The sequence below is a fragment of the Blautia parvula genome (assembly GCF_020215665.1).
GTDB classification, from domain to species: domain Bacteria; phylum Bacillota; class Clostridia; order Lachnospirales; family Lachnospiraceae; genus Blautia; species Blautia celeris.
On record NZ_CP084061.1, the window covers coordinates 2,808,679 to 2,866,349 of the forward strand.

At 48.3% G+C, this 57,671-nt stretch carries 51 protein-coding genes (1 of these 51 running past the window's edge); 8 read left to right on the top strand and 43 right to left on the bottom strand.

Features of this window, described 5'->3' with window-relative positions; genetic code table 11:
• From LC508_RS13120 to LC508_RS13155, 8 genes are all read right to left on the bottom strand, one after another.
• A protein-coding gene (locus tag LC508_RS13120; protein ID WP_033141096.1) for a Gfo/Idh/MocA family protein crosses the window boundary here: on the bottom strand, nucleotides 1-86 show its 5' end (the start). 931 nt of this gene lie to the left of the window's left edge; 86 of the gene's 1,017 nt are visible here — the first part of the coding sequence; its start codon is at nucleotides 84-86; its stop codon lies off the left edge, out of view.
• A 372-nt stretch (nucleotides 87-458) separates the two neighbouring features.
• A complete protein-coding gene (locus LC508_RS13125) occupies nucleotides 459-884 on the bottom strand; it encodes an EamA family transporter (protein ID WP_033141095.1) in 426 nt (141 codons plus the stop codon).
• Nucleotides 885-1,167: 283 nt separating this feature from the next.
• On the bottom strand, nucleotides 1,168-2,106 hold the full coding sequence (locus LC508_RS13130; RefSeq protein WP_033141094.1) for a sugar phosphate isomerase/epimerase family protein: 939 nt from the start codon (nucleotides 2,104-2,106) through the stop codon (nucleotides 1,168-1,170).
• 21 nt (nucleotides 2,107-2,127) lie between these two features.
• Complete coding sequence (locus LC508_RS13135) at nucleotides 2,128-3,135, bottom strand: Gfo/Idh/MocA family protein (protein WP_103731441.1); 1,008 nt, start codon at nucleotides 3,133-3,135, stop codon at nucleotides 2,128-2,130.
• A gap of 37 nt (nucleotides 3,136-3,172) precedes the next feature.
• A complete protein-coding gene (locus LC508_RS13140) occupies nucleotides 3,173-4,582 on the bottom strand; it encodes an MFS transporter (protein ID WP_103731440.1) in 1,410 nt (469 codons plus the stop codon).
• A 417-nt stretch (nucleotides 4,583-4,999) separates the two neighbouring features.
• Nucleotides 5,000-5,806 carry an AraC family transcriptional regulator gene (locus LC508_RS13145; RefSeq protein WP_033141091.1) on the bottom strand — a complete coding sequence of 269 codons (807 nt, stop codon included), beginning with the start codon at nucleotides 5,804-5,806 and terminating at the stop codon, nucleotides 5,000-5,002.
• Nucleotides 5,807-5,879: 73 nt separating this feature from the next.
• On the bottom strand, nucleotides 5,880-6,740 hold the full coding sequence (locus LC508_RS13150) for a class II fructose-bisphosphate aldolase (RefSeq protein ID WP_103731439.1): 861 nt from the start codon (nucleotides 6,738-6,740) through the stop codon (nucleotides 5,880-5,882).
• A gap of 12 nt (nucleotides 6,741-6,752) precedes the next feature.
• On the bottom strand, nucleotides 6,753-7,886 hold the full coding sequence (locus LC508_RS13155) for a carbohydrate kinase family protein (RefSeq protein ID WP_103731438.1): 1,134 nt from the start codon (nucleotides 7,884-7,886) through the stop codon (nucleotides 6,753-6,755).
• 358 nt (nucleotides 7,887-8,244) lie between these two features.
• Here LC508_RS13155 and LC508_RS13160 point away from each other — a divergent pair, with 358 nt between their 5' ends.
• A complete protein-coding gene (locus tag LC508_RS13160; protein WP_103731437.1) occupies nucleotides 8,245-9,225 on the top strand; it encodes an AraC family transcriptional regulator in 981 nt (326 codons plus the stop codon).
• 29 nt (nucleotides 9,226-9,254) lie between these two features.
• Here LC508_RS13160 and LC508_RS13165 read toward each other — a convergent pair whose 3' ends face one another.
• Nucleotides 9,255-9,839 carry a flavodoxin family protein gene (locus LC508_RS13165; protein WP_054352088.1) on the bottom strand — a complete coding sequence of 195 codons (585 nt, stop codon included), beginning with the start codon at nucleotides 9,837-9,839 and terminating at the stop codon, nucleotides 9,255-9,257.
• A 280-nt stretch (nucleotides 9,840-10,119) separates the two neighbouring features.
• Between LC508_RS13165 and LC508_RS13170 the strand changes: the two genes are divergently transcribed.
• Together LC508_RS13170 and LC508_RS13175 are read left to right on the top strand one after the other, a co-directional pair.
• Nucleotides 10,120-10,560 carry a hypothetical protein gene (locus LC508_RS13170; RefSeq protein ID WP_054352087.1) on the top strand — a complete coding sequence of 147 codons (441 nt, stop codon included), beginning with the start codon at nucleotides 10,120-10,122 and terminating at the stop codon, nucleotides 10,558-10,560.
• 13 nt (nucleotides 10,561-10,573) lie between these two features.
• Nucleotides 10,574-11,602: a type II TA system antitoxin MqsA family protein gene (locus tag LC508_RS13175; RefSeq protein ID WP_103731436.1), complete on the top strand. Its 1,029-nt coding sequence runs from the start codon at nucleotides 10,574-10,576 to the stop codon at nucleotides 11,600-11,602.
• Between the two features lie 183 nt (nucleotides 11,603-11,785).
• On the opposite strand, the gene LC508_RS13180 is transcribed toward LC508_RS13175, so the two are convergent.
• From LC508_RS13180 to LC508_RS13200, 5 genes are all read right to left on the bottom strand, one after another.
• Nucleotides 11,786-12,115, bottom strand: coding sequence for a cupin domain-containing protein (locus tag LC508_RS13180; protein ID WP_054352086.1), 330 nt, complete (start codon nucleotides 12,113-12,115; stop codon nucleotides 11,786-11,788).
• A 144-nt stretch (nucleotides 12,116-12,259) separates the two neighbouring features.
• The gene (locus LC508_RS13185; RefSeq protein ID WP_054352085.1) at nucleotides 12,260-12,529 is read right to left on the bottom strand and encodes an acylphosphatase; all 270 of its coding nucleotides are present in this window, start codon (nucleotides 12,527-12,529) and stop codon (nucleotides 12,260-12,262) included.
• A 383-nt stretch (nucleotides 12,530-12,912) separates the two neighbouring features.
• On the bottom strand, nucleotides 12,913-14,253 hold the full coding sequence (locus LC508_RS13190) for a M56 family metallopeptidase (RefSeq protein WP_054352084.1): 1,341 nt from the start codon (nucleotides 14,251-14,253) through the stop codon (nucleotides 12,913-12,915).
• A 1-nt stretch (nucleotide 14,254) separates the two neighbouring features.
• Nucleotides 14,255-14,611, bottom strand: coding sequence for a BlaI/MecI/CopY family transcriptional regulator (locus LC508_RS13195; RefSeq protein WP_225305376.1), 357 nt, complete (start codon nucleotides 14,609-14,611; stop codon nucleotides 14,255-14,257).
• A gap of 77 nt (nucleotides 14,612-14,688) precedes the next feature.
• Nucleotides 14,689-15,678, bottom strand: a complete 990-nt coding sequence (locus tag LC508_RS13200; RefSeq protein WP_103731435.1) for a M14 family zinc carboxypeptidase — start codon at nucleotides 15,676-15,678, stop codon at nucleotides 14,689-14,691.
• A gap of 59 nt (nucleotides 15,679-15,737) precedes the next feature.
• Here LC508_RS13200 and LC508_RS13205 point away from each other — a divergent pair, with 59 nt between their 5' ends.
• Nucleotides 15,738-16,568 carry an HAD family hydrolase gene (locus LC508_RS13205; RefSeq protein WP_054352081.1) on the top strand — a complete coding sequence of 277 codons (831 nt, stop codon included), beginning with the start codon at nucleotides 15,738-15,740 and terminating at the stop codon, nucleotides 16,566-16,568.
• Between the two features lie 65 nt (nucleotides 16,569-16,633).
• Here the strand turns inward: LC508_RS13205 and LC508_RS13210 are convergent, their stop codons facing one another.
• The 3 genes from LC508_RS13210 to LC508_RS13220 form a co-directional block, all read right to left on the bottom strand.
• The gene (locus LC508_RS13210; protein ID WP_033141082.1) at nucleotides 16,634-17,917 is read right to left on the bottom strand and encodes an adenylosuccinate synthase; all 1,284 of its coding nucleotides are present in this window, start codon (nucleotides 17,915-17,917) and stop codon (nucleotides 16,634-16,636) included.
• A gap of 212 nt (nucleotides 17,918-18,129) precedes the next feature.
• Nucleotides 18,130-19,512, bottom strand: a complete 1,383-nt coding sequence (locus LC508_RS13215; RefSeq protein WP_033141081.1) for a DUF4179 domain-containing protein — start codon at nucleotides 19,510-19,512, stop codon at nucleotides 18,130-18,132.
• Complete coding sequence (locus tag LC508_RS13220; RefSeq protein ID WP_033141080.1) at nucleotides 19,506-19,988, bottom strand: RNA polymerase sigma factor; 483 nt, start codon at nucleotides 19,986-19,988, stop codon at nucleotides 19,506-19,508. Before LC508_RS13220 ends, LC508_RS13215 begins: the two co-directional genes overlap by 7 nt.
• 199 nt (nucleotides 19,989-20,187) lie before the next feature.
• On the opposite strand from LC508_RS13220, the gene LC508_RS13225 reads away from it, so the two are divergent.
• Nucleotides 20,188-21,180, top strand: a complete 993-nt coding sequence (locus tag LC508_RS13225; RefSeq protein ID WP_033141079.1) for a Fic family protein — start codon at nucleotides 20,188-20,190, stop codon at nucleotides 21,178-21,180.
• A gap of 53 nt (nucleotides 21,181-21,233) precedes the next feature.
• Here the strand turns inward: LC508_RS13225 and LC508_RS13230 are convergent, their stop codons facing one another.
• From LC508_RS13230 to LC508_RS13255, 6 genes are all read right to left on the bottom strand, one after another.
• Nucleotides 21,234-22,523, bottom strand: coding sequence for a Na+/H+ antiporter NhaC family protein (locus LC508_RS13230; RefSeq protein WP_033141078.1), 1,290 nt, complete (start codon nucleotides 22,521-22,523; stop codon nucleotides 21,234-21,236).
• Between the two features lie 26 nt (nucleotides 22,524-22,549).
• Nucleotides 22,550-23,983, bottom strand: a complete 1,434-nt coding sequence (gene purB, locus LC508_RS13235; protein ID WP_033141077.1) for an adenylosuccinate lyase — start codon at nucleotides 23,981-23,983, stop codon at nucleotides 22,550-22,552.
• Nucleotides 23,984-24,079: 96 nt separating this feature from the next.
• Nucleotides 24,080-24,790: a phosphoribosylaminoimidazolesuccinocarboxamide synthase gene (gene purC / locus LC508_RS13240; protein ID WP_033141076.1), complete on the bottom strand. Its 711-nt coding sequence runs from the start codon at nucleotides 24,788-24,790 to the stop codon at nucleotides 24,080-24,082.
• 100 nt (nucleotides 24,791-24,890) lie between these two features.
• A complete protein-coding gene (locus LC508_RS13245; RefSeq protein WP_033141075.1) occupies nucleotides 24,891-25,670 on the bottom strand; it encodes a tetratricopeptide repeat protein in 780 nt (259 codons plus the stop codon).
• A gap of 10 nt (nucleotides 25,671-25,680) precedes the next feature.
• Nucleotides 25,681-26,928 carry a DUF5716 family protein gene (locus tag LC508_RS13250; protein WP_103731259.1) on the bottom strand — a complete coding sequence of 416 codons (1,248 nt, stop codon included), beginning with the start codon at nucleotides 26,926-26,928 and terminating at the stop codon, nucleotides 25,681-25,683.
• 16 nt (nucleotides 26,929-26,944) lie between these two features.
• Nucleotides 26,945-30,487 (bottom strand): DUF5717 family protein, encoded by a 3,543-nt coding sequence (locus LC508_RS13255; protein ID WP_181014404.1) that lies wholly within the window; start codon nucleotides 30,485-30,487, stop codon nucleotides 26,945-26,947.
• A 232-nt stretch (nucleotides 30,488-30,719) separates the two neighbouring features.
• On the opposite strand from LC508_RS13255, the gene LC508_RS13260 reads away from it, so the two are divergent.
• Nucleotides 30,720-31,817, top strand: coding sequence for a pyridoxal phosphate-dependent aminotransferase (locus tag LC508_RS13260; RefSeq protein WP_103731260.1), 1,098 nt, complete (start codon nucleotides 30,720-30,722; stop codon nucleotides 31,815-31,817).
• A 142-nt stretch (nucleotides 31,818-31,959) separates the two neighbouring features.
• On the opposite strand, the gene folK is transcribed toward LC508_RS13260, so the two are convergent.
• From folK to LC508_RS13310, 10 genes are all read right to left on the bottom strand, one after another.
• Nucleotides 31,960-32,787: a 2-amino-4-hydroxy-6-hydroxymethyldihydropteridine diphosphokinase gene (folK, locus tag LC508_RS13265; protein WP_181014405.1), complete on the bottom strand. Its 828-nt coding sequence runs from the start codon at nucleotides 32,785-32,787 to the stop codon at nucleotides 31,960-31,962.
• A 6-nt stretch (nucleotides 32,788-32,793) separates the two neighbouring features.
• A complete protein-coding gene (gene folP, locus LC508_RS13270) occupies nucleotides 32,794-33,609 on the bottom strand; it encodes a dihydropteroate synthase (RefSeq protein WP_054351954.1) in 816 nt (271 codons plus the stop codon).
• A 57-nt stretch (nucleotides 33,610-33,666) separates the two neighbouring features.
• On the bottom strand, nucleotides 33,667-34,170 hold the full coding sequence (locus tag LC508_RS13275) for an HD domain-containing protein (RefSeq protein WP_320070936.1): 504 nt from the start codon (nucleotides 34,168-34,170) through the stop codon (nucleotides 33,667-33,669).
• Nucleotides 34,171-34,268: 98 nt separating this feature from the next.
• Nucleotides 34,269-34,823, bottom strand: a complete 555-nt coding sequence (gene folE, locus LC508_RS13280; RefSeq protein WP_033141071.1) for a GTP cyclohydrolase I FolE — start codon at nucleotides 34,821-34,823, stop codon at nucleotides 34,269-34,271.
• A gap of 3 nt (nucleotides 34,824-34,826) precedes the next feature.
• On the bottom strand, nucleotides 34,827-36,119 hold the full coding sequence (locus LC508_RS13285; protein ID WP_103731261.1) for a bifunctional folylpolyglutamate synthase/dihydrofolate synthase: 1,293 nt from the start codon (nucleotides 36,117-36,119) through the stop codon (nucleotides 34,827-34,829).
• Between the two features lie 192 nt (nucleotides 36,120-36,311).
• Nucleotides 36,312-36,539, bottom strand: coding sequence for a hypothetical protein (locus tag LC508_RS13290; protein ID WP_033141069.1), 228 nt, complete (start codon nucleotides 36,537-36,539; stop codon nucleotides 36,312-36,314).
• Nucleotides 36,540-36,563: 24 nt separating this feature from the next.
• Nucleotides 36,564-41,105 (bottom strand): PolC-type DNA polymerase III, encoded by a 4,542-nt coding sequence (locus tag LC508_RS13295; protein ID WP_103731262.1) that lies wholly within the window; start codon nucleotides 41,103-41,105, stop codon nucleotides 36,564-36,566.
• Nucleotides 41,106-41,130: 25 nt separating this feature from the next.
• Nucleotides 41,131-42,186 (bottom strand): flavodoxin-dependent (E)-4-hydroxy-3-methylbut-2-enyl-diphosphate synthase, encoded by a 1,056-nt coding sequence (gene ispG, locus LC508_RS13300; protein ID WP_103731263.1) that lies wholly within the window; start codon nucleotides 42,184-42,186, stop codon nucleotides 41,131-41,133.
• A 64-nt stretch (nucleotides 42,187-42,250) separates the two neighbouring features.
• Nucleotides 42,251-43,393 carry a toxic anion resistance protein gene (locus tag LC508_RS13305; RefSeq protein ID WP_103731264.1) on the bottom strand — a complete coding sequence of 381 codons (1,143 nt, stop codon included), beginning with the start codon at nucleotides 43,391-43,393 and terminating at the stop codon, nucleotides 42,251-42,253.
• Nucleotides 43,394-43,436: 43 nt separating this feature from the next.
• The gene (locus LC508_RS13310; protein WP_103731265.1) at nucleotides 43,437-44,777 is read right to left on the bottom strand and encodes a 5-bromo-4-chloroindolyl phosphate hydrolysis family protein; all 1,341 of its coding nucleotides are present in this window, start codon (nucleotides 44,775-44,777) and stop codon (nucleotides 43,437-43,439) included.
• A gap of 186 nt (nucleotides 44,778-44,963) precedes the next feature.
• Here LC508_RS13310 and LC508_RS13315 point away from each other — a divergent pair, with 186 nt between their 5' ends.
• Complete coding sequence (locus tag LC508_RS13315; protein ID WP_033141064.1) at nucleotides 44,964-45,989, top strand: branched-chain amino acid aminotransferase; 1,026 nt, start codon at nucleotides 44,964-44,966, stop codon at nucleotides 45,987-45,989.
• Between the two features lie 79 nt (nucleotides 45,990-46,068).
• Here LC508_RS13315 and LC508_RS13320 read toward each other — a convergent pair whose 3' ends face one another.
• The 3 genes from LC508_RS13320 to LC508_RS13330 all read right to left on the bottom strand — a co-directional run bounded on the left by LC508_RS13320 (nucleotide 46,069) and on the right by LC508_RS13330 (nucleotide 48,984).
• The gene (locus LC508_RS13320) at nucleotides 46,069-46,563 is read right to left on the bottom strand and encodes a dihydrofolate reductase (protein ID WP_054351958.1); all 495 of its coding nucleotides are present in this window, start codon (nucleotides 46,561-46,563) and stop codon (nucleotides 46,069-46,071) included.
• A 42-nt stretch (nucleotides 46,564-46,605) separates the two neighbouring features.
• Nucleotides 46,606-47,457, bottom strand: a complete 852-nt coding sequence (gene thyA / locus LC508_RS13325) for a thymidylate synthase (RefSeq protein WP_033141062.1) — start codon at nucleotides 47,455-47,457, stop codon at nucleotides 46,606-46,608.
• Between the two features lie 144 nt (nucleotides 47,458-47,601).
• Nucleotides 47,602-48,984: a sodium-dependent transporter gene (locus LC508_RS13330; RefSeq protein WP_054351957.1), complete on the bottom strand. Its 1,383-nt coding sequence runs from the start codon at nucleotides 48,982-48,984 to the stop codon at nucleotides 47,602-47,604.
• A gap of 497 nt (nucleotides 48,985-49,481) precedes the next feature.
• Here LC508_RS13330 and LC508_RS13335 point away from each other — a divergent pair, with 497 nt between their 5' ends.
• Complete coding sequence (locus LC508_RS13335) at nucleotides 49,482-49,982, top strand: VanZ family protein (protein WP_033141061.1); 501 nt, start codon at nucleotides 49,482-49,484, stop codon at nucleotides 49,980-49,982.
• Here the strand turns inward: LC508_RS13335 and LC508_RS13340 are convergent.
• The 7 genes from LC508_RS13340 to LC508_RS13370 form a co-directional block, all read right to left on the bottom strand.
• Nucleotides 49,979-50,941 carry a biotin--[acetyl-CoA-carboxylase] ligase gene (locus tag LC508_RS13340; protein WP_103732350.1) on the bottom strand — a complete coding sequence of 321 codons (963 nt, stop codon included), beginning with the start codon at nucleotides 50,939-50,941 and terminating at the stop codon, nucleotides 49,979-49,981. The two genes, LC508_RS13335 and LC508_RS13340, sit on opposite strands and share 4 nt — an antisense overlap.
• A gap of 92 nt (nucleotides 50,942-51,033) precedes the next feature.
• The gene (locus tag LC508_RS13345; protein WP_033141059.1) at nucleotides 51,034-51,990 is read right to left on the bottom strand and encodes an ABC transporter permease; all 957 of its coding nucleotides are present in this window, start codon (nucleotides 51,988-51,990) and stop codon (nucleotides 51,034-51,036) included.
• On the bottom strand, nucleotides 51,990-53,078 hold the full coding sequence (locus tag LC508_RS13350; RefSeq protein WP_033141058.1) for an ABC transporter permease: 1,089 nt from the start codon (nucleotides 53,076-53,078) through the stop codon (nucleotides 51,990-51,992). Before LC508_RS13350 ends, LC508_RS13345 begins: the two co-directional genes overlap by 1 nt.
• The gene (locus LC508_RS13355) at nucleotides 53,071-54,642 is read right to left on the bottom strand and encodes an ABC transporter ATP-binding protein (RefSeq protein WP_052099403.1); all 1,572 of its coding nucleotides are present in this window, start codon (nucleotides 54,640-54,642) and stop codon (nucleotides 53,071-53,073) included. The genes LC508_RS13350 and LC508_RS13355 overlap by 8 nt, the downstream gene beginning before the upstream one ends.
• A 128-nt stretch (nucleotides 54,643-54,770) precedes the next feature.
• On the bottom strand, nucleotides 54,771-56,027 hold the full coding sequence (locus LC508_RS13360; RefSeq protein ID WP_103732349.1) for a BMP family ABC transporter substrate-binding protein: 1,257 nt from the start codon (nucleotides 56,025-56,027) through the stop codon (nucleotides 54,771-54,773).
• 118 nt (nucleotides 56,028-56,145) lie between these two features.
• Nucleotides 56,146-57,060 carry an alpha/beta fold hydrolase gene (locus tag LC508_RS13365; protein ID WP_103732348.1) on the bottom strand — a complete coding sequence of 305 codons (915 nt, stop codon included), beginning with the start codon at nucleotides 57,058-57,060 and terminating at the stop codon, nucleotides 56,146-56,148.
• A 90-nt stretch (nucleotides 57,061-57,150) separates the two neighbouring features.
• Nucleotides 57,151-57,537 (bottom strand): 4Fe-4S binding protein, encoded by a 387-nt coding sequence (locus LC508_RS13370; RefSeq protein ID WP_033141054.1) that lies wholly within the window; start codon nucleotides 57,535-57,537, stop codon nucleotides 57,151-57,153.
• Nucleotides 57,538-57,671: the final 134 nt, after the last annotated feature.

The window sequence follows — 57,671 nt, forward strand, 5'->3', positions numbered from 1 at the left end:
TGCAGTTTGTTGTTAATTCTCTCAATGTGTGTTCTTCCGATTGCTCCTGTTCCTACAACACCAATTCTTAAATCTTTACCAGCCATAATCTTATCTCCTTTTCTTCATTCCTGAGAACATTGTTTTTTGTTGTTAAGAGCTCGTGCTCGTACTTTTGTAAAAAAGAGTGCGGCTTTCACCGCAGGTAAATTTTCTTTTGTTATATTGCTCATTATCTCTTGTTTTGCTCGCTTGCGAGCTCGTGCTCTCTTTGATGAGTTAATAATACAACTTTATTTCTTTTGTGTCCATTGACATTTTTACTTAATATCACATTTCATTTTTGTATAATTTTAACAATAATAGTTTTCAGGAGATTTGCTTCCGAATACAGGAAGAGCAGCGGGCTGTGCTCATCGAATTGAGGCCAAATATACAGCAAGGCGGCACGTGCACGCCTTTTTGCAAGGCATGCACGTTTATGTATTGAGCAGCAGCAGGCCGCCCAGACACAGCATGATTCCGCAGATTTGTTTTATACTTATCAGTTCTTTGTAAAAAATCACACCAACCAATATCAAAATCACTGCGAGGCCGATATTGGCGACCAAAGAACCGACGCTGACTTTCCATCCGGCCCTGTATATTGCAATATATCCAAATTCCAGCGCAACGACAGATGCCCCCAGGACAACAGATGCCCAGTTCAGTTTTTTTAACTCAACAAAATAATCCTTTCCGGCTGACGTCAGAAAAAACATGCCTATGGACAAAAGCGCACCTACCAGATATGTGATAGAAAGTGATACAAATGAATTTGCCTCTGCAGGTGTTGATTTGGCGCAGATGTTATAGACCGTGTTGGAGCCGATCACCAAAAGAATCGGCCAGATGTAATTCCACATACTTGTCTCCTCCTCTCTGATTCCTGAACACTATCATGTACCGTACCAAAGGCCGGCAATATACTGTATATAACAGGCGGTATATGCAGACCTTCACTGTAAATATCAGGCTTTTTCAAATAAAAAAACCGCAAACTAATGACCTTAGTTTGCGGTAGGTGTCCACCCAATTTTTATTTTACGTCAAATTCTCTTATCCGTCAAATGTTTTTCTCTCAATCTTTTCTTCTCAGGCAAACCACAAGAACCTGATTCTGTTTTCTACCTGCCCATCCTCTGTGTTTTACAGACTGATGGTCTGTTTCAATGCATCAATGGATGTGAGAACGCCTGCCTCGGTGCTCATAGTCAGGTCTTCCATTTCCAGGGAAACGTATCCGTCATATCCCATCATGCGGCATACAGAGAAGAATTCCTTCCACCACTGCAGATCTTTTCCGCATCCCACTGCCACATAATTCCAGGTACGGTCTGCCACCTCTGTGACAGCTTTCCACTCAGGCAGTCCGTTGATCTCGGCAAGTCCTCTCTCAATTCTGGCATCCTTGCCGTGCAGATGGTAGATTGCCCCCTTCAGTGCCCTGGCAGAGGCAATGGGGTCTGCCCCCAGGGCGATCAGATGGGATGGGTCCAGGTTGATTCCGATAATAGGATCCACTGCATTTCTCAGTGTCCAGAGTGTTTCTGGATTGTACACCATCTGACAGGGGAATTCCTCTATGGCTACCTGCTCGATACCGTATTTTTTACAATGTACGGTAAATTCCTTCCACCAGGCAATGGTTGTTTTCCACTGGTACTCCACCGTGGGCTGCATATAAGCTGTCATTGTGACGCTGGAGGTGATCCAGTTCGGTGTGGTATCGTGTTCGCTGCCTGCAGGAAGTCCTGACATGCAGACAATTTTCTTTACGCCCAGTTTACTGGCAAGCACAACACAGTCATACATGGAATCAGAATATTCCCTTCCCAGTTCACAGGGCCAGAGCTGGTTGCAGGAGGTGTTCAGCGCTGCAATCTCCATTCCGCGTTTTTCCAATTCCGCTTTATAGGCAGCAAGTTTATTGTCATCCTCCAGCAGTTCTTTTGTGGGACAGTGTGTCCTGGCTCCCCACCCTCCGGCTGTCATTTCCACCGCATCAATCCCCAGGGATTTTACCTTATCCAACATTTCCGTGTAACTCAGTTCTGCAAATACATCTGTACAAATAGAAAGTTTCATGTTCATTTCCTCCGTCTTAGATTACTTTTTATAAAATTCCGGCATTTCGTCGTATTCAATGTTCACCACGGTCTGTGTGTCGCGGGCTTTGGAAGCTGCCTTCGCTGTCACCTGTCCCACATAACCATCCCAGGCGCTGGGACCGTCAACTCTTCCTTCCCGGCATGCATTGATCCATTCCTGGAATTCAATATTGTACGCGTCGATAAAACGCTCTGACCAGTCATGACAGATAGGTGTGATGCGGGAATCATTGCTTCTTACCATAGTGTTGGCCGGCTCAGGCAGGTTCAGGGACCCCTCCTCGCAGACAACCTCACACTTGATATCATATCCGTACCGGCAGTTTACAAAAGATTCCACGTCAATGCGAACCCCTGATTCCGTGGTCAGATACATGATCTGCGGGTCGCGCAGTTCTCCCTCCGCATTGCGGGTTGTCTTTGGAAATACTACCTCTGCTGTTTTATAATCCTCTCCCAGCAGCCAGCGAAGCACGTCTATCTCATGGATCATGGAGTTCTCCACCGGCATGGATGTGGTGAATCCCGGTGCGTCGTAGTTCCTGTGTGCACAGTGCAGCATCAGAGGCAGACCGTATTTTCCGGAGTCGATCAGCGCTTTTAACTGGCGGTATCCCGGGTCATAGCGGCGCATGAAACCAACCTGCACTAATTGTTTTTTACCTGCCATCTCCGCTTCCACAATACGTCTGCAGGCATCCGCCTCCGGTGCCAGCGGCTTTTCACAGAACACGTATTTACCTGCTTTGATGGCCGCCGTCACATACTGCTCATGGAAGGGGTCAAGCGTGGTGACGATCACCGCGTCCACTGCATCAGATGCGCTCATTTCCTCTCCGCTGTCATATGCCTGAATGCCGTATTTCTCAGCTACAGATCTGCAGAAGTCCATATTCACATCTGCACATGCCACAACCTTCGCTCCCTGGAGTCTGGTGTTGATCCGCTCAATGTGTGAGCGTCCGATCGCACCTGTTCCTACTAATCCAATTCTCAATTCTTCCATTTTTTTATTCTCCTTTATCTTTAATTGATTGAATTTGTTACATTTCTCCCCGCTGCTCCCGCTCTGCCAGTTCCTTCATGATTCGGGGATAAATCTTATCCAGTTTATAGAAAATAAGGACAACCACTGCAATGACCCAGATAAATGTGGTTCCGTATTTGTAAATACTCATGATCATGGCCTTTGCCGTTTCCGGCTGCACAGCGCCGCCTGTGGAGGAACTGATGTAGCCGCTGGCATTTAATAAGCCGCTGATGATAGCGCTTGTCAGGCCTACTCCCAGTTTGAATCCCAGAGATCCGCCGCCAAAGACAAGGCTTTCCTGGCGGATATGGCTCTTCCACTGTCCATACTCAATGACATCTCCCATCATGCCGAAGACAACCGCAGTAAGGGGTGCCTCCCCCAGCGCTCTTACAATGGTAGTTCCCATTGCCAGGCCAAAACTGTGAGGGTTCATAAAGAATACCATCTGTGCCGCCACTGCCAGAACGCATCCGGCCAGGGACAGATCCCTTTTGTTGAATTTCTTCAGAAGTACAGGGCAGATCAGTGCCCCTGCGATCAGTGTGACGGCCTCTGCCATGTACAGTGTGCTGTACATCCAACTGTCATTTCCGAAAATATATTTGCAGTAATAAGGCAGTACAGCTCCCACAAGTGTCTGGTGCACACAGGTGATAGTCCAGAGGATCAGCGTTGCCCAGAAATAAATATTTCCCACAAGAGCCTTTACATTTTTACCGAAGGATGCCTTCGGTGTTTCTTTCTTTACTTCAATATGTACGTGTTCTTTACAATTTGCAAAACAGATAAGCAGCATGACAAACGCGATCACACACCACAGCATCATGGCTTTCACCCAGGCTGCCTGTGTATCTCCGAATAATTTCACCACCGGCATGGTGAAAGTTACTGCAATGAGCCTTCCCACCGGAGCCATGGACATACGCACAATGGAAAGCAGGTCCCTCTCGTGAGATGACCTTGTCATCATGGTGGACAGTGTTCCGTATGGCACATTAATGGCTGTGTAGCACACCGTGGTGCACAGATTATATGTGACAAAAATGTACCAGAACTGTATCGTCTCGTTCGTCTGGGGGACCGTAAACATAGCTATGGCACAGAGCACATAGGGAACCGCCATCCACAAAAGCCACGGCCTTGATTTCCCCCATTTTGATTTTGTTTTCCCTACAATGACTCCCATGATAATGTCTGAGGAGCCGTCAAATACTCTTGATATCAGCATGACCAACCCCACTGTCGCTATGGGGATTCCCGCATAATCTGTGTAAAACAAAGTCAGCAGAGCATTGATCATGCCGCAGACGATATTACATGCTGTATCTCCGCATCCGTATGCTATCCTGTTTCCCCAATTTAGTTTGACAACTCCGCTCACTGCGGCTGTCTGTCTTTCTCCTGTTATTTCTCTGTTCATAATCACCTCTCCTGTTTTTCATTTTTTCACCGAAAATTATATAAAATTGCCTTCTGTTTTTTTCTGTTCCAACCTATCTTCAGGTTCTGATATCTGTGTCATAAGCTTTCTGCTACTTTGCCGTATTATAGCTCTTTTTTCATCACCTCCATGTCTATTATGACCAGTATTTCCCTGTTTTTGCTATATTTGCGTTGCCCGTTCATGAACTTTAACTATATTAATCATATCAAATCCGGCTAAAATCCGTTATTATTTTCTTGCTGTATTTCCTGCCTTTTTTCGCCCTCTATGAGATTTTGTTATAAAATCTTGCAAATATGTTAAAAAAAAGACATCCATTGCCCGCACCGGAATCATGATTCATGAAAATGATTCTGACACGGACAATGGATGTCCTGTTATTATAAACTGCTTTCATTTAAAATGGCTGCGAAACTCTTTTGGGGAGATTCCCACATATTTTTTGAACATAGCGCTGAAATGACAGCTGCTGCCAAACCCAAGCCGTTCCTCTATCATATGGATGGGAATGTGGGTATCCATCAGCAACGTCTGCGCCTCCCCGATCCTGCGGTGTATCACGTACTGCATGGGTGACACTCCTGTCTCTCTCTTATATATATGCGAAATGCTGGAGGGGCTGATGTAAAATCTGTCACTGAGTTCTTTCAAAGTCAGCGGTTCTGTGTAATGTCTGTCAATATAGTCTGTGATCTGCCGCACCAAAAATTCCTTTTTCTGGTCCTCCACCTCCCTGCCGCTGTCCTTGTACTGCTCCAGGCGTTCCTTTACAAGAAGGTACACCGCCTGGGCCAGATGCTGACAAACGTCTTTTTTATACATATTTTCTGTGAACAGCTCATGCATGGTACGCATGAGACATCCCATATGCCCTGCAGCGTTCCCCATAGCAAGTACCGGTTTATATCTGGAATCCATCAGACAATTTTCCGGAAGTCCGGGAATCATCACCTGCGAAAGCGCACAGCAGTATGTCTGGATCTCATGTTTTTGAAAAGGGGCCTCCCCGTGTATCATGCCGGCATTGCAGATCACTACATCCCCGGCAGATACCGCATATTCCCTTTTTCCCACAATATACCGCCCTTCCCCGCTGTCAATGTACAGAATTTCCAGTACATCGGGATGCTTGTGCAGCATATGGGCGTGATTCTGGCTGTAGTTTACATCTACAAAGTATGTTTGCATCAATTTTGGCATAGTGGTCATCCTTTACGCTTCTATATGTGTTAAGGTAAATATACTATGCCTCCAAAGCAAATACAAGTAAGAATCAGACTTCCCGGCTTCTGTTTTCCGACCCGAAAATCTTCATCTTCACCTTTGCCGCCGCTGCCACGGCTTCCACCTGATAGGGAATGATGTCTGTCAGGCAGGTTTTTCCCTCTTTCCATGCCTGCTCTGCCGCTTTTGCCGCCGCAATATTGATATCCGTGAAGATATTTACTTTGCTGATCCCGCAGCCAATTGATTTTTTAAAGTCCTCCTCCGACAGCCCGGAACCTCCGTGGAGCACCAGAGGGACATGCACCATATCCGCAATTGTCCGGATTCTTTCAAAATCCAGCTTTGGTTTGAATTTGTAAGCTCCATGGGCCGTCCCAACGGCTATGGCAAGGGCATCCGCCTGTGTTTTCTCTATAAAATCCTTTGCCTGGGCCGGGTCTGTATAGTATGCTTCCGGCATTTCCGCCTCCCGGCCTCCTGCCTCCTGGTTATCCCCCACATGTCCCAGTTCAGCCTCCACAGTTGCACCGAAGCAGTGGGCAATCTTTGCAAGCTCCGCAACCTTTCTCACATTTTCTTCATAGCTGTCCGTGGAGCAGTCATACATAACCGAAGTGAATCCCAGCTTCAGCGCCTCCATGCATTTCTCAAATGTAAGTCCGTGGTCATAATGGATCACCACAGGGACTGATGCTCTATCTGCCATGGAAACGATCAGTGGTGCCAGATCCTCCAGCGGCCCGCTGGGAAGCAGAATCTCCGCTGTGCCGATGATAACCGGGGACCTGAGTTCCTCCGCAGCCCTCAGCACACCTCTTGCCAGTTCCAGATTCACTGTATTGAACAGTCCCACCCCATAGCCATTCTGCCTGGCCGGAAGTAATACCTCATTTAAATTTGCTAACATTTTCCATGCTCCTTATCTTCTGAAATTCTGTTTTTTCCATCCCTTTTCAATCCTGGACGCCAGTTCCTTAAGCGGCCGGATTCCGCCCAGTGCGTCATAAGCCTCCACACAGGAGGCCCCTTCTGCCGCTGCCAGATGGATACACATTTCAAAAGGATACCCCTCAAGCATAGCTGTCAAAAATGCCGCAATGGTGGTGTCGCCCGCACCTGTACCTGACAGCACCCTCTCTGGCTGATAGCTGGCCTCAAATCCCTCTCTGTCCGACCAGTCCTCTGCAGAGATCCCAAGGGCTGTCTCCAGTCCTTCCAGACGTTTTACTTCTGTGGTCCTGTAATACAGGCCGGGAGCTCCGCATTTCAGCAGAAGGACCTTTGCCCCTAATTCCATGCACTTATCTGCCAGAGGCCTGATATCTCTCTGAACATCCAGGGAGAAAGAAATGTCTTCATCCCCTGCTTTTGTCTTCCAAGCCTCATATCTGTCCCGGTCCAGCATAAAGCAGAGTTCTTCGATACTGGGCACAAAAAAGTCTACATACGGCAGCACCCGGCTTAGAATCTCCTTCCAGTCCGCCCTTCCCGCGTCTGACTCCCCGTCCACAAAAGCCAGATCAAGGGAAGTTGCCGTCCCCTGGGCTTTCATATATTTCATCATCCGCACCAGTTCGCTTCCGGTGTCTTCATACATTTTCTTCATCAGCGGGGGATAGCCGAAGTGGAACAGGTCTGTCCCCAAAAGCTTTTCCTTCGGCAGATCCTCAAAGGAAAAAGTGTGGTTGCACCCCGGATCATGAAGAAATATCCTGTCTATACCCGGAAGTGCAAGGACCACCGAATAGGAGGTATTCTGCCCTTCCTGCACAATGATTCCGGAATCTGCGCCCTGTGCAGCATAAATATCGGAAATGATCTTTCCGAATTCATCGCTGCCTGTCTTTGCCATGAGACATACGTCTGCCCCCAGCATTTTCATTGCCATACCCGTGTTGGATACCGCACCTCCTGCATGGATATCAACACCCTCCATCTGTATCAGCTTTCCCGGCGACAGGATATTTCCTAATTTCGCTGCCTGCTGATTCTGAGGAAAGAGAGGGGTAATATCCAGACAGGCATGTCCTGCTACAATTACTTTTTTACCCATACGATCACCCTTTTTCTGAACTGTCACGTTTACTTTTGCTCTCGCCGTAAAACGAAAAGTCTGCATTTTCTGCGCAGAAAATTTCTTTATAAACTATCTTCAGTTTAATCGTTTTTTCTCTGCGGGGCATTTCCATGTTTGTGAAAATACGGCGATTATCCTGCGCTGGTTGATTTCTTGGCTGCAAGGCTTATTTTATGGGAAGTTCAGCTAATTATCCGTTCCACAGGCTCGATTTATTTGCTGTTTATTAACGATTAGTTTGTTGTTTTCGTGAATATCCTGAGACAGTTCTTGCCTCTTTTCTGAAATGACATTAGAATAGAAAATAAGAAATTATGAGAAGGCAGTGACGGAAATGGATAAAGAATTTGAATTGATCGCACACCCGCAGATCCACGCGTTCAGTGCTATACTGGTACGCCTTTTTTCCCGTGCGCCGCACGCACACAGGGAGATGGAAATCGGGCTTGTTCTCGACGGAAATGTGGAATTTACAGTAAACGGAAATACAAACCTGCTTCACAGCGGTGACATGTATCTGCTGAACCCCATGGACCTCCATGAGATACGCGGACTGGATGGCAGCGCCCTGATCCTCGCCATTCAGATGTCCCGGCAGCTTGTCACATCCTATTTTCAGCACGATGAAAATACATGTTTTCTGGAGAACTGTGTGCGCCCCTTCTTCTCCCGACATGAGACACGCTACGAAATTATGAAAGGTTTGCTTATTGAGCTGGCCTACAATTATTTCGGGCAGTTTGCCAATTATGAATATAAATGCATGAGTCTGCTGAATATGATTCTGTACAGCCTTCACACCTATGTTCCCGAGAAAATATATACAGACGCGGAGATGACGGCCCGCAGGCACAGGCAGGAACGCATGAGCCGCATTACAGACTATATAGAAAAAAATTTCCGGCAGAAACTGCTGCTTAAGGACATTGCAGAGCACGAAAATCTGTCGCTGACCTATCTGTCACATCTGTTCCGCGATGAATTAAACCTGTCCTTTCAGGAATATCTGAATCTGAAACGTTTTGAATACGCCTGCCGTCTTCTGCAGAATACAGATAAAAAGGTGCTCACCGTGAGTATTGAGAGCGGTTTTTCTGATGTCAGATATTTAAATCAGCTCTGCCAGAAATATTACGGCTGCCCCGCCTCCGAACTGCGCCAGAAACGGCCGGGACCTGCCCGCGCGGACAGGCAGGCTGCTTCCAATACACAGAATATCTTTACAGCCGGGGACAGTATGCTGCTTCTGCATACGCTGCGGGAGAGCTGCAGGGAAAAATACGGGGATTATACGATATGGGAATTTTATGGGTAAGCGGATACTGTAATGGAATGGCGTTTCTATTACTCCTTGTAGATATTTTTTCCAAAATCGTATGCCTTCTGCAGATGATCTGTTTTGTCAATCTGCGGCCTGCCGTTTGTATCTCCGCATCCGCCTGCAAGCAGCATGCCTTTGTCCTTGAAACCCATGTAATTGATGACGACAAACTTATAGTATGACACAGCCTGCTCATATGTCCAGAAAAAATTATCTGCCGATGTCATCAGTAAAGCAGCATCTTTTACCGGATATCTTTCATATCGGCCATAGGGAGGATTCGGGTCCTCCTCTGCTATGCAGTAGAATCTTTCTATAAATGCCTTTAATTTAGAGGATATTGTCCAGAACAAAAGCGGTGATGCGAAAACAAGCAGATCCGCTTCTTTTATTTTGGGGACTATTTTGTTGAAATCATCCTTTTGTATACAGGGTTTCCCGTAGCGGCATGCATTGCAGCCGATACAGCCTTTTACCTCGAACTTGTTCAAGGATATTTTTTCTGTTTTATGGCCTGCTTCTAAAGCTCCTTTTAGGAAGGCATCTGCCAGTTGGCTGGTATTTCCGTTCGGACGCCCGCCGCCCTGGATTACTAATATATTTTTCATAGATATCACCTCTTGATATTCTGATTCTGGTTCGTCTTTGTGTGTTGCCAGATAGGGGAATCGTAGGAGACATACTATCTGTTTTCCTGTGTATTTGTTAGTCCTATTCTATCATAAGCCTATAACAAAGTCATTTATTTTCGGGTAACATTAGTCTGATACCGTAAGAACAAGCGGGCGAAATCCCCGCAAATTCAAAATTTCACAGCATCTATTGACAAAATGGAACATCTGTCATAAGATATAAGTATCAATTGATACCTTATCGAAGGATAAAAATTTGACACATGGAACAAAGATACGGATTGAAAGTGAATTAGAGATAAAGGCTTACATACAGAATTTAAAATTTGCACTTAACAATGGAGCCGAAATACAGTTTCAGGCCAAAAGACGTGTAGATGATAATAGAGAAGAAAAGTATACAAATCAATATACTGTAAATACCCTGTTCCCGGATGAAAATCCGGTAGACGCGCTAAGGAGGGAGTTATTAGCATTAAGTGTGGAAGACTATATGCAGACAGTCAAAGACATTCGTTTTCCCAAAAGAAGTGAAATGCGTGAGTTTGGTAAGGTTTACAATAGTAAAGATGACGTATATATTAAAATAAGGGTAGAACTTCTTGGAACATATGGCACCCCCGCAACATTTGTAATGTCTTTCCATTTTGCGGAAAAGGCATTTACACCGGAGATGTTTCCATATAGGAAGAAATAGAGGAGGTGTTTCCATGGATATGAAGATTATTAAAAAGGAAAAACGTTTGTGCACATGCTGCATGGAAGAACATGAAGTGAAGACAGTTCTTGTGAAAGACAGGGCTACTTTTAAGAATTTAAAAGTTGATTATGACGCTTCTTATTTGTATTGTGATGCGGCAGATGAACTTTATATGGATGGGCAGCAGATGCAGGAAAATGATATGCGCCTTAAGGATGCCTACAGGAGAGCAGAAGGACTTTTGACATCCGCCGAAATCAGCGGTATCCGTGCAAAGTATGGAATCAGTCAAAGCGATTTTTGCACTCTTCTTGGCTGGGGCGGCAAGACCATTACAAGGTATGAGAGTCATCAAGTGCAGGACAAGGCACACGACACGATATTAAAGAAAATTGATCAGGATCCGGAATGGTTCTTATCATTATTAAATAATGCAAAAAGTAATCTGTCAGCCGAATCTTATCAGAAATATTTTGATACAGCTACTGCTTTATATGAGAAAGCTCAGGATTCTTATATGCGTAAGGCCATTGAGGCAATTTATGCTGGATTTCAGGGAAATCAGATATTTCACGGGAATACAGAACTTTCTCTAGATAAAGTTGTTGATGTTATCCGCTATTTCGCAGCATCTGCGCAGATAACCGATCTTTATAAAGTTAAGCTTATGAAGCTGATGTGGTATGCAGATGCTCTCTCTTATAAGAATAGGGGTTTTGCAATAACAGGTTTGATTTATCAGGCTCTGCCAATGGGAGCCGTACCGGTAGGGCATAACTCGATTATTGATTTGAAGGATGTTCCATGTGAGGAAGTGGATATGGGAGAGACGAATGCATATCATTTCTCTTTAAAAGGAGCCGTTGCTTTCCCATCTCTTTCGGATGCAGATAAAAATATTCTTGATGCAGTTATTTGTAAACTTGGCAAGATGACAAAAAAAGAAATTATTTCTTTTATGCACAGGGAAAAGGCATATATTGAAACTGCTCCCAGAGATGTGATTCCATTCAAATATGCAGATACTTTACAAATTTAAAAATGGTAAAACACTTGAATTGACCTATAACAAATCTTTTCTAACAAGGGCGGTGCCGGAGCTTAATCTGCTGAAATCATATAACAGCTTCTGCCGCCGCCCTGCCCGATTACCAGGATATAGGCAGTATATAAAAATCAACGAATTACACAACATCTGCATATACTGCCTTGCGGTTATTTATCAATCCAAAATAATCAGCGCCATAAACACCAGATCCACATCCCCTGTATTCACCAATCCATGCCCATGAGCATCCGGTGTAAACGTAACGTCCCCGGCTTTGACAGGACGGACCACACCGTTGTCATCATAATCGCCCTGGCCGGACAGGATATAATATGTCTCACTCTCCTTGTGATGCTCATGGTATCCGAGTGAACATCCCGGCTCAATGATCACTTCCGCGTACAGTCCGCATTTTCCATTCAGTTCTTTTTCCCCTAAAATGTGCTTGATAATCACATGGCCCTTACCACCACACATATTTTCTACTGTCTCTGTTTTTATCATACTTCATCCTCCATGCAAAAAGGTCCCCAAAGGTGGGTTTTCGCCTTTGAGAACCTTTTTTCCAACTTTTATTTTTTCTATATCTTAGACCAATTTCTTCCTGTTGTCAACATTTTACTGCAGGCACTTAGAAAATATCCGGTTTTACCCCTTAACTTGAAAACTATTCTCCTCTACCACAGGGACCTCTTTTGCTTCAACGCCCTCAATCCTTATAAAATTCCCCATGGACAGGCGGTCCAGAAAATTGGATATCTCTTCCTCTCCGCCCTGAAGCTCAAGCTCCACGCATCCGTCCCAGGTGTTCTTCACCCAGCCTGTCAGCTGCAGCAGCCTCGCCAAATGCTGTGCCCGGTATCTGAGCCCCACCCCCTGTACCATACCGGTCAGTATAAAATGCTTTCTAATCTTCATCTTTTACGCCCCATTTCTCCCGATTTCTTTCCATTGCCTTCCGGGTTTTTATTATAAAACCGGATCGGCTGCAGCACCTGCGCTGCTGTTTTATTCAAGGATTCTTCCATCCTTTTTTAAAGGCCGGAAGAATTGTACAACTTGAATTATACCACTTTCTGTAATGTCTGCAACTGTCTTTTTTATATATGCTTTCCCGTAAAACTGCCAGACAGAACCACTCTGCCCTATGTCAGGGAATTCATACGCCTGTGCCGGGAAACTCCCGACAGACAGCCGGAAAGCGTACCGGTACAGGAGTAAAAAAAGGGTTCTCAGGAATATTCCTGAAAACCCTTATCTATATCATCTTTCATACGAATGAAACGGTCCCGCAGCCTCTTTTATCTCACACTCGCATTTTCTTCCTGAAGCAGTGATTGATCAACAGCTTCACTTGGTACCTCTGTGCCTGAAGAATAGTCCTCTGCCTCTGCAAGGTTATTTTCATTCATATTCTGTGTTTCTCCGTTCACTGACGCTTCTGCTTCCGTTGTTTCTCTTAAAATTATATCTTCCGCTTCCCCATAAGCACTTACTTCCGGAATTTCCTGTGCTTCTCCATAAGCATTTTCTTCCGGAATTTCTGTTATCTCTTCCACTGCACCATTTTCGGGAATTTCCTGTGTTTCTTCCGCATTCGATTGGGCCTTATTCTCTTCAATTTCTCTGGCCTCTTCTATCACATTCAACTGCGGCTTTTCCCTACTCTCTTTTGACTCTTCACTGCTTTTTACAATGGTTTCACCGTCACGCATTCCCGCAAAAATCTGGTTTGAAAATCCCAGCAGCAGCGCAAAGGAAAATACAATACTCCCCATGAATATCTTCCCGGCGATTCCTGTTCTTTTGTTTGATTTTTTATAATTCATTATAGCGATCACTCTCCTCTTCAGACTTCCTGCTGACAACTGGGATGTCATCCGGCTGAGACGGCAGTACAGGCCCGCAAAAGCCACAAGTGTGCCTGCATAGGCTGCCCTTCCGTCCTCTCCTATGCGCCGAAGCACCTCCTCGTCACAGGATAATTCCACTTCTCTAAGAAACGTAAAATAAAAAAACCACAGATACGGATGCTGCCAATAGGCACATAAAAGAAAAAGCGCCAGGAATTTCCACAGGTTGTCCCTTCTCTTGGCATGGATGAATTCATGCAAAACAATCTGTGTATATTTTTCCTCCTCCTCATCCTTCAGATAAGAGGGAATCAGTATTTTGGGCATGAAAAATCCCCAGGTCACCGGCGCACTTATGCGGTCACTCAGCAGAATCCTTCTTCTGTCCAGGCCCAGTTCTTCAAAACTCAGCTCCCGTGCGGCCTCTCCCGGCACCGGAACAGCCTCTCTTAAAATACTGCTCTCACGGCAGTAGCGGATAAACAGTATAAAAAATATCGCACAGCCCACAGCGAATGCGGCCGCCATTCCCCACTTTACAAAGTGATAACTCTCTGCCACTTTCTGCGGAGACATCCTGGAAACGATTCCCATGGTCTGTGTTGAAACAGCACGCACCGGATATCTCTCCACTGCAAGCATCAAAGGCAGTGCCAGGATACCGATGCAGATGAAGATCCGGTCCATCCTGTACTTATCGCTGCTTCCGAACTTTTTTGAAGCCAGACGGAAAATGCTGAAGACAAGGCACATTACCGCAAGAACCACATTGATCTTTATAAATACCATGCTACCTCCGCTTCCTTTGAATCAGCGATTCAATCTCCTCCAGGTCTTCCTTCGTCAAATCCTGCTCCGCGAAGAACGCTGAGATAAAATTTTTCTTGGAACCTTTAAAGGTCCTGGAGATCAATTCGTTCACTTCATAGGATTCAAATTCATGCCTGTCGATCAGGGGCCTGCACCGAAATCCCGGCTCTGACCGCTGAACGGCTCCTTTTTCTATACATTTCTTGATAACTGTGTAAGTTGTATTCTTGTTCCAGCCGACTCTCTCACTCAGCACTTCAACGACTCTTTTTGCCGGTATCTCACCTTCTTCCCACAGGACTTCCATTACTTTCTGTTCTGATTCAAATAATTTCATAAGCATAACTCCTTTGGACTATTGCAATCGTCTACATATAGACTATTACAATAGTCCGTATTTGTCAATGGTTTCTTTTAATCTTTTTTCTCTTCTATGATATCCAGCAGGATTTCTTCCCACACGCCTCTGTTTTCCCGGAGGATTCTCCGGTAGGCAGACTGCGGCAGGGGAGAATCCGCTCTGCCGATCTCTATAGTTAGACTGGGAATCCCCATCTTAAGCAGCGCCCAGTCCTTGTATCCCGCCGGGTCCAGTTCTTCATAATTGCCGTCCGGTTCATAGCCTGTGACAGCGGCAATGCGTTTTGCAAAGGTCTGGGTCCTTGATGCCAGCTCTCCCTGCTGTCCAAATGCCCAGTATATGACACCGCCGGAGGAGTGATAGCTGACTGTGCGGCAGAACAGTTCCTTTTTTGTAAGATTTACCAGTGCCTGCGCCTCTTTGGTGCTCTCCGGCGCAGTTCCCTTGTATTTTTCTCTGGAAGGCCTGCCGATCCCATCCACATACTCTTCCCACAGGGCATCAAAGTTCCGGTTCACATCCACGCCCTCCGCATTGGACTTCCAGCGGCGGAAATAAGATTTCCAGGGCATTCTGGCGCCGTCCTCGTCCGCAATCTCCCACACCTGTTCCCGGATTCCGGGAGACCGCATACCCTCGGCTCCGAACTGGCTCACTGTCACACCGTCCGGATTCGCCATGGGGATAATATGCAGAGCTCGGTCTCTCAGCAGCTCGCTGTAAGAGTATCCCTTGTAAGTTCTGTCCTCATGAAGCAGATTCTCCACAAATTCCCCCAGCTGTTCCATGACAAGCTGAGTGGTCATATATTCTCTTCCATGGATTCCCGCAAAGATCAGAACCTTGTCAGCCGCGTTTTCATCCCCCATACGCACGTGATATAGTTTCCTGCCGTCCACCGTATCACCAACTGTTTGAACTTCCATAATTCCTTTGAAAATTTTGGAAAATATGTGCAAATCATTCTCCATTTCTCGGTAAGTGTAGCCTGAAAATTGGACAAATTGTCGATTTTCTCTTTGATTTCGGGCATTTATGCACATTGACGGATACCTCAAAACTCATTATAATTAAAGATATTCTATGGGAGGGAGAATAAGAAGTGAAGAAGCTGAAACAAATTGCTGCACTGGTTGGAGCCGTACTGCTGCTTGGCATGTACGTCCTGGCTTTTATTTTTTCTCTTTCGCACAGCCCAAATGCCGGTAATATGCTGCTGGCCGCAATCTACTGCACGGTACTTGTTCCCGTGTTTTTGTATGCCTGCCTGCTCGTATACCGCTACACAAGGCAGAAAAACGGTATTCCCAGGATAGATGCCAATTCCTCTGTGGATACCTTTATCTTTGACCTTGGAAATGTGCTGGTCCGTTATGACTGGAAATCATTTTTAAAAAGCATGAAGTACAGTGGGGAAACAATTCAGGCTGTGGGCGATGCTGTGTTTGACAGCCCTGACTGGGTGGATGCTGACCGTGGTGTGCGGAATGAAGAGGAAATTCTCCAGGCCTTTATTGATAATGACCCGGAATACGAAAAAGAAATACGCGAGACATTTGCCAAAATGAGCGGTGTCATACATACCTACTCTTACACAGTTGACTGGCTGAAATATCTGAAAAAAAGAGGGTACAAAATTTATTACCTGTCCAACTTTTCACAGCCGCTCTATGAACGCTGCAGGGAGGAAATGGCCTTTCTGGATCTGATGGACGGCGGCTACATGTCCTGGCAGGTAAAAATGCTGAAGCCGGAACCTGAATTCTATCAGAAACTGCTGAAAGATTTTCATATTAAACCTGAAAAAGCTGTATTTATTGACGATGTCCTGGAAAATGTGGCGGAAGCCCGCTCCCAGGGAATTAATGCTGTCCATTTTAAAGGTCGGAAAGAGACAATCCAAAAATTATTGGAAGAATACGATGTGCAGTAAAAATAAGTGCACCCAAAATAAGACAACGCTCCATTATAAAACCAATGGAGCGTTGTCTTATTGTTTTATTTATTGCGGTAGATAATATCCTCACGGCTCGGACCATTGGAAACCATGGTGATGGGGAAGCCGATCTTCTCTTCCACAAATTCAATATATCTGCGGCAGTTTACGGGAAGGTCATCGTAGTTTTTGATGCCGCGGATGTCACAGTTCCAGCCCGGAAGCGTCTCCAGAACCGGTTTTGCCTTTTCCAGCCTGCCGGTTGTGGGGAATTCTGTTGTAATCTCACCGTCAATATCGTATGCCACGCACACCGGAATCTCCTCCAGATATCCAAGTACATCCAGGACCGTGAAAGCTACATCCGTAGTTCCCTGCATACGGCAGCCGTATTTAGATGCCACACAGTCAAACCATCCCATACGTCTCGGGCGTCCTGTGGTAGCGCCGAACTCTCCGCCGTCTCCGCCGCGTCTTCTCAATTCATCTGCCTCATCGCCGAAGATTTCAGATACAAATGCGCCTGCGCCTACTGCACTGGAGTATGCCTTGCAGACTGTGATGATCTTTTTGATCTCATATGGCGGAATCCCTGCACCAACTGCACCGTAGGCAGCCAGTGTGGAGGAAGAGGTTACCATGGGATAGATACCGTGATCCGGATCTTTCAGGGAACCTAACTGTCCTTCCAGAAGCACTTCCTTACCTTCTTTCAGAGCGTTCCACAGATACAGAGAAACGTCACACACATAAGGAGCGATCATCTCTTTATATTCCGCCAGCTCTTTCATGATGTCATCCGGGTTCAGAAGCGGTTTGTGGTATAAATGCTCCAAAGTCACATTCTTTGTCTCGCATACACGCTCCACTTTATCTCTCAGTGCCGCGTCATCATCGAAAAGCTCGCTGACCTGGAAACCGATCTTTGCATATTTATCAGAATAAAACGGTGCGATTCCAGACTTGGTGGAACCAAAAGATTTTCCTGCCAGGCGCTCTTCTTCATACTCATCAAATTTGATATGATAGGACATTACCATCTGCGCACGGTCAGAGACTTTGATCTTCGGTGCTGGTACACCCTTGTCCACAATAGACTGAATCTCTTTAAACAGTACCGGGATATTAAGCGCAACACCGTTTCCGATGACACTGGTTGTGTGGTCGTAGAACACACCGGACGGAAGAGTATGGAGCGCAAATTTTCCGTAATTGTTTACAATTGTGTGGCCCGCATTGGCACCGCCCTGGAATCTTACGATGATATCGGATTCCTGTGCGAGCATGTCAGTGATTTTGCCCTTACCTTCATCTCCCCAGTTAGCCCCTACTACTGCTTTTACCATTTTTCATTCCTCCTAATGAACTTTTTGTACCCATGTATCATACTACATTTCTTTTAAGAAATAAAGTTCTAATTTGTAAATTCGGACGAAAAATTGCGGATTTTCATGGGAAAGGAGCCGTTTTCCCCGCGTTTTGGCGGCTTAAAACGGCTCCTGCATCCGGGCAGAATAAAAATTCCGATTCTCATTCTGCCGTTTTTTATCAAAAACTGTTAGTCAAAATGCACTTCTGCGGCAAATTTTGCCCTTTCATCCATCAATGCCTTGAATCCATCCTCATTTCTGGACCCCTTCAGCTCATCCATATATTCATCATAATCGCATAAATAAACATAGACGGTAGATGTGTCATGGTTTTTCACGGATACGGTATTTACACTTCCCCCTGTGACATCCATAACTTTGCCCTGGGCATCCAGGATCACCGGGAAATAATCTGCTCTTTTCGTTTTATCATCATATGACTCATTGACTGTGATCTCAAATGGAGTTTTGACAACAGATGCAATGCCTGCGCCATCCTCATTCATCTCATTCACTTCGGCAGTCTGTGTTCTGGAGTAGTCTGCGTTGATATCAAGCTCAAACTGCCAGGAGCCGTCCATCCACCAGTTTTCATGGCTGTTGGGGAAGCTGTCCCAGCCGCCTTCGTCTTCCGCTTCTGTCATGACCCGATTCCACTCTTCATCGGACATGGCTTCCAGTTCCTCCGCCGTGTACCCTGTACTGAAGGTATCGGGATCAGCCAAATCCCCTATGATCTGGCTGATGTCCAGATTCAGGGTGAACTGTTCCGGTACCTCTATTTTGGTGCTGTACTGATCCAGTACTTCCGCGTCAACTATAAATTCTTCCCCGTTTGCCTCAGCCTCTGCCTGCTTTGCCTGCAGCCCGCTGTCGTCTGTATTCTTCATGTTCAGGTCTATACGCATAACCCCTGTGTAGGTATTTTTATCCAGAAACTCGCCTTCCAGATAGACAAGATCATTCTGTTCCTGAGGATTGAAGCTGTAATTTTCCTTCGTTTTCACACTGATCGATGGCTGTCCGTTCCCATCCAGACGGGTATCCTGAAATGGCTCTTCTGATTCTATGATAAGGGAAAGGTACAGGGCCGAGCCGCTGCAATAACTCTCAGACATGGTAACTGTAGTGCCGCCAACCGTTTGACGGAAGGCTCCCGCACCGGTATTTCCCTCATCGCCGCTGTCCTGCCCGCCGCTTTCCCGGTTTTGTGCTGCTTCCTTATCCAGTGGTTCTGCATAATCCTTGTAATCTTCCCCAAAAGAAAGCTGTCCTTCCATGCGCTCAAATATGTGCCCGATCAGCGGCAGATTGGAAGCCCATACCGGATTCTGATAGCAGGCTCCGATAAAGACTGCCATAGCGGCTGCGGCGGCTGTACAACCCACAACTGCTTTCTTCAGATGTCTGCCCCTGCGCTTTGTCTTCCTGTTCATTCGGATGATCTCGGCACCTGCCGGTGCCTTCTCCCCTGCTTTTTTCTCTATCAGTTTCAAACTCTCCTCAAATCTGTCATGAAATTCCTTTGAAGGTACCGGTGCCCCGTCTTTCCATTTTCCCTGTTCTAACATAATGCTTCCTCCTTATCACCAAGACTTTTTCTAAGCTGATTTCTTCCCCTGTAAAGCCGTGTTTTCACTGTATTTTCCCTGGTCTCCAGCATCTCCGCGATCTCCGCAATGGAGAAACCTTCTATATAAAATAAGGTAACCGCAATGCGGAGGTCCTCCGGCAGATCATCTATGGCTGCATAGAGGTCTGTATACAGCTTGTCCTCCTTCCCCGGTGCGTTCTCCACATACTCCTCGTAGGGAACCAGACGTTTACTTCTGCGTTTCATTTGGTAGCACTCATGGATAAGAATGCGTATCAGCCATGTTTTAAAGTATTTTTTTTCCTTCAGGGTATCTAATTTTTCAAAAGCCTTCAAAAGCGCTTCCTGTACCGCATCCGCACTGTCCGCATCATTCCTTAAAATGGACATTGCAACATGGTACAGGGTAGCTTCTGCGTCCCTGACGGCCTGTATAAATTCCTGCTGCTGCATGGGCTCCTCCTTTTTCTGTTTTATCTCTTTTGTTATCTATTAGATACCCGGGGTGATAAAAAGGTTCTGATAAAAATATTATAAATTGTTTGGGGGAAGGGCTGCAATATGAAAATCCACTTTTCTGTTTACTTCAGTGCCGGAACATGCTAAGATAATAAGCAAGTTAATAAGCAAGTTAATTTGGAGGTGAAAATATATGAACCGTTATCAACCGCCGTTTACCATTAATAATACCATGCTGATATATGTCTCATCCATATCGGAAAAACTCGGCAGGATCAGTATGCTGCAGAAGATGGAATCCCGCCCCTATCTAAGGCGTAACAACAGAATCAAGTCCATTCATTCTTCCCTGAAAATTGAGGCTAATTCCTTGTCACTTGGACAGGTCAGGGATGTGCTTGCCGGGCACATGGTTCTGGGTGAGCAAAAGGAAATTCAGGAAGTAAAAAACGCTTACGCTGCTTACGAAAAATTGCCTGAGATCAATCCATATAGTTTGAAAGACTTAAAAAAGCTGCATGGAGTCATGACCCAATATACGGTAGATGAGTCCGGCGTATTCCGTAAAGGAGAAGAAGGTGTGTTTAATGGGGATAAATGTATTTTCATCGCACCTCCGGCAAGATTGGTACCGGGGCTTATGGAAGAATTGTTCGACTGGATGTCTCGAGAACAGGCATCCGTACACCCTCTTATCCTGTCCTCAGTCTTTCATTATGAATTTGTATTCATTCACCCTTTTTCAGACGGAAACGGCAGGATGGCAAGGCTGTGGCATACGGCGATTCTTTCCAAATGGAAACCGATTTTTGAGTACATCCCGATTGAAAGTCAGATTGAAAAATTTCAGGATGGTTACTATCAGGCAATTGCCCAATGTCATTCAGAAGGGACTTCCAATATCTTCATTGAATTTATGCTCAAACAGATTGATATGGTTCTTGATGATATCTCCAAACAGATATCGGATGATACAGAACAGATGACAGAATATGTAAAGAAGCTTTTGTCCGCAATGGAAATGGATACTTCATATACAGCAACCTGCCTTATGAAGAAACTGGGATTAAAATCAAAGGAAACCTTTCGTAAAAATTACTTAAATCCGGCAATGGAACTTAATCTGGTCGAAATGACTGTACCGGAAAAACCAAGAAGCAGAAATCAAAGATATATTCGGAGATAACAGAAAAAGGCAGCTATATTCCCAAAAGAATACAGCTGCCTCATCCATATTTTTTATTCCGCCACTTCTCTCCTGCGGAAAATTATAAATATAATTGCCGATACCCCCATCAAAATAGGATAGAACAGATACGGCATGATCGCTATAGGCGTAAGCCCGGACAGACTGGCCGCGGCCAGAAGCTGGGCACCGTAGGGAATCATTCCCTGACCTACGGATGCGAAGATATCCAAAAGGGACGCGCTCCTTTTGGGGCTTACCCGGAATTCCTCGCTGATCTCTTTTGCAATGGGGCCTGCCATAACGATAGCCACCGTATTGTTGGCTGTACAGCAGTCCACGAGCAGGGCCAGAACGGAGATGCCGAACTCTCCGCCGCGCTCCCCGTTGATCTTCTTCTTGATCACATTCAAAATATACTCAATCCCTCCGTGTTCCTTCACCAGGGCCACAATGGCTGCAACAATAATGGAGATCACTGTGATATCATACATTCCGGTGATACCGTCTCCCATCTTCTGGAACATCTCACTGACAGCAAACGCCCCTGTGCCTACTCCCACAATGAGGGACAGTACAGTACCGGTTATAAGAACAATGAACACATTGATGCCGATGAGCGCACCGATCAGGACCACCAGGTATGGAATCACCTTGATGATCTGGAACTTCAGGTCATCATCAATGACTCCTGCATTTCCCCTGGCGATCACGAAGAAGATCACAGCCGTGATGATAGCTGCAGGCAGAACAATAAAAAAGTTCTCCCTGAATTTGTCCTTCATCTCACACCCCTGTGTCCTCACCGCCGCAATCGTGGTATCGGAAATCATGGACAGGTTGTCACCGAACATGGCGCCGCACACAATGGCTCCCATGCAGATCGGGAGAGGAATGCCTGTCTTCTCGGCAATTCCCACGCCGATGGGTGCCATAGCGGTAATAGTGCCCACACTGGTTCCCATGGAAATAGAAATAAAACAGCCGATGATAAACAGCCCCACCACTGCAATGGAGGACGGCATAATGGAAAGCCCCAGATTGACCGTGCTCTCCACCCCGCCTGCCGCCTTTATGGAACCGGAAAAGGCTCCGGCTGCCAGAAAGATCAGGCACATGGTTACAATATTTTCCTCACCGATGCCCTTTGAGATAATTGCCACCTTTTCCTGAAACCCTACTTTCCGGTTCTGAAAAAATGCCACGGTAAGCGCGATCAAAAATCCCACAATGGCAGGCATGGTATAAAAGTCATGGAACAGGATACCCGCTCCGATAAAAATGATCAGAAACACCCCAATCGGCAAAAGCGCTATGGGATTCCCCCTCTTTTGCTCCTTCATGTAAAAACCTCCGAACTGTATTTTTATTATACGTTGATCTCTGCAGTCATTCCCAGGATCTCTTTATTTTCATCCAGTACCGGCTGTACCACATTTTTCAGGAACGCCTCCACCTGTACCTGAGCACGTCCTGTGTAGCGGGACGGCTCCATGGTCTTCTGCAGGTCTTCCAGACTCATGTTAAATGCGGGATCAGCGGCAATAAGCTCCAGAAGGTTGTTCTCTTTTCCTTCCACCTTTACGTTCCTGCCTGCCTCCATGGACAGCTCACGGATTCTCTCATGCAGCTCCTGGCGGTCCCCGCCTGCTTTCACGGCATCCATCATGATATTCTCTGTAGCCATGAACGGAAGCTCGCTTCTCAGACGTTTCTCTATAACCTTAGGATACACAACAAGTCCGTCCACCACGTTCAGGCACAGGTCCAGGATACCGTCAATAGCCAGGAAACCTTCCGGAACGGAGAGACGTTTGTTCGCAGAGTCATCCAGTGTTCTCTCAAACCACTGGGTAGCGGAAGTGATGGCCGGATTCAGGGCATCCACCATGACGAAACGTGACAGGGACGCAATACGCTCACTTCTCATCGGGTTTCTCTTGTATGCCATAGCCGAGGAACCGATCTGGCTCTTCTCAAACGGCTCTTCCACTTCTTTTAAGTGCTGCAGAAGCCTGATGTCATTGGAGAACTTGTGGGCACTGGCTGCAATGCCTGCCAGTACGTTCAGCACTCTGGTGTCCACTTTTCTGGAATAGGTCTGTCCGGATACCGGATAGCACTCCTTAAATCCCATCTTCTCCGCAATCATGGGATCAATCTTGTCAATGGTCTCCTGGTCCCCGTCAAACAGTTCCAGGAAGCTGGCCTGTGTACCTGTTGTACCCTTGGAACCAAGCAGTTTCATAGTGCTGATCACATAATCCAGGTCTTCCAGGTCCAGCATGAACTCCTGCATCCACAGGGTTGCTCTTTTTCCCACTGTAGTCGGCTGCGCTGGCTGGAAATGTGTGAACGCCAGGGTTGGAAGCGCTTTATGCTCATCTGCAAATTTGGAAAGCTCTGCAATGACGTTGACCAGTTTTTTCTTCACAAGCTTCAGGGCCTCTGTCATCACAATAATGTCTGTATTGTCGCCCACATAACAGGAGGTAGCACCCAGATGGATGATTCCCTTTGCCTTCGGACACTGCACGCCGTATGCGTATACATGGGACATTACATCATGGCGCACCTGTTTTTCTCTCTCTTTTGCCACGTCATAATTGATGTCTTCTGCGTGGGCTTTCAGCTCGTCGATCTGTTCCTGGGTAATATTTAATCCCAGCTCTTTCTCTGTCTCTGCCAGGGCGATCCACAGTTTTCTCCATGTGCGGAATTTCATGTCCGGGGAGAAAATATACTGCATCTCTTTGCTGGCATAGCGCTCAGATAATGGACTTTGATATCTGTCTGTACTCATTTGAATTCTCCTTTTTATTTTATATTGAAGTAAACACAAAAAAGGGCGCCGCGAGGCGCCTTCCGAGCCGGAAGGTGTCCCGGGCACCCCTCTGATTTAAGCCAGGCCCAGACGTTTGAACACTTCGTTATATGCCTCTTCTACGTTGCCCATGTCTCTTCTGAAACGGTCTTTGTCCAGCTTCTCATTTGTCTCTACATCCCACAGACGGCAGGTATCCGGTGATATCTCATCAGCCAGGATGATGGTTCCGTCTGCTAATTTACCGAATTCGATTTTGAAGTCGATCAACTTCATTCCTGCGTTCAGGAAATATTTGATCAAAAATTCGTTGATTTTTCTTGTATAATTTTTAATGGTGTCGATTTCTTCCTGTGTAGCCAGTCCTAATGCAAGTGCATAGTCATCATTGATGAAGGGGTCGCCCAGGTCATCATCTTTGTAGCTGAACTCTAAGATCGGGCAGAGAAGCTGTTTTCCTTCTTCTACTCCCATTCTCTTGGAGAAGCTTCCTGCAGCCACGTTACGAACAATTACCTCTAAAGGAACGATGCTCACTTTTTTTACGGCTGTCTCGCGGTCGCTCAGTTCTTCTACGAAGTGAGTCGGAACGCCTTCCTTTTCCAGCTGCTGGAAAACATAGTTTGTCATGCGGTTGTTGATAGCGCCTTTACCTGTGATCGTGCCTTTTTTCTCGCCGTTGAATGCTGTGGCATCATCTTTGTAATCTACGATCACTACGCCGTCTACATCTGTTGCAAATACTTTCTTTGCTTTTCCTTCATAAAGCTGCTCTAACTTCTTCACCTTCGTACACCTGTCCTTTTTCCATAATATTGAGTTCTCTCAAAAGAGAAACGTTACGATACACAAGGAATTATATAACATCGGTTTTCAAAACACAAGCCTAAAATCCGGTACTTCTGTGATATTCTTTTGTGTATTTTTCCAAAAGAGCCCCCATGTCTTCCTGTTTTTCCCGGGAAGCATCCGGCTTTTTGGCTTCCATCTCTTTCTGGATCTCTCTGCAGGTATCCAGATCCGCACCCATTCTGGCACATTCTCCCTGCCACTGGGCTTCCTCCATCAGCATCCTGCAGGCACACAGGTAATGCTTCAGGATCAGCTTGGTGTGAAGCTTTTCATATGCCTTTTCAAAGCATTCCTTAGCCTCCTCTATCTGGAAGAGGTGCAGATAGGCACAGCCCATATTGTGGAAGATCTCCCCCTCATACTGTCCGCCAAGACCTCCGGTATCCACACTTCTTAGGGCATCCTCGTAAATGCGGATAGCATTCACATACATCCGGTTGTCCACCAGATAGTCGCCCTTTTTCTTCTTGCGGGCCACTTCGGGAAGCTGTTCCAGGACCACAAGCTCCTCATTTAATTTTTTAAACTGCTCATGGGTCAGGTAATTGATCTCCCTGAAAACAGCCAGGATGAAATCCCCTGCCCCCCGCTCTTCCTCCAGAATCCGGTACAGCTTCTGGTAGAGCTTTAATAGTCCCAGCTCGTTTTTTATCCAGTCACAGAGATGTTCATTGATGATCGTCTCGTCCAGCAGATAGATGTTGTGGTAGAGATAATAACATAATTCTTCTATACTGTAGATATTCGTGCTGATGTTTTCAATATAAAACGGAAGGGAAGCCCGTTTTATCTGACATAATATGTATCCGCTCATCTATTTCCTCCTACCACGCTGCTCTCTCGGTCCACATCAGGCCGCTTGAGGGGAACATCTCCCCGAATCCCAGATCCTGTACCAGAATAATGCAGGTATCCGCTGATTCATACATGATGTGCACACGAAGCCTCGTGGTCCTGTCAGGCCTTTTCGGAAGCCCCGGCAGCTTCATGCAGTAATGTCTTACTTCCCCGCCGTCCATGGGCTTCACCATGAATTCCAGGTTCTCCCTGCCGTCCAGAAGCAGTTCAAATTCGTGCTCTGTCTCATACCAGTTTCTTCCGGCCTCAGCAACGGTATAGTTCTTCTTTTTCCCCTGGATGAGCATTTCCATGCTCACATGGTTCTGGACCAGGGCATTTCCCACATACAGATATGTGCCCAGAAGCTTCTCCTCGGTCCGCTCCCTTGCCGCATAGCAGGCCCCTTTCACATACATGTTGTTTCCATAGTATACATGGCGCTGGTTCTTGCACAGAAGCGGTACACTCCTTACAGCCCAGTCCTTGGAAAATCCGTCCCCTACCAGGTAAATCCCCGCGTATGTGTCATTTCCGCAGGAATCTGCAATCAACTGGTAAAAGTCTACGTCCTTCTGGTCCGGGTCTTCCGGCAGGGTTATGGTCTTGCCGTGTTCCACTGTGACCAGCATGGGCTTTTTCTGGCTGTCTACCACCATGCGGGAAAAAGATACTTTTCCTTTATCAAATGTGAAGAGTCCTGTCATACGGTTCCAGTTATCCAGTCTCTTGCTCATCACATAATAGTAAAAGCTCTCCTCGTAATCCTGCAGAAGCACCTGCCCGGAAGTAAATTTCAGGCGGGTGCACACTCTCTGCAGCTTGCGCACCAGCACTCGGTTCAGGTCCGGAACCGTGATCATCAGGGTCTTGATCTGTCTCGCCGGCTCTGCCACGCCAAGCACGGACAGACAGCCTTTTAAGTAGATCTCCAGCAGCTCCTCCGGCCTGTACCAGCCGCCGTCAATCTCCACCGGTTCCCCCTGGCCCCAGATCTCCAGCAGGTTATCCACCGGGATTTCCCCCTCGTGCATGGAGAAATAATCCGCCTCCATACCGAAGTGCCACACTTCTGTCCTGGGCCTTTTGGAAAGTCTGGTGGAAAATGTATACTGATTGCTTCCTGTCTTCACGGAAAGAGAGACCGGTTCTTTTTCTTTTCTGTCATAATAGCAGATCTGGGAAAACTCCTTCCCCAGTTCCAGGCCCGCGATAATATTTCTTGTCTCATTCATGCCCTTGTCTGCCTCCTTATTCTATCAGTTCAAAGAGAGAGGAAACCCAGGCTTCCTGCTGTCTGTACTGTCCCAGCAGTTCCATAAGCTCCTGTTCTCTTCCCTGCTGTTTCGCCGCCAGCATACGGTTGATCATCTGGTATTTTGTAGTCCCCTCCAGCTTTGCCTCGGGAACGGTGAGCCTGCTCTTTTCCGTCTGCTGTATCTCCCCGCGGCCTGCCACAGTGAAATAATACTCCAGTACCTCCCCGTAAAACAGGATAAATTCTTTATTGTAAATACCCTGATACAGATTTTTCAGCGGTTCGCTTTTGAACTCTCCCGGCTCCCTGTCCGGCTGCAGCATGCGGTAGTGAATGGTCACATCCGCCCTGGGACTGGCCTGGCACTGGGCAAACACCTTGTCCTCAAGCTGCATGCTCTGCAGAAGGGTTCTGGGAAGCTCCTGGAAAAAGGCAAATTTAAGCCCTGTCCTGGCACATACGGATAAGATGGCGCGGGCCGTCTCCAGCCTGTTTTCCTCCCATTTCTTTTCCTGTGCATAATATTTGAGAAGGGCCAGGTCACAGATAATATCATACTCCCATCCTTTTTTCCTCACGTGCTCCAGCGAGCGGAAAATAAACGTCTCCGCCTCTTTTCCCCCGATAAAATACTGAAAGGATGCAAAGGTCAGGTAAGCCAGTATCACCTGTTCCTTACCGCTTAATTTTACATAGTCCTTCAGAACCGCCGCATCCCCCGGATGGTAGATTCTTGTGAACATGCTGTAGGTCAGGATGTCCTCCTCCAGCTCGTAGGCCTCTATGGAAAATCCCATGGAGCGCTCCCACACCCGGATCATCTCATCCACAGGTCCCTCAAAATACTTGGTCAGATATTCGAGAACCACCTCATCATAGGTGTTCTCCTTAAATATATGGTGAGCCAGAAGAAGAAGCTCCTCCTCATATTCAAACTCCAGATTGAGGATCATGCGGCTGCACAGCCTTAACAGGTCTCTTGGGTCAATCTCCTCATAGCCGTACTCACACAGCAGGTCATAGGCCCCCACATACATGCCCTGTTTGATCAAAATGGTGATGAGAAGGCTCTTGTTGACTTTTGCAAAACTGTGAAAATCCATCTCCCGAAGGTAATCCTTCAGATTGTCATTATCCATATGCTCCTCATAGTAGAGAAGCAGGCGCCTGCGCACCCTCTGCCTGTAATCCTCAGAAAAGCAGTCCTCCCCGGACACATCCTGGATACAGGATATATTTTCTCTTGTTATGGGGTTCTCATGGTTCAGTTCCCCGCAGGTATAGAGGAGAAGCCCCGGTGTCCTGATTCCCTCCGCCAGAAGCTGCCTCGCCAGCTCTTTTCTCTCCAAAAGCGGCTGGATATTGTAATCTATGGTCTGGATATAGCGCCTCTGCCTGTCATCCTCAAAGACAATCCTGGCGTCCGGTGTGTAAATGGACACATAGGCCACTTTATCCGTACAGGTATACGTCTGTTCTTCACAAAATGCCGCATGGCGGACGATCACCCGCCGTATCTTGGGATCATCACAGTAAAGCCTGTGGGTGAAAAGCACCTTCGCAAGGGCTCTCTTAACTGCAGGATCATGGGAGCTTAAGCAGAACTCCTGGTACACCACAGCAAAGTCCTCATTCATCCTGCCTTCCTTGAGCTTCTCACAGGCGAACTGTTCCATACTGCTTTTATAGCTTAAATATGTAGTTTTATCCACTTCCTTGTTGCGTATCACATTGCTGTACACAAATGCCTTTTTCGCGTCGCTCAGCGTATTGTTATAACTGAAATACATGCGTATCATGCGTGGCAGCATTTTCTGGTAATTGCGGCTCATGGTCTCAATATAATACTCGTACAGCCTTGTGATCTTCAGCTCTTTCTCCACTGCCAGCTCATACCACCGGAAATATTCCTTCTTCCTGGGGTCGCCCTTCATGATCAGCATACAGATGGAGCGCACCACGGCTGTGGAGGGATATTTTTCGTAGATGTATTCCAGTATCTCATATACCTTCTGGCTGAAATCCTTCATCTGCCCCGCCAGGTCTGTGGCGCGGAAGGCCATCTCCTCTGTCATAATATCATGCCGCATGGCAAAGAGCAGCACCTGAATGGTGAAGGGACTGATCCTCCTGAGCAGCGCTCCGTCCGCTGCTGCTATCCGGCATGCTTCCAGATACAGAAACGGGCTTCTGCAGCCGGTTCTGTACTGCTCCTCCAGCAGATAGATCTTCTTTGACTGGGTACGCACCTGCTCGGAATCTGTTTTCAGAAGAATATATAACAGAAGGAAGCTGTCCTCCCTGCGCTGGTAAAGCTGATGGAGGCGCACCACCATCTTCTCCCGGATCTCCTGACCGCATCCCAGCACATCCTCCAGGTAGAGATATACGCCCTCCAGCTCCTCCTCCGCCTGAATCCGGCTGTTGTCTTTTAACTTATCCAGGGCGTCCTTTGCTCTGCTGTCCTCCCCGCATTCATGGTAAAACCAGACCTCAAACAACTGGTGCTCCGTGGTGTAATGCCCGGTCTCCCGCAGTTCTGTGAGAAGTCCCAGTGTCCTGCTCTCCCACTGGCTCTTGGACAGCTTCTCCAGACTGTAGTCCAGGTAATCTCTCAAAAGCTCCAGTTTCTTTTTCTTCTCGTATGCCGCAACATTTACCTGGATCTTACCGCTTTTGGAGGCCATCACTTCATAAACAAGGGTCTGGTAAACGGTTTTGATACAGATTCTTCCGTAATTTCTGCCTTTTCCCAGATTCTCCCTGCGGATAATATACTGCAGCTCATATACACTGCCGATAAAATCCTCGTCCCGGATGGATTTTTTCTCCACTTCCAGGAAATCGCCCTCCACGGTCACACTTGCTTTCAGATAGCCCCAGCCGCTTCTGCGCACCCGGACGGTATCCATAAGGGAACTCTGCACCTCATAGATCTCCAGATTCTCCTGTTCCAGATGCAGCTTCACAGGGTCCTTTTTTCCCGTGCCGATGAGAAATTCCTCCAGATGCTGCCAGGTCACAGGATTTTTCGCCATGGCATAATAATAGGGCAGTACCTCCTGCTCTTCTTTCAGAAGCTCCGGAAAGGAATCATCCAGAAACAGATGGTACGCCTCCTTAAAATCTTTTTTCGCCAGCTCCGCAAAGGCATCCAAATCCCTGATGGAGCCTGCGGATGTCTTGATCCGGCACGGTTCCACCTGTATGGCAAAGGGAACCCTGTACTCTCCGATGCTGGTGCTGAGAACCAGCTCTCCCTCAAAGGAATCTCCGGGGTTCAGGCCCTTTACATCTGCCCCGTAGGGAATCTCTATCTTCTCCCCGGTAAAACGCTCTTTTCCCAGAAGAAAACGGCGATGGGAGGAATAGGCGATCCCTTTTATCCGGCTCCCATTCTCTGCTGCTATGATCAGCTCTCCCCTGATATTTTCCCCGGCCTTTGTGCTCTCCCTGATATCTTCCCTGGACAGCAAAAGACCCGGAACCTCGTATTCAAATCTTCCATTTATCAGTTGTTCTATTCTTCTCTTCAATGTATTCTACCCCGTTATCTCTAAACCATATGGCCCGGAGAATCTCCGACTGATTATTATTTATCTTGTTGAACTATTTTCTATATCCCGCTATAATATGTGTTAGTATATATTATTTCAGGACAGAGTCCTGAATAGTACAATTATACACTACAAATGCAAGGGGTGCAACCTCTGCCGCCCCTTCAACAACTCTATAAATAGGAAAATCAAAGGAAACGGAGGCATTTTCATGCTGAAACATAAAGACCATTTTCACGGCAGCGACCTAGAAAAAATCGAAGAAATCTACGGAATCAAAAAAGAAGACATCACCAGTTTTTCCGCAAATGTAAACCCCCTCGGCATCTCTCCCCTCCTGCGGGAGACACTGGCAAGCCACGTGGACGCCATCACCACCTACCCGGACAGAGACTACACAAAGCTGCGCAAAAGTATCTGTGCATACACCGGCGCCCAGTTCGAGAACATCATTGTGGGCAACGGCTCCACTGAGCTTATTTCCCTGTTCATACAGACCACACACCCGGAAAAAGCGCTGATCCTGGGCCCCACCTATTCAGAATATGAGCGCGAGATTGCCCTGGAAGGAGGCCACACGCTCTATTACCCCCTGAAGGAGGAAAATAACTTTCAGATGGATGTAAACGACCTGTGTGCTCAGATGAAAGACGGCCTGGACCTGCTGGTACTCTGCAACCCCAACAATCCCACCGCTTCTGCCATCTCCAGAAAAGACATGCGCAAAATTCTGGACGCTGCCCTGCAGTTCGGCATTGCTGTCATGGTGGACGAGACCTATGCAGAGTTTGCCCCTGATGACAGGAAGATTTCTTCCATTCCCCTTACCAACAATTACAACAACCTGATCGTCCTGCGCGGTATCTCCAAATTTTTTGCCGCTCCCGGTCTCAGGCTGGGCTATGCAGTCACGGGAAACCCTGATCTTTTGAAATATATCAACACCAAAAAGAACCCCTGGACGATCAACAGCCTGGCAGAGATCGCGGGCTGTATCATGTTCTCCGACAAAGAATACATTGAAAAGACCCGCACCCTCATCACTACGGAACGGGAACGTCTTCTCAAAATACTTTCTGCCTGGGATACTGTGAAGGTGTATCCTTCCTGTACGAACTTTATCCTTATGAAAATATTGAAGGAGGATGTGACATCGGATATGCTGTTTGACTGCTGCATCCGGAAGGGACTAATGATACGTGACTGCTCTACGTTTCCGTTTTTGGATTCTTCTTATGTGAGATTTTGTGTTATGAGTCCTGAGAAAAATGATGCGCTGATAGAGGCGTTTGGAGAATTGCTGGGGTAAAAGACAGATGGCGGGAGGGGGATAAAGAAATGAACGGGTTGTGGGGGCTGTGCTCCCGCCCCCCCCCACACACAACCCTGGTTTTCTCTGCCACTGCGTTTTTGAGAAATAGAGGTGGAATGGCCCGTCCATCCGCTTTCGCTTATTTGAGTTCAGCCTCCAGCTCTTTTATGGTTTTCAGAAGCACCGGATGCCTTTTCCATGGCGCAATCTGCGCCAGCGGCTTCAGCACAAAATCCCGCAGATGCATTTCCACATGAGGCACGATCAGTTCCTCTGTATCTATGATCTCATCGTCAAATAACAGCAGATCCAGATCCAGCGTTCTGGGCCCCCAGTGTACCAGGCGTTCTCTTTTGGCGGCCTGCTCGATCTCGTGCATGCGATCCAGAAGCTCGTGAGGATTGTACAGAGTCCGCATACTGAGGCAGGCGTTCAGGAAGTCATCCTGTTCCACACCGCCGTAGGGCGCTGTCACCAGGTAATCTGAGACTTTTAAGACCTTGCAGCCTGTCGTCTTGTCAAGCTCCTCCACTGCCATGTCCAGGTATGCCTTCTTGTCTCCCAGATTGGAGCCGAGAGCGATGTAAGCGGTATGCCATCCCCTTGTTATCTTTACGGATACGGTTTTCAGCGGGAGGCCTACCGGCGCCCAGGGTTTCTTGATCTCCAGGGTGACTGCTTCCAGATGGGCAATGCTGCAAAGCATTTCCTCTGCCAGATGCTCCGCAGCGGCCTCCAGAAGCTTGAAGGTGTGCTTCTGCATATAAGAAGTTATGAAATGACTCACAGCCCCGTAGTCTATGGACGCTGCCAGCTCATCGGTCCTGCCGGCGTGTACGGTATCTGTGTACAGTGTGGCTGATACCATGAACTTCTGACCCAGTTTGTTTTCCTCCGGAAATACGCCGTGGTTTGCGAATATTTCCAGATCTTCTATGTTTATCTTATCGTATTTATCCAGATTCATATGCTATTATCCCTTTCTCTCGCAAAGAATGGCCTGTGTCATGCGGATGGCACGAAGGTTTTCTTTTACGTCGTGGACTCTCACAAATGCCGCTCCCTTTTCTACACCCATGACTGTGGTTACAAGTGTTCCCTCCACTCTCTGGTCAGCGGGCAAATCCAGGGTATTGCCGATCACGGATTTCCTGGAAGTTGCAAGAAGAACAGGGTATCCGATCTCCTTCAGCATTTCCAGGTGGTTTATGGCAGTCAGGTTTTGTTCATAGGTCTTTCCGAAGCCCACACCCGGATCCAGGATAATTTTGTCGTCTGCAACGCCTGCTTCTTTTGCGATGGCGGCACATTCTCTTAAATCCTCACACATTTCCTGCATGAAATCTGTGTACTCTGCCTTGTCTCTGTTATGCATAAGACAGCAGGGTACCTGATAGCGGGCGGTGAGTTCTGCTGTTTTTTTGTCGTATTTGAAGCCCCAGATATCATTTACCATGTCAGCACCTGCCTTCAGGGCGGCTTCCACTACCTGGCTTTTGTAGCTGTCTATGGATACGGGGATATCAAAGTTCTGTTTCAGCATTTCGATGACAGGCACTACCCGGTCGATTTCCTCCTGTACGGTGATCTGCTGATGTCCCGGGCGGGTGGATTCTCCTCCCACGTCAATGATGGCTGCCCCTTCGGCGATCATTTGGGCTGCATGCTGTTTTGCACGCTCCACGTCGTTCCATTTTCCGCCGTCTGAAAAGGAGTCCGGGGTTACATTTAAAATAGCCATTATGTAACAGTCATGTTCTGTGTCAAAAATTCTGTTTCCGATTTTCATTTCCTGTTGTCTCCTTTTTCCTGTATTTTTGTCTGCCGCTGCGGTCTGTATGCCGGTTCATACGGTCAGATACATATTTTTCTTCTCTGCACTCCAGCTGCACTGCGCCTGGGCAGGGCAGGAAAAGCAGCAGCGGGAACCTTTATCAGCCCGGTAAAGGATGCCTGCCAGGTTCCTTTTCCCTTTGGCCGACGTGTCACGGTGGCCGCCGATGGCTTCCAGGATCTCCTCTGACTCCGCATCTGTAAAGCCGCAGTCCTTCAGTATGGGAGCGGCAAGTTTTACTCCGCCCTCGTGGTGGGGAATGCCCTCTGTGTACTGCAGGCCCCTGCCGATGTCGTGCAGAAGAGCTGCCGCATAGATCATTTCTTTGGAAATTCCCAGATTCCGCTCCAGGTTCTCAATATAAGCCAGTCTGGCGGTATCCAGCAGATGCTGTGCATTGTGGCCGCAGAAGATGCGCTCCTGCTCCAGCTTTTCTATATTATGTAAACTTTCCCGGTAAAGCGGATGGTTCCGGATCCGGTTTACCCTTGTCATATCCTGCCTGTTGTCTTCCACTTTTCTTGTCCTCTTTTATCAGCCGCCGCGGCAATTTTGTCAGGCAAATTCCTATACATGGTCGGTACGGGAAATGCGCAGGCCCGGCGGAACCCTTGTCAGCACTCCAGCATTCTGTAGAAAGAATTCTGCAGGCTCTCATTGTCGTCAAAGATACCTCTGGTCACTACAGATACGGTTCTGGTTCCCGGTTTTTTAATGCCGCGCATGGTCATGCACATATGCTCTGCCTGGACCAGCACCATCACGCCCTTTGGCTTCAGTTCCTCCATAAAGGCATCCGCGATCTGGGCGGTCAGTCTCTCCTGAAGCTGGAACCGTTTTGCGAACACCTCCACAGTCCTGGCAATCTTGCTCAGGCCCACCACTTCCCCGTTGGGAATGTAGGCGATAGCCGCGTTTCCGTAGAAAGGGAGCATGTGATGCTCGCAGAAGGAATAGAAATGAATATCCTTTTCCATCACCATATCATTATTATCCACATGAAAACGTTTCTTCAGATGTACTGCCGCATCGTCGGTATAACCGGCAGCCAGCTCCTCATACATACGGGCAATCCTGTCCGGTGTCTCCAAAAGCCCCTCTCTGTTTATATCCTCCCCGATTCCTTCCAGAATCAGGCGTACTCCCTCTTTTATCTTATCCTGGTTCATGTATTACTCTCCCTCCATGGCCTGTACTTCCCGGTCCAGCTCCCCTAAAAAGGACAGAGAGCCAAACGCTACGATCACGTCATCCTTCTGTGCATTTTCCATACTCTTCCTCACAGCTTCCCGTATGCTTCCCGCTGCCTCTACGCTGGGATTCACCTTTGCCACAGCGTCTCTTAACTGTTCTGCCGGAAGTGCTCTTTGGTTGTCCGGTGTCTGTATGGTGATGATGTGTTTTGCCAGAGGCGCTGTCATGCTGATCACGCTCTGATAATCTTTGTCCGCAAACACACCGAAAATAAAATGCAGGTCTTTGCCCTGAAAATATGTCTCAAGTGAATCCTTCAGCACCTTAGCCGCCGCCGGATTATGGGCACCGTCTATGACTACCACAGGATTTTTGTGGATAACAGAAAAACGCCCTCTCCAGAAAGCCTCCTTCATTCCTTTTCTCACCTGTTCCTCTGTCAGGGAATATCCCAGATTTCGCAGGGCCTCCACAGCCTCCAGTGCCAGTGCCGCGTTGGTGACCTGGTAAGTGCCTGCCAGGGTGATCTCCACGTCCTTCCAGTCCTTGTAAGAAAAAGTCTGCCTGTCATACCCGTAGTGCACATCCTGAAAAGCATCCGGGTCCACCACTGAAAGCCTGCACTCCTTCTCACGGCAGACGCGCCTGATCACCGCTGCCGCCTGGGGGTCCTGTTCCGCGCTTACCACCCATGTGCGGGGTTTGATGATACCTGCTTTATTCTCCGCGATCTCCTGAAGGGTACCGCCCAGAAACTCCATGTGGTCCATGCCTATGGAAGATATCATTTCCATCACTGTCGTCTTCACAACATTGGTGGCGTCTAATGTTCCTCCGAGTCCTGTCTCTAATACCACGATGTCGCATTTCTTCTCTTTAAAGTACAAAAAGGACAGGGCGGTCTCCACTTCAAATACTGTGGGACTCCCCTTCTTCTCCGCCTCCATGGCGTCCACTGCCTCTTTGACAACCGTCACCAGAGCAGCCAGGGATTCCCTGTCTATCATTTCCCCGTCCACCTGAATCCGTTCCCGGTAGGCATATAGGGTTGGAGATATGTACCGGCCTGTCCGCAAGCCCGCACCGGAAAGGATTGTGGACATATATGAGAGTGCTGACCCCTTTCCATTGGTACCGGAAATATGGATAAACTTCAAATCATCCTGGGGATTTCCAAGCCGATCAAGCAGCTCTCTCATGTTATCCAGACCAAGTACACTTCCGTATTTGGACACTTCGTCCAAATATACTCTTGCTTCTTTGTAATTCATGTTTCTCCTATCCGAGGCGGCCCTCTTTTTTGTCCGTCTCTATATCGTTCCCATTATATTACTTTTCCCCTGTGTGTTCAAGAAATATATCTATTGTATGGAATATTATGCCAGATGCAAAAGTACCGCACTCACTGTTTGCCAAACAGTGCTGCGGTACTTCCAAACTCCTGAACCATATTCATACACACGCTAATATTTTTTCAGGTCGTCCTCATCTTCATGGTCAATCTCCTTCAGTCTGATAAAGAGCACTGCCACCAGGACGCCCACGCCCCCGATCCCCGCCAGCAAAAACAGCAATCCGGCTGAGGAAAATCCATCCAGGCCTGCCGTCTCCCGCAGCCCCGTACAGGCCCACAGAATGATCAGCAGGCTTACTACAATTGTTATGATCACAGGTGCTATCTTTTTCTTCATGGCATACCCCTCCCGGCTTTGCTTTTACTGAAAGTCAAACAGTGACATCTGGTTGGAATCCGGCAGATCCCCGAACAGACCCAGATCATCCATCAGATCGATCACTGTCTTGCTGACCTTGGTTCTGTTTCGGAAATCGTCTTTTGACAGGAACTCCCCTTCCTCCGCGGCCAGCACCACGGCGTCGGCTGCCCTGTCCCCCAGTCCCTCTATGGTATCCAGGGCGGGCATCAGCTTATCCTCCATGATCTGGAAGGTATGGGCATTGGCTTTATACAGGTCAATGGGTACAAACTCAAATCCTCTCGCGTACATCTCCTGCACGATTTTCATGTCTCTGTAAGTATCCTGCTCCTTCTTGCTCAGTGTATCCTTGCGCTTTTCATAGTCATCCATGAAATATTCCAGTTTCTCTTTTCCCTGGCACATCAGTTCATAGGAAAAAGCCGTTGCGCGGATACTGAAAAACGCCGCATAATATGCCAGCGGATAATAAATCTTACAGTAGGCGATTCTCCATCCCATCATTACATAAGCCGCCGCATGGGCCTTTGGGAACATGTACTTGATCTTCTTACAGGAATCAATATACCAGTCCGGCACATCGTGTGCCTTCATATCGTCAATCCACTCCGGTTTCAGGCCCTTTCCCTTACGCACGCTCTCCATGATGGTGAACGCCTGCCCGTGTTCCAGGCCCTTGTTGATCAGGTAGATCATAATATCATCACGGGTACAGATACATGTAGTAATAGTTGCCGTCCCTGATTTGATCAGATCCTGCGCGTTTCCAAGCCACACGTCTGTACCATGGGACAGGCCGGAAATACGCACCAGGTCAGAAAAAGATGTGGGATTGGCGTCAATCAACATCTGCATGGCAAAATCCGTTCCGAACTCCGGTACCCCCAGGCAGCCTAACGGACAGCCCCTGATATCATCCGGTGTGACACCCAATGCATCCGTATTTTTGAAAAGGGACATAACCTCTTTGCTGTCCAGAGGGATCTCCCTGGCATTGATGCCGGTCAAATCCTCCAGCATACGGATCATTGTGGGATCATCGTGTCCCAGAATATCCAGCTTTAACAGGTTGGAGTCAATGGAATGGTAATCAAAGTGTGTGGTGATAATATCGCTGCTCATATCATTGGCCGGATGCTGCACCGGGGTAAATTCCTCGATATCCCAGCCGATGGGAAGAACGATGATACCTCCGGGATGCTGTCCCGTGGTTCTGCGGACGCCTGTGCAGCCCTGCACGATTCTGTTTATCTCGCAGTAACGCTTGCGGCTTCCCCGCTCTTCAAAGTAATTCTTCACGTATCCGAACGCCGTCTTCTCCGCAAGCGTACCGATCGTGCCTGCCTTGAAAGTCTGCCCGGCGCCGAATATAACCTCCACATACCGGTGTGCCTTTCCCTGGTAATCACCGGAAAAGTTAAGGTCAATATCAGGCTCCTTGTCCCCCTTGAATCCCAGGAAGGTTTCAAAGGGAATGTCAAATCCTTCTTTTGTCAACGGCTTTCCGCACACCGGACAGTTCTTATCCGGCATATCACAGCCTGCCCTGCCGGAGTACGCCCGCACTTCATCGGAGTCAAAATCACAGTAGTGGCAGGAGGGACAGTAATAATGGGGACTTAAAGGGTTTACCTCCGTGATACCCGACATAGTGGCCGCAAAGGAGGAACCTACCGAACCTCGTGACCCTACCAGGTAACCGTCACTGTTGCTCTTCCATACCAGTTTCTGGGCAATCATGTACATAACCGCATAACCGTTGGAGATAATGGAATTCAGCTCCCTCTCCAGGCGCTCCTCAACCACTTTCGGCAGCTTCTCTCCGTATATCTCATGGGCCTTGCTGTAGCAGATCTCCCTCAGCATCTCATCTGAATTTTCAATGACCGGGGGACATTTTCCCTTGTGGATGGGAGATATCTTCTCAACCATATCCGCGATCCTGTTGGGGTTGGTGATGACCACCTCCTCGGCCTTCTCGCTGCCCAGATAGGAAAATTCCTCCAGCATTTCCTCCGTTGTGTGGAGAAACAGGGGCGGCTGCAGATCCGCGTCGTCAAAGCCTTTTCCCGCCATGATGATCCTTCGGTAGACCTCGTCCGACGGGTCCAGAAAATGCACATCGCAGGTGGCAACCACCGGCTTATTAAACATTTCCCCCAGCTTTACGATCTTCCGGTTGACTTCCCGCAGATCGTCCTCTGTCTGAATATCCGTCCTGTCCTCATCCCGCAGCATGAAGGCATTGTTGCCGATCGGCTGAATTTCCAGATAGTCATAGAAGTTCACCAGTCTGGCGATCTCCGGCTCGGGCCTGCCGTTTAAAACAGCCTGGTACAGCTCTCCGGCCTCACAGGCGGAACCGATCATAAGACCCTCCTGATATTTCAGATACAGGCTCTTTGGTATTCTCGGCCTTCTGTGATAATAGATCAGATGGGAATCTGACACCAGATGATAGAGATTAACCCTGCCCGTATCGTTTTTAGCCAGAATAATGGCATGGTAAGTGGGCATCTTCTGCACTGCGTTTACAGAGACAGCACCCTTCTCATTCAGCTCATCCAGGGTACTGATCTCCCTCTCCTCACACATGGTAATGAACTTCTGGAAAATCTGAGCCGTACACTCCGCGTCATCCACAGCCCTGTGGTGATGCTCCAGGGAAACGCCCACCGCCTTTGCGACGGTATCCAGCTTAAAACGGTTTAGCTGGGGAAGCAGAAAACGGGCCATTCCCACAGTGTCCACAGATGTGTAATCTGTCTCGATCCCCAGATCCCCGCAGTTTTTCTCGATAAAGCTCATATCAAATTCCGCGTTGTGGGCAACCATGACTGCCCCTCTGCAGAACTCCACAAACCGCGGCAGGATCACATCTATACTATCAGCGCCTGCCACCATACTGTCATTGATGCTGGTAAGCTTTTCAATCCTGAAGGGAATGGGTATCCTGGGGTTTACGAACTCGGAGAAACGCCCCACGATCTTACCGTCCTCCACCCGGACCGCTCCGATCTCGATGATCTTATCCCTGAGAGCGGAAAATCCTGTTGTCTCAATATCAAATACCACAAAGGTTCCGCGCATGGACTGCCCTTTGCTGTTCTGCACGATTCCTTTCATGTCATCCACCAGATAAGCTTCCACACCGTAGATCACCTTAAAATCCGCATCCGGCGGTACAACACCGCCCCAGGAATCAAAGCAGTGGTTGGCCTCCGGGAAAGCCTGCACCACACCGTGGTCTGTAATAGCAATGGCCCGGTGTCCCCACTCATAGGCCCGTTTAATGATGGCCTTCGCATCAGACACACCGTCCATGTCACTCATCTTGGTATGGCAGTGAAGCTCCACCCTCTTCTCCGGGCTGGTGTCTGCCCTGGAACTGGTAAAGGGGGCAATCTTCTTGATTCCCACCACACTTCCGATGGTCAGCTCACTGTCATACCGGTCAATGGTGGTCACACCCTTCAGTTTCAGAAAGGCTTTCTCCTTCACGCCCTCCAGGATCTCACTCACCTGGTCATTTCTGGCGAACATCTTCACTGTGATGGAATCCGTAAAATCCGTGATGGCAAAAATGATGATGGTCTTCTCATTTCTGATCTCCCTGGTCTCCAGTGTCATGATCTGACCGCGTATGCAGACCTCGCCCATCTCCGTCTGGATGCTTTCCAGGGGAATGGTCTCATCTTCAAAATCTCTGCCGTAGATCACATCCGGGTTGTCGGAGCGCTTGATGCTGCGCTTATAATCGCCGAAACCGCGGTCTCCTTTTCCGAAACTCTTCCTGCCCTTTCCGTCCTTCCCTTTGTCTTCCTTCCGGTCTTTGGGGGCTTTCTTCTCCTCCCCGGATGTTTTTCCTGCAGGAGCGTCTGCCTTTTTCTCTTCCTTTGAAGTCTCCCCGGCAGAAGCGGCTTCCTCCTCCGGAACTTCTCCGCCATCCTCCTGCTGCCCGAAAGAAGACTGCTCAATCACGTGAGCAGCCTCCTGCATAATACGGATCTCACTGTTTTTACGGACTTTACTCTCACTGGCCTCCACATATTCCGGCTCCACGATCAGGGAGAAGGGACAGCGCTCGCAGAATACCTTCTCGATATAGGAGACCAGCTCCTCCTCCCGGCTCTTTGCCAGCACGGAGGACTGCATCTTAAGCTCCATCTTCTGTTCCTCCGGGAAGGTTATCTGGGCTGTGCGGAACATGTTATACACCAGAATGCTGTAGTTTTTCAGTTCCATGGACATGGAAGTGCGGTACGCGTCAAAAAACAGTTTTGGAGTGTACTGCCCGGTCAGAGTGAACTTCTCAATGATCTTCACCGACATGGGCACACCGGGAAAGAACTGGTTTCGTATGGTCTCCTCCAGGGAATAGATGTATTTCTTATGGATCCACTGCCTGCTCCGGATATAGATTCTGATATGGTCTTTTTCCGGATTGACGGCAACTTTTGTCACCACCACCTCTTCCAGCAGGGCGGCAAGTTCCTGCCCCATTTCCAGATTGGGGAAGACATCCAGAAAATTCTTTTCCATCTTTAAGCTTCCTTTCCGTAAAACACTATTTCTCCCAGTTTTCCAGTTCCAGCCGAAGGACATCTAAAAGCTCCGCCTCCGGAACTTTTCTGATGATCTCGCCTTTTTTGATCAGCAGACCCACACCCTTGCCGCCCGCAATGCCGATATCCGCCTCTTTGGCCTCTCCCGGACCGTTGACCACACAGCCCATGACAGCTACCTTGATGTCCAGCGGGAACTTCTGCACCATGGTCTCCACCTGGTTTGCCAGTCCGATCAGATCGATCTGCGTCCTTCCGCAGGTCGGACAGGAAACCACCTCGATACCGCCTTTTCTCAGATTCAGTGTCTTTAAGATCCTCTTAGCGGACTTGATCTCCTCCACCGGGTCTCCGGTGAGGGATACACGGATGGTATCGCCGATTCCCTGGTATAAGATAATGCCCAGGCCCACAGCGGATTTGATATTGCCGGAATACAGGGTGCCTGCCTCTGTGATGCCCACATGAAGGGGATATGCTGTCTTCTCTGCCAGAAGTTCATGGGCTTTGACGCACATGAGGACATCTGAGGATTTTATGCTGATGACCAGGTTGTCATAGTCAAAGTCCTCTATGATTTTCACCTTGTCAAGCGCGCTCTCCACAAGTCCCTCCGCGGTCACGCCGTGATACTTTTCCACCAGCTCTTTTTCCAGGGAGCCAGAGTTGACGCCCACACGGATGGGGATATTCCTCTCCTTCGCTGTGTCCACCACTGCTTTTATCTTCTCAGGACCACCGATGTTTCCGGGATTGATACGAATTTTATCTGCCCCGTTCTCCATGGCCGCCACAGCCATTCTGTAGTCAAAATGAATGTCCGCTACCAGAGGGATATGAATCTGTTTCTTGATCTCCCCCAGCGCCTCTGCCGCCTCTTTCGTGGGAACCGTACAGCGAATGATCTCACACCCTGCCTCCTCAAGAGCATGGATCTGTGCCACTGTGGCTTTCACATCCTCTGTTTTCGTGTTAGTCATGGACTGGATTAGGATCGGATTGCCCCCGCCTATTTTTTTATCACCTATCTGTACCACTTTTGTATGGTCACGATACATTTCACTGCCTCCTGTATAAAAAGCGTGTTCAGGCTTTTCTGACCTAAACACGCCCGTTCTGCATTTACCGGTTAATCTCTAAAAGCTTATTCTTCAGTTCACTTTCCAGACGGTTCATCTCCACCTCAGCTTCCATACGCTTCTGATGGCCCTCTTTCTGGATGTTCATGATCTCATCAAAAGTGCTGATCAGAGACTCGTTTGTCTTCTTCAGCGTTTCAATATCCACAATGCCCCGCTCGGATTCCTTCGCGGCCTCGATGGTGGCCATCTTAAGTGTCTCCGCATTTTTCTGGAGAAGAGCGTTTGTCATATCGGTCACCTGTCTCTGTGCCCTTGCCGCCTCAGAGGAATGGGCAACGCCCAGTGCCAGAACCATCTGGCTCTTCCAAAGAGGAATGGTATTGACCAAAGTGGACTGGATCTTCTCTGCCATCAGGGTGTCATTGCCCTGTACCAGACGGATCTGGGGTGCTGTCTGGATGGAGATCATGCGGGTCAGTTCCAGGTCATGGATCTTCTTCTCAAATCTCTGGCACATGGAATCCAGGTCCTTGGCTGCCTGGGCATCCTCCGGAAGACCGCTTCTCTGGGCTTTCTCCATAAGCTGGGGAAGGTCTGTGCTGCGCACTTCCTGGAGTTTCTTTTTTCCGGCAAGAATGTACATGGAAAGCTCTTTAAAATAATTCAGGTTCAGGGCATACATCTTGTCCATGGTGGCAGCGTCCTTCATAAGCTGGATCTGGTGCTGCTCCAGGGTCTGTACGATCTTCGCAATATTTGTCTCCGCCTTGGCATATTTTGTCTTCATAGCTTCTATTTTATTGGAGCCGCGTTTGAACAGGCCGCGCAGTCCCTTTTCCTCCTCGGCTGCATCGAAGCTTTTGAGCTGTGTCACCACATCGCCCAGAAGATCTCCCACTTCACCCAGGTCCTTTGTCTTTACCTTTTCCAGAGCCTCCTCGGAAAAATCCGCCATCTTTTTCTGGGTTCCTGCCCCGTACTGCAGAATGGCTGCGGAATTGCGGATATCAATCTGTTTTGAAAAATCATCCACCATTTTCCGCTCCGCATCGGAGAGCACACTCTCGTCAAGCTGCGGTTCCACCGGCTCTTCCTTTTTTATTTCCACAACCGGCGCCGCCTCCTGGGGCGCGTCAAATGTCAATGTGGGTGTTACCGTGAAATCTTTGAATTCGTCACTCATCTCTTACTCCTTCTTCGGTTCATTTCCATTCACAGCCCGGATCTCACTTATCCTGCTGAAAATCCTTGCCGCCTGTGAGGCCTTCCTGTGCCAGCATGGTCTTCAGGACCGAAATATCTGTGGCTACATCCCACGCCGTATCCCTGAAAAAGCTGTCCAGAAGATTCTCAAATGCTTCATTAATAGTGTCCAGTGTATTTTCAATTTCTTTCTTTGCCATTATGATGTTGTCGCCTTCCACATCCTGTTTGTCCAGCTCTTCATAGGCCTGCAGAAGCTTCACTGTGGTGGGCAGGTAATAATCCATGAATTTGTGCAGGTCATCGATCAGTTCCGGATGCTGTTCCACACGCTTGAAGATACGCTTGATCACATTTTCCAGATGATACATCTTGTTGGATATCTCCACGCCCGGGATGGCGTCATTGCTTTTTCTTATCTGCTCAATGTAGGCATTGCCCTCCTCTATGACCTGACGGGCCTCCTTGGACAAATTCTCATCGCTGTCTGTTTCTTTTTCCTGCCGGATTTCCTGCTCTTTTTCTTTCTGCTGGATCTCCGCCTGTCTCTTTGTCTCCAGATATTGTTTATAAGACTCATCACTGGTGATCAGGCAGGTGCCCGACTCATCCAGATGTCCCTCCAGAAACATATATTTCTTGATCATCCGCTTCAAATCCCTGCGGACAAATTTCTCCGGCTTTCTCACACCCTTTGCCAGCTCCGAGATCTCCGCATACGTCCTGCCGTTCAGGGTGTGTATGTAGGAACGGAAACGGTTTATTTTCTTTCTGAGCTTATTCCCGCAGATTCCCATAATTCCGCTGATGCCGATAGCCGGACCGAACACGGACAGAAAGATTCCCATCTTATCCGCCAGGGAACCGATGAACAGCGAACAGATTCCCAGCACCGTCAGCGTGACGCCGAACATGGCGAACAGCGCAAAACCCAGGGTGGTAAAGAGTATGCCCATGGCTCTCGGCCCGCTGGTATTAATATAGAGGGCAAATTTTTCCCTTGCCTCTTTTACCCGCTTTGTCTCGGGGTACCGGTATCTTGGTCTTGACTGAAACCCATCCGGGGAATAGGTCCTGTCATTCCACGAAGAGCTGCCTGTGTAAGTCCTGCGGGAGCCTGCCCCGCTGTTTGGTCTTCGGATCCTGTCCCGCCCGCCGCAGCACGAACCCTGGTTCATACTGTTTTTTGCCTGGTCCATGCCGCTTTTTGCCGCGTCTTTCACACTGTTGGCCACATTGCCCAGCGCATCCTCCAGCGTGGCTCCCAGGTCTCGGTTCAACCGGTTAAAATTTCCTGTATCCAGGGCATCCTGTACGATATCTTTAATATCCCTGCCCAGATTATTCCAATCATTATTTGCCATCTTTTATCTCTCCAGTTTTGAATAAAACTATTAGCTATCAGACATACTTGTCCGTTTGATTACGATTATATATGAAATAAGAGAAAAAAGCAATGCGGCATCTCTTGCAATTCATACGTTAAAGTTTTATAATGATAAAAAATTATGATTACATACCGTATCTATCGGCAGAATGGAGGAACTACTATGGAAAAGAAGAACATTGACTGGTCTAATCTCGGATTTTCATACCTGAAAACCGACTACCGCTATGTTTCTAATTATAAGGACGGAGCCTGGGACGAGGGCGCAATGATCACAGATGACACAGTGACCATCAGCGAGTGCGCAGGTGTCCTGCAGTACGCACAGACGGTTTTTGAGGGACTGAAGGCCTACACAACGGAAGACGGACGCATCGTCACCTTCCGCCCTGACTTAAACGGTGAGCGCATGGAGAATTCTGCCCGCCGCCTGGAAATGCCTGTGTTCTCAAAAGAGCGCTTCATACAGGCAGTGAAGGAAACTGTAAAGGCAAATGCTGCCTATGTACCGCCCTACGGCTCAGGAGCCACACTGTATATCCGTCCCTATATGTTCGGAAGCAACCCGGTTATCGGCGTAAAACCAGCCGATGAATACCAGTTCCGTGTATTCACCACTCCTGTTGGCCCTTACTTCAAAGGCGGCGTAAAGCCTCTGACCATCCGCGTCAGCGATTTTGACCGTGCAGCACCAAACGGCACGGGCCATATCAAAGCAGGCCTGAATTACGCCATGAGCCTTCACGCCATCGTGGATGCCCACAACCAGGGCTTTGATGAAAATATGTATCTGGACCCGGGCACAAGAACCAAGGTGGAGGAGACAGGCGGCGCCAACTTCCTTTTTGTCACCAAAGACAACACCGTAGTAACACCAAAATCCAGCAGTATTCTGCCGTCCATCACCAGACGTTCCCTGATCTATGTTGCGGAACATTATCTGGGCCTGAAGGTTGAGGAGAGGGAGGTTCTCTTCGAGGAAGTAAAAGATTTTGCCGAGTGCGGTCTCTGCGGCACAGCTGCAGTTATCTCCCCGGTAGGAAAGATCGTTGACCACGGCAAAGAGATCATACTGCCGGCAGGCATGGAACAGATGGGCCCTGTAACCCAGAAACTGTATGACACACTCACAGGCATCCAGATGGGTAGACTGGAAGCTCCTGAGGGATGGATTCAGGTTATTGAATAATTATTGAATAAATCAGAGGCCTCCGGCGGGAATTTTTCCTCCGGAGGCCTGTTTTGTGTCCGCGGCAGAGCCGCAGGTATTATTTGCCGTTTTTCTTATATTTTACTAACTGGTATTCCAGGTCAAAATAGGTCTGCTCCTCGCTGGCCTCAGCTGCTGACCAGTCCTTTCTCTCATCCAGATTGGGGAACCAGGTATCTGCCTCATAGGCGAAGTCGATCTTCGTTACATAAGCGGTATCACAGTAGTCCAGCAGGGCGCTGTATACGCTGTCACCGCCGATGACATAAATCTCTTCGCTGTCATATTGTTTCAGTTCTTCCATAAGCGCATCCACACTGTGCACGATCACAGCGTCTTTTACCTTGTAATTTTCATCCCTTGTGAGCACAATGTTCGTGCGGTTTTTCAAGGGCTGTCCGCCCGGAAAGCTCTCCAGAGTCTTTCTTCCCATAACAACCACTTTGCCGGTGGTTGTGGTGCGGAAAAATTTCATGTCAGCCGGAATGCTCACAAGCAGACGGTTGTCTTTGCCGATTCCCCAGTTCTTATCTACAGCTACGATTATATTCATCTTGTCTCTCTCCTTTGTCATGCAGATTCTTGGACTGCCGCCTCAAACTGCTATGGGTATATTCCTGATCTGCGGCCCCGCCTGGTAATCCTCCACGATCAGATCCTTTGTGGTAAAGTCATAAAAATCCTTTATCTCCGGATTCAGGGTTACCTTTGGCGCCGCATAAGGTGTCCTGGAAATCAGTTCCCTGACAGCCGGCACGTGGCGGTCATAGATATGGGCATCCGCGATCACATGCACCAGTTCCCCGGGGATCATGTCATTTACCTGGGCCACCATCATAAGAAGGATGGAATACTGGCACACATTCCAGTTGTTTGCCGCCAGGACATCCTGGGAGCGCTGGTTCAAAACACCGTTCAGTACCAGCCTGTCCTCTGCCGCGTCCTTTGTCACATTATAAGTCATGCTGTAACAGCAGGGGTCCAGCGCACCGCTGTGCAGATATTCAAACTGGTACAGATTGGTCATGATCCTGCGGCTGTACGGGTTTTCTTTTAGCTGCCGCAGTACATAATCCATCTGGTCTGTCTCCTCCCCCTTGTAGATGAACTTCCTCCCCACCACATCGCCGTAACAGGTTCCGATGGAGCCGTCTGCATCCGCCCAGGCATCCCAGATATGGGAATTCAGGTCGTGGATGTTGTTGGACTTTTTCTGGTATATCCAGAGGATCTCATCCATGCAGCTTTTAAGAGCTGTCTTCCGCAGTGTCAGCGCGGGAAACTCTTTTCTCAAATCATAGCGGTTCACAACTCCGAAACGTTTGATCGTGTACGCGCTCTCCCCGGTATCCTCCCATTTTGGGCGGACCTTTTCGCCTTTTGTGTCCGTGCCGTTCTCCAGAATATCGCGGCACATATCCATAAAAATATGATCTGCCAGACTCATGCCTTGTCCTCGCTTTTCTATAATAGGTTTCTAATCATCTTTTGTCCTATACAGAATATCATTAATTATTGAAATTGACAATAGAAGAAAAACCGCCCGGATGCGGCTCTGCTGCCATGCATCCGGACGGTTCCTGTCCCGTTTTTACTTAAACAGATTGCCAAACAGACCTTCAAACAGTTTTTTTATCCATTGGTTGGAGGTTACAAAGATAATAAAGATCACAACCGGCAGTACAAACTTCACCAGCACTGACCAGGCGGAAACCAGCTTAAAGCTGATCTTTCCGTCATTCGTAACTTCCTTCTCTGCATTTTTCCTCTTCCATACCCATCCGATAAAGATACAGGCCAGAATCCCGCCAATCGGCAGAGATACATTGGACACCAGATAATCTCCCAGGTCAAAGAAGGTTCTTCCGGCGATCTTAATATCGCTCCAGATACCGAAGCTGAGCGTGCAGGGGATTCCCAGACAGGTGATGAGTGCCGCGGAAATGACGGATGCCTTTGCACGGCTTACCTTGAATGTGTTCACAGCAAAGGAGACCACTACCTCTAAAAACGCAATACTTGTGGAAACCGCGGCAAACAGCACCAGCACAAAGAACACCACTCCGAAAATCTTTCCGCCTGCCATCTCATCAAACACTGCAGGCAGCGTCTGGAACATAAGACTCGGTCCGCTCTCCGGTGAAAATCCAAATGCGAACACAGCAGGAAGAATGGCAAATCCCGCGATCATGGCCACCATGGTATCGAAAAACGCAATACTTGCGGCACTCTTGGGAATATTCTGATTTTTCCCCAGATAGGCCCCGTATGTGATCGTGGCCCCTGTACCCAGTGACAGGGAGAAAAATACCTGTCCAAGTGCTGACAGGAAGGCTCCCGGCGTCAATTTTGAGAAATCCGGTTTCAGAAAGAATTTGATTCCCTCCCCGGCACCCGGAAGTGTACAGGAACGAATGACAATGACGATCAGGCAGACGATCAGAAGCGGCATCATGATCTTGCATGACTTCTCAATCCCCTTCTGGATTCCCATTACAACAATAGCCACTGTGATGACCATAAACACCAGATAATAGATGATCTGGCTGCCCGTATTGCTTGTAAACGATGTAAAAAAGGCTTCACTGCTCTTTGGCAGCCCTGTCACGGAGACAAAAATATACCGGATCACCCAGCCGCCCAGCACGGCGTAGTAAGAAAGGCCGATGAAGCTTGTGATCACCGCCAGAATACCCACACCGCCCCATTTGGAATTCAGGGCCTTATAGCTTCCGAAGGCGTCTTTTCCTCCGGCGCGGCCAATACTGATCTCGGCAATGATCAGCGGAATCCCCACCAGAAAGATGCAGATGAGGTACACAAGAACAAAGGCTCCGCCCCCGCTCTCCCCCACAAGCATGGGGAAACGCCATAAGTTTCCCATTCCCACAGCAGAACCCGCTGCTGCCATAATAAATCCGAAGCTGCCCGACCATTTGGGCGCTCCTCCTGTTTCCTGTGTCTGTTTACTCATAATCTCCTCCTTTTCCGGCAAAAAAAATCTCCCGTCCATAATTGACATACAATCAGGACGAGAGCATTATGCTTCGTGGTACCACCTTGATTCATCCGCGCCTCACGACACAGACCTTTGCAAGTACGGGAAATCCAAACCACTCCATGGATATCCTTATACTCCGGCGCTGTAATGGGCGCTCCCATCGTAGCCTATACTTCTGTAGTCGGTACGCGGCTCCAAGACCATCTTCCATCCAGCCTGCTGCACTTCTTCCCACCGATCGAAGCTCTCTTTGCCAGTCTGCAGAATGTACTCTTCTTTTCTTTGCCTTTTTCTTTATATTTTAATAATAGTATAAAGCGGTTCTTTTTCCTTGTCAAACGGTTTTTAGGTAATCCAAGGGGGTTTTCTCTCCCGGTCCGCCTGTCCCCGGCACTTTACACATTTCCTGAAACGTGATATAGTCACCAGGAAGCAACCTATAACCTGATAAGACGAAAGAGGAACCCAACATGAAGAAATTTTTCATATTGCTGCTGAAGCCCTTTTCTTTTCTGCCGGCACTTCTGGTGATGTATTTGATATTCTCCTTTTCCAGCCAGACGGGAACCGAATCGGGAAATCTCAGCTATAAAATAAGCCATAAGATCATAGTGACCGCAGATACTGTACTGGATAAAAATATGAGCGAAGAACAGATCGCCTATTACACGGACAAGATCCACACACCTGTCAGGAAGCTGGCGCACATGAGTGAATACTTTGTGCTGGCTGTCTGTGTCTCCTTCCCCCTGTACGTATACGGCCTGCGCGGGATTCTGCTGATCCTCTTTGCAGGATTCATCAGTGTGGGTTTTGCCTGTACAGATGAGTTCCACCAGTCCTTTGTGGCGGGCAGAGGCCCTTCCAAACGCGATGTGATGATAGACAGCATCGGCGCTTTTGCCGGCATCCTGCTGGTCCAGTTTGTCTGCTGGAATACCCTGCGCAGAAGCCGAAAGAAAAATCGTTAATGCAGATTCAGGGACACATCGCCGCAGGGGAGGATTTCCTCCTCTCCCTGCTCATTTTTAACAAGCAGCCTGCCGTCCGGCAGGATTTTTTCTGCCTCCACACTTCTGACCCGGGTCCCGTATGCCACCCGCACACGTCTGCCCGGCACGATATTCCTGGAAATATACGCTTCCGGGATTCCCTCCTTCTCCGCCTCTTCGAGGAGATAATTGATAATACCTGCAGTCAGCAGGTTCCTGTCCACATACACATCATCCCCCAGTATGGCTCCGGCAACCTCTGAAAGCTCCCCGGGAAAACCGCCGGCCGGCATACGGAGATTCAGTCCTATTCCCACCACCACCAGCTCAATATCTCCTGTCTCAAAGTCTGTCACAGCCTCCGTAAGGATTCCGCATACCTTCCGCTCCCCCAGATACAGATCGTTGACCCACTTGATTCCCAGAGATACCCCGCAGACTTCCTCCACAGCGCGGCAGACAGCCACCGCAGCGGCGGCTGTCAGGGTCAGACCCTCCTGCGCTGTCCTTTTCGGCCGCATGAGTACGCTCAAATAAAGACCGCTGCCGGCCGGTGAGTAAAAGGTACGCCCCCGCCTGCCCTTTCCCTCAGTCTGAGCCTCCGCTGCCACAAAGGAGCCATGGGGCAGATTTTCCTCAATCCCCTTCTTTTTCAGATACTGGTTCGTGGAAGAGATTTCCTTTTCCACCTGCATAAACACATTCCGATGTTCCAGATGCATTTTCACTGCCTCCACGGACAGAATATCATTATCCGTCTCCAGGGCATACCCTCTGTTATTCACAGCCAGAATCCGGTATCCCTCCTGGCGCAGGCTTTTCATGGCTTTCCACACCGCTGTCCTGGAATATCCAAGCCTTGATGCCAGTTCCTCCCCTGAAAGGTATTCCCCTCTGTGACTCTCAAGCAGCTTCAAAAGCTCTGATTTTGTTGACATTTTCCCGCCTCCTATCCACTGATTTTGCACATTGGCGAAAAGCCAGACTCCCATCCGGGAATCTGGCTTTTCTTTCGTATCTTGTAACGATTCTATCTCTCCTCACGGAAATAGTTCACACCGCAGGACTGCGGCTGGGAATTCTCCTTTGAGGAACGGATGGAAGTGATGATCAGCACAAGTATTGTCATGAAGAACGGCACCATATCAAAAATGGAATCCGGTATCCTGATGACTGACTTCGGTACATAGTATTTCAACACGCTGAACGCACCGAAAACCAGTGCCGCGAAAATAGCCTTATTGGGATTCCAGGTGGCGAATATTACCAGAGCCACAGCGATCCATCCAAGACCGTTTACACAATTGCTGATCCATACACCGTTACAGATGATCATGGAACAGTACGCACCGCCAATCCCGCAGATGCCTCCGCCAAGCATCAGATTGATATATTTCAGCCTTGTGACGGGAAGGCCCGCGGCATCCGCAGCCGCCGGATTCTCCCCCACTGCCCGGATATTCAGTCCTGCCTTGGTCCTGTGCAGATAAATGCCGCACAGAATGGCAGCCACGATTCCGAGATACACAAAAATATTATAATTAAAGAACAGTTTTCCCAGTACCGGAATATCGGACAGCAGCGGAATCTCCACTTTGCCAAGGCTGTCTAAAATGCCGGACGGCAGTTTCAGAGAGGTGGCCCCTGACTTCTCCCGTACAAAATCACCGAAGAAGTTGCTCAGGCCGATACCGAAAATAGTAAGTGTCAATCCGGTAACATTCTGGTCTGCCATAAAGGTAACGGTGAGCACAGCGTAGATGAGTGCGCCCAGCATACCTGCCGCAAATGCGGCGATCAGTGCCAGAAGCAGATTATCTGTCTTATATCCCATCATGAAGCCTGCGCATGCACCGATGGACATCATGCCCTCCACGCCCAGATTCAGATGTCCTGACTTTTCATTGATGATCTCACCTAAGATCCCGAACAAAAGCGGAGTACCGGCAAGAACTGCCGCCACAAAAAAGTTAGTAAAAAAATTCATTACGCCTTTCCTCCCTTCTTACGGGTCACAAAACGGTATCTGACGAAAAATTCACATCCCAGCACGAAAAAGAGGATGATCCCCTGCAGCACATCTGCCGAGTAGGCGGACAGCCCATAGGAGGACTGCATAACCGTACTTCCCTTTTCCAGCACACTGAACAGCAGGGAAACCACCAGAATTCCCACCGGATTAAGCTGGGCCAGCCATGCCACGATGATAGCTGTAAATCCCACGCCGCCTGCCACTGAAGTGGTAAGGGTCAGGTCCGAACCGCTGGCCTGTACCATGCCTGCGATACCACAGATGGCACCTGAAAATGCCATGGTGCGCAGCACGATCTTCTTATAATTCATGCCCGCATACTGGGCTGTGGCGCGGCTCTCGCCTACCACGCTGATCTCGTAGCCCTGTTTTGTGTATTTCAGATAGATATACACAATGACTACCAGAACAAGCCCGATCAGCCATCCCACATGCACGCCGAACAGCTTGTCAAGCTGCGCATTCTCCCCAAACCTGGCGATTTTAGGAAATCCCGAAGAGTTGGGGTCCTGCCACGGACCATCCCTTAAGAAGGAAATCAGATACAGCGCGATATAGTTCAGCATCAATGTGAAAAGTGTCTCATTGGTACCGAATTTTGCCTTGAAAAACGCGGGAATGATTCCCCACAGAGCGCCTCCCAGCATACCTGCCAAAAACATGCAGATCATGAGAAGCCAATGAGGGAAATCCCAGCAGAACAGGGCAAAAAATGTGGCAAACACAGCGCCCATGATGATCTGCCCCTCAGCTCCGATATTCCAGAAACGCATCTTAAATGCCAGGGTAAGTCCCAGCGCCGGTATGAGCAGCGGCACCATAAGTTTGATCGTCGCCTGGAATGCCATGCTGCTTCTGAATGCACCTGATACAATAGTAGCATACACAGAAAACGGATTATATCCGATACAGAGGATAAAGAGGCCGCCGGCAACAATGGCAAGCAGCACTGAGGCCAGACGCAGCAGCCGAACCTGTTTTGCAGGGCGCTCTTTTCTCTTCTCAACACGAATCAGAGGCTCTTTCTTTCTTGTCTCATCCATCAGCCTTCACCCCTTCCCTTTTTGATCCTGTCATCATCAGTCCCAGTTCTTCCTTTGTAGTAACGGCAGCATCCACGATTCCGGTCACCTCTCCATGGCAGAGCACCATGATCCTGTCAGAGATTTCCAGAAGCACGTCCAGATCCTCACCGATAAACATAACGGCAACACCCTTTTTCTTCTGCTCATTCAGCAGGTCATAGATCGTGTAGGAAGAGTTAATATCCAGACCTCTGACCGGATAAGCGGTGATCAGCACTGACGGCTCTGATTCGATTTCCCGCCCAAGCAGAACCTTCTGCACATTACCGCCCGAGAGCAGGCGCACAGGCGTCTCCACATTGGGGGTCATGATCTCCAGGCGTTCTACCAGCTCCTCAGCCAGTTTTTTGGCGGGCTTTCTGTCCACAAAGATGCCCTTTGCCTTGTCATAGGATTTCAGCAGCATGTTGTCCACCATACCCATGGACGCCACAAGCCCCATGCCCAGCCTGTCCTCAGGCACAAAGCCCAGGCTGATTCCCAGGTTGTTGATCTGCTTTGGCGTCTTGCCGATGATATTTTCTTTATTGTGCAGGACTGCACCTGTCTCCACAGGCACAAGACCCGCAATGGCCTCGCACAGCTCCTTCTGTCCGCTGCCGGCGATCCCTGCTACGCCCAGGATCTCTCCCGCCTTAATCTCAAAGGACAGATCCTTAAGGGCCATGGTCCCGTCCGCTTTCTTCACAGACAGATCCACCACTTTTAACCTGGTGTGCACATTCTCACATTTCGGCCGGTCTATCTCCAGGGTGACCGGACGGCCCACCATCAGCTCGGTGAGCTGCTTTTCATTGGTCTCGGCTGTGTTTACCGTGTCTATACTTTTTCCTTTTCTGAGGATCGTCACCCGGTCGCTGATCTCCATAACCTCGTTCAGCTTGTGGGTGATAATGATAATGGCGCTTCCCTGCTCTTTCATTCTGCGCAGAATAGCAAAAAGCTTCTGGGTCTCCTGGGGCGTGAGCACTGCTGTAGGCTCGTCTAAGATTAAAATATCCGCATTTCTGTACAGTACCTTCAGAATTTCCACGGTCTGCTTCTCACTGACGGACATATTGTATATCTTCTTCTCCGGGTCAACCTCAAGACCGAATTTTTTGGTCAGCTCCAGGATTTTCTCTTTCAGCTCCCTGGGCTTGATCCTTTTTCCCTCTGCACCGATCACCACATTATCCATGGCTGAAAATACATCCACCAGCTTAAAATGCTGATGGATCATGCCGATTCCCAGCTTCTTGGCATCCATGGGGGAATTGATCACCACTTCCCTGCCATTTACATGGATGCTGCCCTCATCGGGGTGGTAAATGCCTGAAATCATATTCATCAATGTGGTTTTTCCGGACCCGTTCTCACCAAGAAGCGCTAAGATCTCTCCCCTTCTCACATCCAGGTCAATATGGTCGTTCGCCACAACACTGCCAAATGTCTTTGTGATACCTCTCAGCTCAATGGCATTCTCTACCTTGTCTAAAGCCAACTGTGTCACCTCTCGTTTCTTTCTGTTTTGGTAACGCATACACCATCCGTTACAATTTTAGACACAAACATACAGGATAATTGTATCATAAGAAAAGAGGGAATACAAAATGATTTTTCACATTTTGTATTCCCTCTTTGTATTTTTCACTAAACAAGAAATATGGATCAATCTACGATTACATTCTTATAATACCAGTTGATTCCTCCGGTAATGGTCGCATCATCCAGTGTGCCGCCTTCTGTTCCCACAGCTTTGCCGTCGTTTGTCTCCAGAACTCCGTCAAATACATTGAAGCCTTCTTCCATGATCTTTCTTCTGGCTTCTTCCACTTTCTCTTTTGTTCCCGGTGCGCACAGCTCCTCATTGATAGGAGTGATATCTACCAGACCGTCATCCATTCCGCCGAAGTAGATCTCCGGTGTCCAGGTTCCGTCAATGACTTTCTGCACTGCCTGTGTATAATATACGCCCCAGTTCCAGATAACAGAGGTAAGTGTAGCATCCGGAGCATCCTTACTCATATCAGAATTGTATCCTACGCCCCATACGCCTGCGGATTCTGCCTCAGTCTGCGGGTTGGGTGTGTCACAGTGCTGTCCGATCACGTCACAGCCCTCTGCGATCAGAGCTTTTGCCGCGTTGGTCTCCTCTGTGGGTGAGAACCAGCTGTTCGTTACTTTTACGTGGATCTCCGCGTCCGGGTTCACCTCTGCAACACCGATGGCAAATGCGTCGATACCGCCGGTAACCTCTGAGTTCTCAGAACCCATGGCTGCCACATAGCCGATCTTGTTACTCTCTGTCTTCATACCTGCAACGATACCGGATAAATATCTTGCCTGGTAAATTCTTCCGAAGTAGTTGTTAAAGTTTGTATCATTGGACTTATATCCTGTGCCGTGAGAGAAGATCACATCCGGGAATTCCTGCGCAAGCTGCTCACAGGTGTCCATGTAGTTAAAGCTGGTGGCGAAAATGATCTGGCATCCGTCCTCGATACATTCCCTGATCGCCTGTTCTGTCATGGTTGGGTCTGTATCCGGGATATTGTTCTTACGGATGATCTGGCTGTCTTCCAGTCCCAGTTCCTTCTGCATCTCAACGATGCCCTGGTCATGTGTGTAAGTGTATCCGGAACCCTCTGCCGGATCGGAAATATGGATAACGCCCACCTTCAGGTCTTCTTTTGCAACCGGAGCGAATTTACCGCTGGCTTCTGTCTTACTGTCGTCAGCAGCATCTTCTTTTTTGTCCGTATCATCCGCTTTTTCGGCGTCGTCCGCATTGGTATCTTCTTTGCTCGTATCTTCTGTCTTGGTTTCTTCCTTCTTGTCCTCAGCTCCCTGCTGCTGTCCGCAGCCTGCCAGCATGGCACCGACCATTGTCAGAGATAACACGATACCTAAAATTTTCTTCTTCATGCTCGTCCTCCTTTTATAACACCTGTACTTTCTTTTTATTTATGAGTACAAATTAACTATAACATTATATTTTTTGTTTTTCAACCGGCATATTGGAGATAATTTCAAAATAATCGCCTTATTTTTCCAGATATTGATAAATATTCCGATATACTGTCAGTTTATCTTTTTCATTTAAAATCTCATGGCGCATGCCCGGATAGAGCTTTCCCGTCACGTGGCGGTAGCCCACCTGCCTCATGTACTGAAGCTCTTTCACAAACTTTCTGCCGTTTCCGATACAGGGGTCCTCTTCGCCCCCCAGAAACAGAATGGGCAGCTGGGGATTCTGCAGCCTCCAGCCCTCTTTCCTGTAGGTTTCCTTCAGGAGCATCAAAAGCCCCTCAAACCCATCCGCCGTAAAAGTGAAACCGCACAGGGGTGATTCCTCATACGCCTTCACCACTTCCTCATCGGAACAGATCCAGGCAAACCGGCTCTTCTCCCCTGCAAAACGGCTGGCAAAGGTACCAAAGGACATGGTCTCTAAAAGTTTGCTGCGATAGCGGCCTCCTCTGTGCCTTTTCTGTGTTCTGGCTATGAGCAGGCCCAGATCCACTGCCGGATTCTCACATGGCGGCCCGGTAAGGATCAGTTTTTCCAGCTCATTGTCAAAATATTTCAGGTAATTCCTGGCTACCAGTGTGCCCATGCTGTGCCCCAGAAGATACACCGGAAGATCCGGAAATATCTCTTTGATCCAGATGGTGATCTGATGAAGATCCTCCACCATGGCTTTATTTTTACCGCCGTAGAGATATCCCAGCTCCTCCCGGTTATGTACACTGCCGCCATGCCCGCGATGGTCATGGATCACACAGATGTATCCCCGTCTGGCCAGGTATTCCATAAACGGCAGATACCGCTCCTTGTTCTCGCTCATGCCGTGGGATATCTGTACCACACCTTTTGTCCCCTCATTTGGCACGACCCATAAGACGGACAGCCCCAGGCCGTCGTATTCTGATTTCAGTACCGCTGTACCGTGTACCATGCAAAAACCCCCTTTTCTTCCAATGTCTCCCGGTATCCAAAAACACAAAAGGCCGCCGCATGATTCACGCGGCAGCCCCGTTACATATGCTTAGCTCTCTACAACTTCCAGTACGTCCATCGGACATGCTTTCGCACAGATACCGCAAGCGATACATTTGCTGCTTGTCGGTGAATCCTCTGCCTTCACCATTACATGGAAAGGACATGCCTCAACACATTTGCCGCATCCGGTACATTTTTTCTTGTTGATCATGTAAACGCCCTTTGCATTCTGTGTGATCGCACCTTCTGGACAGGCCTCTGCGCACTTTCCGCACTGTACGCAGACCATCGGTTTTGCATCGCCCTTTTTGTCAATGATCTGGATACAGGATTTGTCCGGGTCAAACTCCTTGTAAAAGCTTGTTGAACAGGCTCTTACACATTCCAGACATGCCATACACTTTGCGCCTTTTGTCACTTTCAGTTTTTTCATCTTGAATTCCTCCGCTTTTTTCCTGAAATTTTCGTATGCCCAAGAAGCATACACAAGCATATGCTTATGTGACAATTTTAACATTATATATTATGTTTCACAAGTGCATTTTACAAAAAAGGACATTCCCGCCC

Bases quoted from the DNA above. Each gene is read 5' to 3' on its own strand.
- LC508_RS13125 (WP_033141095.1), bottom strand. From the start codon at position 884: ATGTGGAATTACATCTGGCCGATTCTTTTGGTGATCGGCTCCAACACG.
- LC508_RS13220 (WP_033141080.1), bottom strand. From the start codon at position 19,988: ATGCAGCAGCAGGAATTTATACAGGCCGTCAGGGACGCAGAAGCTACC.
- LC508_RS13230 (WP_033141078.1), bottom strand. From the start codon at position 22,523: ATGAAGGAGCAAAAGAGGGGGAATCCCATAGCGCTTTTGCCGATTGGG.
- LC508_RS13130 (WP_033141094.1), bottom strand. From the start codon at position 2,106: ATGAAACTTTCTATTTGTACAGATGTATTTGCAGAACTGAGTTACACG.
- LC508_RS13285 (WP_103731261.1), bottom strand. From the start codon at position 36,119: ATGAATTACAAAGAAGCAAGAGTATATTTGGACGAAGTGTCCAAATAC.
- LC508_RS13320 (WP_054351958.1), bottom strand. From the start codon at position 46,563: ATGAATATAATCGTAGCTGTAGATAAGAACTGGGGAATCGGCAAAGAC.
- LC508_RS13305 (WP_103731264.1), bottom strand. From the start codon at position 43,393: ATGAGTGACGAATTCAAAGATTTCACGGTAACACCCACATTGACATTT.
- LC508_RS13135 (WP_103731441.1), bottom strand. From the start codon at position 3,135: ATGGAAGAATTGAGAATTGGATTAGTAGGAACAGGTGCGATCGGACGC.
- LC508_RS13290 (WP_033141069.1), bottom strand. From the start codon at position 36,539: ATGAAGAAAAAGATAGCACCTGTGATCATAACAATTGTAGTAAGCCTG.
- LC508_RS13315 (WP_033141064.1), top strand. From the start codon at position 44,964: ATGGAAAAGAAGAACATTGACTGGTCTAATCTCGGATTTTCATACCTG.
- LC508_RS13180 (WP_054352086.1), bottom strand. From the start codon at position 12,115: ATGATAAAAACAGAGACAGTAGAAAATATGTGTGGTGGTAAGGGCCAT.
- LC508_RS13370 (WP_033141054.1), bottom strand. From the start codon at position 57,537: ATGAAAAAACTGAAAGTGACAAAAGGCGCAAAGTGTATGGCATGTCTG.
- LC508_RS13200 (WP_103731435.1), bottom strand. From the start codon at position 15,678: ATGTGCATAAATGCCCGAAATCAAAGAGAAAATCGACAATTTGTCCAA.
- LC508_RS13335 (WP_033141061.1), top strand. From the start codon at position 49,482: ATGAAGAAATTTTTCATATTGCTGCTGAAGCCCTTTTCTTTTCTGCCG.
- LC508_RS13195 (WP_225305376.1), bottom strand. From the start codon at position 14,611: ATGAAATTATTTGAATCAGAACAGAAAGTAATGGAAGTCCTGTGGGAA.
- LC508_RS13215 (WP_033141081.1), bottom strand. From the start codon at position 19,512: ATGTTAGAACAGGGAAAATGGAAAGACGGGGCACCGGTACCTTCAAAG.
- LC508_RS13185 (WP_054352085.1), bottom strand. From the start codon at position 12,529: ATGAAGATTAGAAAGCATTTTATACTGACCGGTATGGTACAGGGGGTG.
- LC508_RS13250 (WP_103731259.1), bottom strand. From the start codon at position 26,928: ATGAATGAGACAAGAAATATTATCGCGGGCCTGGAACTGGGGAAGGAG.
- LC508_RS13245 (WP_033141075.1), bottom strand. From the start codon at position 25,670: ATGAGCGGATACATATTATGTCAGATAAAACGGGCTTCCCTTCCGTTT.
- LC508_RS13350 (WP_033141058.1), bottom strand. From the start codon at position 53,078: ATGGATGAGACAAGAAAGAAAGAGCCTCTGATTCGTGTTGAGAAGAGA.
- folE (WP_033141071.1), bottom strand. From the start codon at position 34,823: ATGAACCAGGATAAGATAAAAGAGGGAGTACGCCTGATTCTGGAAGGA.
- LC508_RS13160 (WP_103731437.1), top strand. From the start codon at position 8,245: ATGGATAAAGAATTTGAATTGATCGCACACCCGCAGATCCACGCGTTC.
- ispG (WP_103731263.1), bottom strand. From the start codon at position 42,186: ATGTATCGTGACCATACAAAAGTGGTACAGATAGGTGATAAAAAAATA.
- LC508_RS13295 (WP_103731262.1), bottom strand. From the start codon at position 41,105: ATGGAAAAGAATTTTCTGGATGTCTTCCCCAATCTGGAAATGGGGCAG.
- LC508_RS13145 (WP_033141091.1), bottom strand. From the start codon at position 5,806: ATGCCAAAATTGATGCAAACATACTTTGTAGATGTAAACTACAGCCAG.
- LC508_RS13175 (WP_103731436.1), top strand. From the start codon at position 10,574: ATGGATATGAAGATTATTAAAAAGGAAAAACGTTTGTGCACATGCTGC.
- LC508_RS13310 (WP_103731265.1), bottom strand. From the start codon at position 44,777: ATGGCAAATAATGATTGGAATAATCTGGGCAGGGATATTAAAGATATC.
- LC508_RS13360 (WP_103732349.1), bottom strand. From the start codon at position 56,027: ATGAAGAAGAAAATTTTAGGTATCGTGTTATCTCTGACAATGGTCGGT.
- folP (WP_054351954.1), bottom strand. From the start codon at position 33,609: ATGAAAATCGGAAACAGAATTTTTGACACAGAACATGACTGTTACATA.
- LC508_RS13150 (WP_103731439.1), bottom strand. From the start codon at position 6,740: ATGTTAGCAAATTTAAATGAGGTATTACTTCCGGCCAGGCAGAATGGC.
- LC508_RS13330 (WP_054351957.1), bottom strand. From the start codon at position 48,984: ATGAGTAAACAGACACAGGAAACAGGAGGAGCGCCCAAATGGTCGGGC.
- purB (WP_033141077.1), bottom strand. From the start codon at position 23,983: ATGAGTACAGACAGATATCAAAGTCCATTATCTGAGCGCTATGCCAGC.
- LC508_RS13225 (WP_033141079.1), top strand. From the start codon at position 20,188: ATGAACCGTTATCAACCGCCGTTTACCATTAATAATACCATGCTGATA.
- LC508_RS13340 (WP_103732350.1), bottom strand. From the start codon at position 50,941: ATGTCAACAAAATCAGAGCTTTTGAAGCTGCTTGAGAGTCACAGAGGG.
- LC508_RS13140 (WP_103731440.1), bottom strand. From the start codon at position 4,582: ATGAACAGAGAAATAACAGGAGAAAGACAGACAGCCGCAGTGAGCGGA.
- thyA (WP_033141062.1), bottom strand. From the start codon at position 47,457: ATGAGTCTGGCAGATCATATTTTTATGGATATGTGCCGCGATATTCTG.
- LC508_RS13190 (WP_054352084.1), bottom strand. From the start codon at position 14,253: ATGGTATTTATAAAGATCAATGTGGTTCTTGCGGTAATGTGCCTTGTC.
- LC508_RS13165 (WP_054352088.1), bottom strand. From the start codon at position 9,839: ATGAAAAATATATTAGTAATCCAGGGCGGCGGGCGTCCGAACGGAAAT.
- LC508_RS13155 (WP_103731438.1), bottom strand. From the start codon at position 7,886: ATGGGTAAAAAAGTAATTGTAGCAGGACATGCCTGTCTGGATATTACC.
- LC508_RS13210 (WP_033141082.1), bottom strand. From the start codon at position 17,917: ATGGTAAAAGCAGTAGTAGGGGCTAACTGGGGAGATGAAGGTAAGGGC.
- LC508_RS13365 (WP_103732348.1), bottom strand. From the start codon at position 57,060: ATGGTACACGGTACAGCGGTACTGAAATCAGAATACGACGGCCTGGGG.
- LC508_RS13355 (WP_052099403.1), bottom strand. From the start codon at position 54,642: ATGCGTTACCAAAACAGAAAGAAACGAGAGGTGACACAGTTGGCTTTA.
- LC508_RS13345 (WP_033141059.1), bottom strand. From the start codon at position 51,990: ATGAATTTTTTTACTAACTTTTTTGTGGCGGCAGTTCTTGCCGGTACT.
- folK (WP_181014405.1), bottom strand. From the start codon at position 32,787: ATGAATCTGGATAAATACGATAAGATAAACATAGAAGATCTGGAAATA.
- LC508_RS13260 (WP_103731260.1), top strand. From the start codon at position 30,720: ATGCTGAAACATAAAGACCATTTTCACGGCAGCGACCTAGAAAAAATC.